Source organism: Pandoraea pulmonicola (assembly GCF_000815105.2).
Lineage (GTDB): Bacteria > Pseudomonadota > Gammaproteobacteria > Burkholderiales > Burkholderiaceae > Pandoraea > Pandoraea pulmonicola.
In genome coordinates, this window is the sequence record NZ_CP010310.2 from 4772159 (window position 1) to 4828127 (window position 55969).

Sequence of the window (55969 nt, forward strand, 5' to 3'; positions counted from 1 at the left end):
CGGCACGGTCTTCGGCGTGACGCTTACGCAGGTGCTGGGCGACATCGACAACCTCGGTCAGGACGACTCCACCCTCACGCTCAAGGGCGACGCCAGGGGACCCGCGGCCGACTTCGTGAAGTACCTCAACAGCAGCCCCGTGGGCCACTGGATCGGCGACTTCACCGACGAGACGCGCGCGAACGGCACCACGCAGCTCGCCCTGCAGTTGTCGATGCCGCTCGAGCACACCGACCGCTCGAAGGTCACCGGGCGTGCGCGCTTTCTGCGCAACGACATCATGCTGATCGGCGGCCTGCCGACCTTCGGCGCCGTGGACGGCGAACTGGCGTTCACCGAGCGCGGCATCTCGCTCGACAATCTGCGCGGCACCTTCCTCGGCGGCGACGTGCGCGCCTCGGGCGGCAGCCGCGACGACGGCACCATCGCACTGAACATCAACGGCACCATGAGCGCGCAAGGACTGCGCGAGAACCGCGAGAACGCTTCGCTCGCACAACTGGCCAAGCGCATGACCGGCAGCACGCCGTACACCGCGACGGTCGCGGTGCGTCAGGGCATGACCGAGGTGACCGTGCAGTCGACGCTCGCCGGCCTCGCCGTCAATCTGCCGGCGCCGCTCGGCAAGAGTGCGGAAACGTCCCTGCCCGCGCGCTTCACGCTGCGCCCGCAGCCGAATCCGGGCGGACGCCGCGTCGATATGCTCGACTTCGCCATCGGCAGCGTGCAGGCCAACTACGTGCAGCAACGCAGCGGAACGCGGGTCGATGTGCTGCGCGGCGGTATCGGCATCAACCAGCCGGTGCCCGCGCCACGCGAAGGCGTGCAGGCCGCCGCGCAGTTCGACACGCTCGACGTGGATGCGTGGCGCAGCGTGATCGCCTCGCTCGACAGCCCCGCGGTGACGCCCGGCACGCAAGGCACGCCGCCCGCGCCGGTCGCCACGGCGGCGGCGGCGCGCGACGAATTCGGTGCGCTCACTCCTTACATTCCCACGCGCCTGGCGCTGCACGCCAAGCAGGTGAGACTGATGTCGCGCCTGTGGCCGGAACTGGTCGTCGGCGCACAGCGCAACGATCGCGACTGGCAAGTCAGCCTGGCCTCCGATCTGGTGTCCGGCTTCGCGCAATGGCACGCGCCGGATGCGAAGAATCCATCGGGTGCCATACGCGCTCGACTGGCAAAGCTCGTCATACCGCGCGAAGAGCATGGCAACGACGTGCTCACGCAGGTGCTCGACGAGCCAAGCGACGAATTCCCCGCCATCGACGTCGTCGCGAACGATTTCGTGCTGCGCGACAAGCCGCTCGGCAAGCTCACGCTCAATGCGCACAACGACATCGAGGAAGGCGTGCCCGTCTGGCAACTCACGAAGCTGGAGTTGAGCAACAGCGCCGCCACGCTGGACGTGAGCGGCAACTGGCGCACGTCGCGGCGGCGCGCGGCGGTGGCCGGCAGCGACGACGACGTGCCGCGCCGCACCCTGCTCGACTTCAACCTCGAAGTGAAGGATGCGGGCGGCCTGCTCGACCGGCTGGGTCTGCCCAAGACGCTCAAGGACGGCTCGGGCACCGTGTCGGGCCGCTTCGGCTGGCGCGGCGGACCGGACGCCATCGACTACCCGACGCTCGGCGGGCGCGTGAAGGTCGAGCTGCGTCGCGGACAGATTCTGAAAGCCGACCCGGGGCTGGCGAAGTTGCTGGGCGTGCTCTCGCTGCAGACGCTCACCAAGATCCTCACGTTCGACTTCAACAGCGTGATCGGCAGCGGCCTGCCGTTCGACAGCATCGACGGCAACGCCACGATGCAGGGCGGCGTGGCGACCACCAACGATCTGACCATCAACGCGAACGCGGCCACGATCAAGATCGACGGCCATACCGACCTCGCGCGCGAAACGCAGGATCTGAACGTGCTGGTGCTGCCGAAGATCAACGCGGCGTCGGCCTCGCTCGCGTGGGCGATCATCAACCCGGCGCTGGGCATCGGCTCCTTCTTCGCGCAACTGGCGCTGGGCGATCAGCTCTCGCGCACGCTCTCGAGCCAGTATCACGTGACCGGTTCCTGGGACAATCCGGTCATCGGACAGGGAGGCGGCAATAAGAGTAAGATCGAAGCAACGCCGGAAACCCGGCCGGAGACGCAAGACCGTATGCAATCGCTTGGCATGCGCGGCAACTGAGCGCCTTTTCCGCATTCGCGCCAGGGCGCGGCCTCATTGCCTGGTCGCTCTGGTGCCTTGTTGCCCCGCCCTTTGTTGCTCCAATCCTCGAAATCAGCCCAGAACAGCCCGATTGGCCCAGACATGACGAGTTCCAATACCCAGGGTACGCAGTCCACCACCACGCCCGCTCGCGTGGCCGCCGTGCAGATGGTGAGCGCGCCCGACGTCGGGCGCAATCTGACCGAGGCGGCTCGCCTGATCGCCGAGGCGGCCGACGCCGGTGCACGGCTGGTGCTGCTGCCCGAGTACTTCTGCTACATGGGCCAGCGCGACACGGACAAGCTCGCCCTGCGTGAAACGCCGGGCCATGGGCCGATTCAGGACTTCCTGTCGCAAACGGCCCGCCGCCACGGCGTCTGGCTCATCGGCGGCACGCTACCGCTGGCGGCGCCCGAACCGGAGCGCGTGCTCAACACGACGCTTGTGTTCGGCCCGGACGGCGCACCGGCGGCCCGCTACGACAAGATCCACCTGTTCAACTTCGTCAAGGGCGAGGAGGCCTACGACGAGGCCCGCACCATCCGCCCGGGCGACGCGGTACAGACGTTTGATGCGCCCTTCGGCCGCGTCGGCCTGTCGGTGTGCTACGACCTGCGGTTTCCCGAGTTGTACCGCGCCATGGGCGACTGTACGCTCATGGTCGTACCGGCCGCCTTCACCTACACCACGGGCCGTGCGCACTGGGAACTGCTGCTGCGCGCGCGAGCCGTCGAGAACCAGTGTTACGTGCTGGCGTCCGCGCAGGGCGGCCAACACGAGAACGGACGACGCACCTGGGGGCATTCTATGCTGATCGATCCATGGGGCGACATCGTCGCCCAGCGTGAAGCGGAAGGCGCCGGCGTGGTCGTCGGCGACATCGATCCCGAGCGGCTGGCAAGCGTGCGTCTGAGCCTGCCAGCCTGGCGGCACCGCGTGCTGCAAGGTTGATTTTCCGGCTTTCGCCCCCATCTTGCCCTCACGTTCGCTGCAATCTACCGAATACATTTCCTTGGCCTGACACCGCATGAAAATCATCGATACCGGCATCCAGAACCTGGCGACCGCGCGCGAGCTCCTGCTCACCCCGTACGGCCTCGACGAAAGCCACCTGCAACGCGCGCTCGGCGACATCTTCACGCACCGTGTGGACTACGCCGACCTGTACTTCCAGTACACGCGCAGCGAAGCCTGGAGTCTCGAGGAAGGCATCGTCAAATCGGGATCGTTCTCGATCGATCAGGGCGTCGGCGTGCGCGCCATCGTGGGCGACCGCACCGCGTTCGCCTACTCCGACGACATCTCGGAAGTCGCGCTCAAGGACGCGGCCGCCGCCACGCGCAGCATTGCCTCGGCAGGACGCGGGCGCGTGAAGGTCGGCAGCAAGCTCTCCAACGCGAGTGGCCACGGACTGTACCTGCCCGCCGATCCGCTCGCCTCGCTCGATGCCAACGGCAAGGTCGCACTGCTCGAACGCGTGGAGAAGCTCGCCCGCGCCCGCGATCCACGCGTGTCGCAGGTGATGGCGGGGCTGGCCGGCGAGTACGACGTGGTGCTGGTCGCGCGCAGCGACGGTGTGATCGCGGCCGACGTCCGTCCGCTTGTGCGCGTGTCGGTCACGGTCATCGTCGAATCCAACGGACGCCGCGAGATCGGCAACAGCGGCGGCGGTGCGCGCCTCGATTACGGCTACTTCACGGATGAACTGCTCGAAAAGTACGTCAAGGAAGCGGTCGACGGCGCCATCGTCAAGCTCGATGCACGCCCGGCGCCGGCCGGCGCCATGACGGTCGTGCTCGGCCCGGGCTGGCCCGGCGTGCTGCTGCACGAAGCGGTCGGCCACGGTCTGGAAGGCGACTTCAACCGCAAGGGCTCGTCCGCCTTCTCGGGACGCCTCGGTGAGCGCGTGGCGGCCAAGGGCGTCACCGTGGTCGACGACGGCACGCTGTCGAATCGCCGCGGCTCGCTCAACATCGACGACGAGGGCAACCCGACGCAGTGCACCACCCTGATCGAGGACGGGATTCTGAAGGGCTACATGCAGGACAGCCTGAACGCGCGCCTGATGAAGATGCCGGTCACGGGCAACGGCCGCCGCGAGTCGTACGCCGCATTGCCGATGCCGCGCATGACGAACACGTACATGCTCGGCGGCGACAAGGACCCGGAGGAGATCATCAAGTCGGTCAAACGCGGTCTGTACGCCGTGAACTTCGGCGGCGGCCAGGTCGACATCACCAACGGCAAGTTCGTCTTCTCGATGTCCGAGGCGTACATGATCGAGGACGGCAAGATCACCTATCCGGTCAAGGGCGCCACGCTCATCGGCAACGGTCCGGAATCGCTCAAGGACGTGACGATGATCGGCAACGACATGTCGCTCGACTCAGGCGTGGGCGTGTGCGGCAAGGAAGGACAGAGCGTGCCCGTCGGTGTGGGGCAGCCGACGCTGCGCATGGAGAACATGACGGTTGGCGGCACCGCCTGAGCTCAGGCTCGCGCCGTTTGGCGCGACGCAAAAAAATGCGTGAAGCTTAGCAAAGCGCCCGGGTCAAACCGGGCGTTTTCGCGCGTCTTACGAAAAACATGATTTGTCACCGCAGATTTGATTTTAAATCTGCGGCATTTTCGCGCGTTTCCCGGTGCTTTAGCGTTTCGACGCGGTTGCAGCGTCATACGATTAGGCGTATAAAGTCGTTTCTGTGCACGGCGCAAGCCTGCGATGCAACACCCAAGACACGCCCATGACCGCCAACAAGTTTTACTTTTACTTTTTTGCGAATCTCACACCGCAGGCGGATGGAGAGGGGTACTTGCAGCAGTAAGCAACGAAACGAATCCTGAAAAACCGCCAGCGAGTCTGGCGGTTTTTTTTTTGACCCGCATCCCGAGAAACGAACCGCAGTGAGCACTGCCCAGGAGAAAACAACCATGCCTCCCCACAACACCGATGACGTCCGCATTCGCGAGCTCAAGGAACTGACGCCGCCGGCGCATCTGATTCGCGAATACCCCTGCTCCGAAAAGAGCGCGGACCTCATCCATCGCTCGCGCGGCGCCATTCACCGCGTGCTGCATGGCATGGAAGACCGTCTTGTCGTGATCATTGGCCCGTGCTCGATTCACGATCCGAAAGCCGCGCTGGAATACGCCGCACGTCTGGTCGAGCAGCGCGAACGCCTGAAGGGCGAGCTCGAGATCGTGATGCGCGTGTACTTCGAAAAACCGCGCACGACGGTCGGCTGGAAAGGGCTGATCAACGATCCGCACATGGACAACAGCTTCAAGATCAACGACGGCTTGCGTCTCGCGCGCGACCTGCTCGCGCAGATCAACGAGCTGGGCTTGCCCGCCGGCACCGAATACCTCGACATGATCAGCCCGCAATACATCGCCGATCTCGTGTCGTGGGGCGCCATCGGCGCGCGCACCACCGAATCGCAGGTGCACCGCGAGCTGGCGTCGGGACTGTCGTGCCCGGTCGGTTTCAAGAACGGCACCGACGGTAACGTGAAGATCGCCGTGGACGCGATCAAGGCCGCCTCGCAGCCGCACCATTTCCTGTCGGTCACCAAGGGCGGCCACTCGGCCATCGTGTCGACCGCGGGCAATGAGGACTGCCACCTGATCCTGCGCGGCGGCAAGGCGCCGAATTACGACGCCGCGAGCGTGCAGAGCGCCTGCGAAGACATCGCCAAGTCGGGACTGGCCGCGCGCGTGATGATCGACGCCTCGCATGCCAACAGCCAGAAGAAGCACGAGAACCAGATCCCGGTGTGCGAGGACATCGCGCGCCAGATCGCCGGCGGCGACGACCGCATCATCGGCGTGATGGTCGAATCCCACCTCGTGGCCGGCCGCCAGGATCATGTGCCGGGTCAGCCGCTCACCTACGGGCAGAGCATCACCGACGCGTGCATCAACTGGGAGGACAGCCTGAAGGTGCTCGACACGCTGGCCGAAGCCGTGCGAGCGCGCCGTCTGGCACGCGGCGCGGGCAACTGAACGGACGGACGAACGGACGAAATGATCGTGTCCTGCGGACGCGCGACACTCGCCCGTCCGCAGTCAGTCAGCGCGCCGGATCAGTCCGCCGCGCTTTCGCCCGTTGCGTCCGTTGCGCCCCGGGCGCGCTGCCACAGCACATCCGTGCCGCCGCCCGCGCGGTTGAGCACCCGGGCGAGCACGAACATCAGGTCGGACAAACGGTTGATGTACTGACGCGGGGCGGGTCCCACCGTCTCCTCGGCACCGAGAGCCACCATGGCCCGCTCGGCCCGACGCGCCACGGTGCGCACCACGTGCGCGAGCGCCGCCGCACGGGTGCCGCCCGGCAGGATGAACTCCTTCAGAGGTGGTAGATCGGTGTTCAGGCGCGCCAGCCAGTCGTCGAGCTTGGCCACTTGCGCGTCGCCGAGGAGCGTGTGGCGCGGCATGCTCAGCTCGCCGCCGAGATCGAACAGATCGTGCTGGATATCCAGCAGCAGCGCGCGGATGTCTTCCGGCAGCGCTTCGCACAGCAACACGCCGATATGCGAGTTCGTTTCGTCGATCTCGCCGATGGCGACGATGCGCGGGCTGAATTTGTCCACGCGTGCGCCATCTCCCAGGCCGGTCTTGCCACCGTCACCCGTGCGCGTGACGATCTTGCTCAAACGATTACCCATCTTCTGACACCTACCCCTTGCGGCATATGCGGCTCGCCGGCGCCCGATGCTGGCCGCCGGACGGCTTGCCTTCCTTGATTGAAATTGACCGCCTCACCCCCGGTTGCCTGTTTTTCGGGCAATTCCGATGGCGCGCTTGCGCGGCAAGTCCGTATGATATGACGCAAAGGGTGTGGAAAAACGCCGTCACGGCGTAAAATCCCCGCTCATGAGGTGTCAGGACGTGCGCCATTCGCGTGTCCGAGATCCCGCCCGATACGAAGCGAAGCGCGCCGCCGCCCGGCGGTGCTGGCCGCCCGGAGACCCGAAGGAGAAAGCCGTGAATCACCCCCATCTGCCGTTCGCTGCGAAGCGTCCGTTCCCCGACGCGCTGCTGAGCGAGTTGCAAGCCCTGCTGGGCGAGCGCGTGAGCACCAAGGACGCGCTGCGCGAACACCACGGCCGTGACGAGTCTCCGTTCGATCCCATGCTTCCCGATGCGGTCGCGTTCGCGCACAGCACCGATGAGGTGTCGCAGATCGTCAAACTATGCGCGAAGTACGACGTGCCCATCATTCCGTACGGCGCCGGTTCCTCGCTCGAGGGGCATCTGCTCGCCGTCGAGGGCGGACTGTCGCTCGACCTCTCCGAAATGAACCAGGTCGTCTCGATCAATGCGGAAGACCTGACCGTCACCGTGCAGCCGGGCATCTCGCGCAAGGCGCTCAACGAAGCGCTGCGCGACACCGGGCTGTTCTTCCCGATCGACCCGGGTGCGGACGCGAGCGTTGGCGGCATGTGCGCCACGCGCGCGTCGGGCACCAATGCCGTGCGCTACGGCACGATGCGCGAGAACGTGCTCGCGCTGAGCGTCGTGCTCGCGGATGGCCGCGTGATTCACACAGGAACGCGGGCACGCAAGTCCTCGGCCGGTTACGACCTCACCCGTCTGTTCGTCGGCAGCGAGGGCACGCTCGGCATCATCACCGAAGCGACGGTGCGCCTGTATCCGCAGCCCGAAGCCGTGTCGGCCGCGATCTGTTCGTTCCCGAGCATGACGGATGCCGTGAACTGCGTCATTCAGACGATCCAGCTCGGCGTGCCGGTGGCGCGCGTGGAGTTCGTCGATGCGCTGGCCGTGCGCGCGATCAACAGGCATTCGAAACTCGAACTGCCCGAAACGCAGACGCTGTTCTTCGAATTCCACGGTAGCGATGCCGGCGTGAAGGAACAGGCGGAGACGGTCGAAGAACTCGCCAAGGAAAACGGCGGCACCGGCTTCGAATGGGCCACCCGCACCGAGGACCGCAACCGGCTGTGGAGCGCGCGTCACAGCGCGTACTTCGCGATGCTGCAGCTCAAACCGGGCTGCCGCGCGGTGACCACCGACGTGTGCGTGCCGATTTCGCGCCTGGCCGAGTGCGTCGGCGAGACCGAGGAGGATCTGCGTGCATCGAGCCTGCCGTGCCCGATCGTGGGTCATGTGGGCGACGGCAACTTCCACGTGGCCATCCTGATCGATCCGGACAAGCCCGAAGAGATCGAGGAAGCCGAGCATCTCAACCAACGCATCGTCGAGCGGGCGATTCGCATGGGCGGCACTTGCACTGGCGAGCACGGCGTGGGCCTGCACAAGATGGGCTTCCTCGTGACCGAGCACGGCGAGGACGCCATCGACGTGATGCGATCGATCAAGACATCGCTCGATCCGCGCAACCTGCTCAATCCGGGCAAGATTTTCCGGTTGCGCTCGGCGGGCTAACGGCCGCATGAACGCGCCCGTCACCTCGCAAGGCCCCTCCAGCCCGCTCCAGGCGGGCACGGCTGCGGGCCACGCCGGCCCCGCAACCGGAGCCTCTGTCACGGAAAACGCCGATGCCGCTCGCGCCCTGGAGGCACGGCAGCGGCAACTGCTCGAGGCCCTCGCGCAGATCCTTCCGCCGCATTGCATTCTGCATCGCCGCGAAGACACCGGGCCGTACGAGTGCGACGGCCTCGCCGCCTATCGTCGCGTACCGCTGGCGGTCGTGCTGCCCGAGACCGAGTCGCAGGTGCAGCGCATCCTGCAGGCCTGCCATCAATTGGGGATTCCGGTCGTGCCGCGCGGGGCCGGCACCAGCCTGTCGGGCGGTGCGATGCCGATGGCCGACGGGCTGGTGCTCTCGCTCGCGAAGTTCAAGAAGATCGTCGAGATCGATCCCTATGCGCGTACGGCCACGGTGCAGCCCGGCGTTCGCAATCTCGCGATCTCGGATGCCGCCGCGCCTTACGGACTGTATTACGCACCGGATCCGTCATCGCAGATCGCCTGCACCATCGGCGGCAACATCGCGGAAAATTCCGGCGGGGTGCACTGCCTGAAATACGGCCTCACGGTGCATAACGTGCTGCGCGTTCGCGCCGTCACGATGTCGGGCGAAGTCATCGAGTTCGGCTCACTCGGCCCCGACGCGCCGGGTCTCGACCTGCTCTCCGTGTTCATCGGCAGCGAAGGGATGTTTGGCGTGGTGACGGAAATCACGGTCAAACTCGTGCCCAAAGCGCAGACGGCGCAGGTCATCATGGCAAGCTTCGACGATGTGGAGACGGGCGGCAACGCGGTGGCCGCGATCATCGCCGCCGGCATCATCCCGGCGGGACTGGAGATGATGGACAGGCCCGCCACGCAGGCCGTCGAAGAGTTCGTGCACGCGGGCTACGATCTCGACGCCGCCGCCATCCTGCTCTGCGAGTCGGACGGCACGCCCGAAGAGGTCGCCGAAGAGATCATGCGCATCTCGCATGTGCTGCGAACGTCGGGGGCAACGCGCCTGCAGATTTCCCGCAGCGAAGAGGAACGGCTGCGTTTCTGGTCGGGCCGCAAGAACGCGTTCCCGGCCGCCGGACGCATCTCGCCGGACTATTACTGCATGGATGGCACGATTCCACGCCGCGCGATTGGGACATTACTCAAACGCATCGAGGGTATGGAACAACAGTACGGATTGCGCTGTATTAACGTCTTTCACGCGGGAGACGGCAACATGCATCCGCTCATTCTTTTCAACGGCAACGATCTCGACGAATGGCATCGCGCCGAAGCGTTCGGTTGCGACATTCTGGAGGCGTGCGTCGAGCTCGGCGGCACGATCACCGGCGAGCACGGCGTGGGCATCGAGAAGATCAACTCGATGTGCGTGCAGTTCTCGGCCGAGGAGCGCGATGCGTTCTTCGGTGTGAAGCGCGCCTTCGATCCGGTCGGTCTGCTCAATCCGGACAAGGGTATCCCGACACGGGCGCGCTGCGCCGAGTACGGCAAGCTGCACGTGCGCGGCGGTCTGCTGCCCCATCCCGACCTGCCGAGGTTCTGACATGCGGCCGCTGTCGGAATGGCTGCCGCACGACTGGCGGCAGCGGCTTTACATCATCATTTTCGAGGCCGACACGCGCGAGGGACGACTGTTCGACATCGCCCTGCTCGTCGCCATCGTCCTGTCGGTGTTCACGGTGATCGTCTCCAGCGTCCCGGCCGTACAGAACACGGCCGCGCTGCCGATGGCCATTCTCGAATGGTTCTTCACGCTGCTGTTCACACTCGAGTACATTGCCCGCCTGCTGAGCGCGCACCGGCCGATGCGGTATGCGCTGTCGTTCTACGGCATCATCGACCTGCTCGCCATCCTGCCCACGTATCTCGCGATTCTCGTGCCGGAACTGCACGGGCTGATCGACGTGCGGCTGCTGCGCCTGATGCGCGCCTTCCGGATCCTCAAACTCACCGCCTACGTGAACGAAGCCGGGATCCTCAGCATTGCGCTGTACAACGCACGCCGCAAGATCCTCGTGTTCCTGGGGTTCATCTCGATCATCGTGGTGATTTTCGGCACCCTCATGCACATCATCGAAGGACCCGAGCACGGCTTCACGAGTATTCCGGTCGGGATCTACTGGGCCATCGTCACGCTCACGACCACCGGCTATGGCGACGTGGTGCCCGTGACCGGGCTGGGCAAGGCGATCACGGGCTTCGTGATGCTGCTCGGCTACAGCGTGATTGCGATTCCGACCGGCATCATGGGCGCCGAGATCCATTCGGCCATGCGCAAGAAAACGATCACCACGCGCACCTGCGTGCAATGCCACACCGAAGGTCACGATCCCGACGCCAGCTACTGCAAGCACTGCGGCAGCGAACTGGGGCCCTATCAATCCGACATGCCACCGCCGCCAGAACCGAGCTGATGACCGACACGACCGCAACCAACTCGTCGACCGCACCGATCGCATCGACCTCGACGACTTCGCCGATCGACACGCTCGAGCGCTTCCGCGCCGTCATCGAGCAAGCCACGGCACGACGGGCGCCGCTGCAACTGCGCGGCGGCGGCACCAAGGCCTGGTACGGACAGCAGCGCGTGGGCGAGGTGCTCGATACGCGCGCATACAGCGGCATCGTCGCCTACGACGCCGCCGAGCTCGTCATCACGGCGCGCTGCGGTACACCGCTCGCCGACGTGGAAGCCGCGCTCGCCGACCGCAATCAGTTGCTGCCCTTCGAGCCGCCCTACTTCGGCCCGGGCGCGACGATCGGCGGTGTGGTGGCTGCCGGTCTGGCCGGGCCGCGACGCAGCGCGGTCGGCTCGGTGCGCGATTTCGTCCTCGGCGCGAAACTCATGGACGGACGCGGCCACGTGCTGAACTTCGGTGGTCAGGTGATGAAGAACGTCGCCGGCTACGACGTCTCGCGCATGCTCGCGGGATCGCTCGGCACGCTCGGTCTTATCCTGGAAGTCTCGCTCAAGGTGCTGCCGCAGCCGTTCGCCGAACTCACGCTGCAGTTCGAGATGAACGCCGTCGACGCCGTGCGCAAGCTCAACGAATGGGGCGGGCAGCCGCTCCCGATCACCGGCAGCGCATGGCGCAGCGATTTGCTGGTCATCCGTCTGGCGGGTGCGTCGGCCGCGATCAAGGCGGCACGCGTGAAGATGGGCGGCGAGCTGGTCGATGCGATCCACGCCGCGAAGTTCTGGCACGCCATCCGCGAGCAGACCGACAACTTCTTCGCCGATGCGGGACCGGGGCAGGCGCTATGGCGTCTGGCGGTGCCGTCGACGGCCGAGCCGCATCGCCTGCCTGGCAAACAGCTCATCGAGTGGGGAGGCGCGCAACGCTGGTGGATCACCGATGCGGACGCGCAAATCGTGCGCTCGGCCGCGCGGCAGGATGGTGGGCACGCCACGCTGTTCCGCTACGGCGAACCGGGCGTGAGCGTGTTCACGCCGTTGCCCGCGCCGGTCATGCGCATTCATCGCAACCTGAAATCGGTCTTCGACCCCGCGGGCATCTTCAATCCGGGACGGATGTATCCGGAGTTCTGAAGGGCGGACAACACAAGGCATGCCGTAATCGCATTGGCACTGTGCCGCCCGGCAACGATCACCGAATCCTCGCCTGCCGGCTCACCGTTTGACGTCCAGCAAACGCACGACTTCGTTCGCAAGCGTGCGCACGGCGCGCTCGACCTCACGCGTGAACGGCTGACCACCGTTGACCCGCAGGAAGTGATCGTAGCGCGTGGAGTTGGAGAAGAGACTGCCCGGCGCCACGCGAATCCCCTTCGCCAGCGCCGCATCGAACAGTTGCTCCGAGCTCACGCCCCCGGGCATCTCGACCCACAGGCTCAACCCGCCGGCCGGCAATGTCAGACGCGTGCCCGCCGGGAAGTACGTGGCAATGGCATCGGCCATCGCGGCGCGATGTTCGCGCAACTGCGCACGCAGCCGGCGCAGATGCCTGTCGTAACGCGGCGAGTCCATGAACTCGCCCATCGCGATCTGTGCGAGCGCCTCGTTGGGACGCGTCTGCGCGTACTTGAGCATCTCCACGCGCCACTGCCACTTGCCGCCCGCAATCCAGCCGAGCCGCATGCCGGGCGCCATGGTCTTGTGCAGCGATGCGCAGTGGATCACGTTGCCGGTGGTGTCCCATGAGCGAATCGCCGCCGGAATGTTGTCGTCGTCGCCGAGCGCCGAGTAGGTGTCGTCTTCGATGATGGCGATGCCGCGCGATTCCGCCCATGCGACCAGGCGCGCCTTGTGCGCGTCCGGCATCACCGAGCCCAGCGGATTCTGAAAATGCGGCACGACGATGACCGCCTTGATGTTGTCGTAAGTCTGGCTCGCCAGATCGAGCGCTTCGAGCGAGATGCCGGTCTGCGGGCTCGTGGGAATCTCGAGCGCGCGAATGCCCATGCTCTCGAGCGTTTGCAGCAGCGCGTAATACGTCGGCGATTCGACGGCAACCACGTCGCCGGCGCTCGCCACCGCGCGCAGCGCGAGATTGATCGCCTCGATGCAGCCGTGCGTGACGACAATCTCGTCCGGATTGATGCTCATGCGCGCTTCGAGCGCGCGCCTGGCAATGGCGGCGCGAAAGCGCGGCTCGCCGCCTCCGGGTGGGGGCTCGCCATAGAGCATCGGGTGATCGCGCAACGCCCGAATGGTCGCTTGCCGAAGTTCCGCCACGGGATAGAGCGATGCCGAACCGTGCGCCACCGCGAAGTTGACCTTGACGTTGGCCTGCAGACCGCGCGCAAGGATCGACGACACCCGCTGGTTGATGCCCACGTATTGCGCCAGGTCGGGCACCCACTCGCGCGGCTCGTCCACCAGGGCGAGACTCGCGCGCGCCGGCGTGCGCACGAAGTATCCCGAGCGCGGCCGTGCTTCGAGCACGCCCTGCGCTTCCAGATGGCGACACGTCTGTAACGCCGTCGACAGGCTCACCTGATGCCGCTCCATCAGCACGCGCACGCTCGGCATGCGATCGCCGGGTGCGAGCGTGCCGGCCTCGATCGCGCGGCGGTAATGATCGGCGAGTTGGCGGTAGAGCGGCGTGCGCTCGGAGTGGCCGGATTGCGCGCCCGCGCCGGACGCGCGGGCGGTGGGTGCGGTGGGTGTCGATGCCGCCGGCCGCGCGACGTCAGCCCCGTCGAGCGGAGGCGCGGCGGTCGTAGCGGGGGTGGCAGCGGAGATGGCGGGGGCGGTAGGGGTGGCGGCTTCCATGCGCAGATCATCTGACATTGCACACGACCATAACAGATACAGATTCGTTGAATCGGCATCGTAACAGATTGCCGGAAACCCCTCTGTTCTGGCTGAAACCGTGGATCTGTGTGCCTACCGGGGCGGGGCGGCGACCGATACGCTGTACTCACCTGTTCAACGCCCCGGAGAGTGTCATGTCAAAGCGCCCGACTTCCCTCGTTTCCGACGATTTTGGCCTCGCGCGAGGCGGCCGGGCGGCCGGTGCATCGCAGCGTGCCACCGGCCTCGCCGACGACGCCTTGCCGCAACGTCTCACCCTCCCCCGTGGCCTGGCGTTCCACGTGTATGCCCGCGAAGGGGCGATCTTCCATGTGCGACGCGGCCGCGTGCAACTCACGCCCGCCCCGCGATGGCTGGCTTCCACCATGTGGACGACGCCGGTGCGCATGCCCGCCGGCGACGCCTACGTGGTCGAGACGACCGGCTGGCTGCTGATCGAGAGCGAGGAAGGCGCGGAAGTCGCGTGCCATGACGTCGAGCCCGAAGATCGAGCGACATGGCTCGCAAAGGTATGGCGCGGCTTGCGCGCATCGCTTGCGCGCTGAGCATCGCGCTCACCGCCCGGGTGACGTTCGCCGCTGGGCGCCTGCTCTCTGGCGTCCGGCGTCTGGGTCTGATACCCGCCGTCCACCGCTGGCTGCCTCGCGGCCTGCTCCCCGTCACGTAGCGTCCTGCTGCCGGGTGTTTTCTTCCACCGCCGGCTACCCGCTCCGACTTCAGGCCGGCAACAGTTTCTCGATATCCGCCCGAATCGCGTCCGGCTTGACGGTCGGCGCGTAGCGCGCCACCACGCGGCCCGATGCGTCGACAAGGAACTTGGTGAAGTTCCACTTGATCGCCTTGGTGCCGAGCACGCCGCGCCTTTCCCGCGTCAGAAACTGGTACAGCGGCGCGGCATCCGGCCCCTTGACGTCGATCTTGGCGAACATCGGAAACGTCACGTGAAAGCGCAGATCGCAGAAGCTGCGAATCGCCTCGGCGTCGCCCGGTTCCTGCTTGCCGAACTGATTGCAGGGGAACGCGAGCACTTCGAGCCCGCGCGGGCCCAGTTGCTCGTACAGCGTCTGCAGGCCGGCGTACTGCGGCGTGAAGCCGCATTCGCTCGCCGTATTGACGATGAGCAGTACCTTGCCGCGATACCGCGACAGGCCGACGGTCTCGCCCGCGAGCGTGTCGACCGAAAAATCGTAGATCTGCTGTGAGTCCGCGCTCATCTCTGGCTCCCTGTGGATGTCGGCATGGCGCAGTCTGCCACAAGCCGTGCGGCACGGCGCGCCCGGCATGGCGATGGCAATGCCGGCAACGTCGCCGAGGCGCTCCCCGCACCGGCTCCCCGGCGCCACGGACGTCGGGTAGCACCTCGTTTTTTCCGGGGTAGCACCTGCGCGTCCGCCACGGCTATAATCGTTGACCGACAACGTCATGCAGACGTCCTCCAAGTATCAGCGACACCCTCGAACCCGCCTCATGTCGACCATCGCCGCACACCTCGACGACGTCCTGTCCCGGATTGCCCAAGCCACCGCGGACGCTGGCCGACCGGCGGGCAGCGTGCGCTTGCTTGCCGTATCGAAGACGTTCGGCGCCGATGCCGTGCGCACCGCCGCAGCAGCCGGCCAGCGGGCCTTCGGCGAGAACTACGTGCAGGAGTCGCTCGACAAGATGGCGACCCTCGCGGGCGAGACCGTCGGGGGCGAAGCGCTCGAATGGCATTTCATCGGCCCGCTGCAGAGCAACAAGACCCGGCCCGTGGCTGAACATTTCGCCTGGGTGCATTCCGTCGATCGGTTGAAGATCGCGGAGCGCCTGAGCGCGCAGCGTCCGGCCGGCATGCCCCCGCTGCAGATCTGTCTACAGATCAACATCAGCGGCGAGGCCAGCAAGAGCGGCGTGCCGCCCGAGGACGCGCCCACAGTCGCGCGCGCCATCGCGGCGCTGCCGAATCTGCGACTGCGCGGGCTAATGGCGATCCCGGAGCCGGAGACCGATCCGGCACGCCAGCGCGCGCCGTTCCGTGCCGTGCGCGAGTTGTTCGACGCGCTGCGCGCCGACGGGCTCGCGCTCGACACATTGTCGATGGGCATGTCCGGCGATCTAGAAGCGGCAATTGCCGAAGGTGCGACAATGGTTCGCATCGGCACAGCGATTTTTGGCGCACGCGATTACGGCCCCCGGGCGTGATCCTCGTGCGGCCCCCGGCGGCGGCGTCCGGGGACCGATGCGGCGGCAGACGCGTCGCTACGGTTCGCCGCGGCAACAGGTAGTGACGGTTACGACATACGCAACGCAAAGGATGGTTATGAGAATTGCATTCATCGGCGGCGGCAACATGGCCAACGCCTTGATCGGCGGACTCGTCAAGCGCGGCACGGCCCCGCGCGACATTCTCGCGATCGACGTCAACGAATCGACCCGTGAGGGCCTCGCCAAGCAATACGGCGTCGAAACCGCCGGTGCACCGAACGATCGCCTGCGCGACTACGACACACTCGTGCTGGCCGTCAAACCGCAGGTGCTCAAGGACGTCGCGCAGGCGCTTCAGCCGCATCTGAACGGACAGTTGGTCATCAGCATTGCCGCCGGAATACGCGCGTCGGACCTGGCACGCTGGCTCGGCGGACACAACCAGATCGTGCGCTGCATGCCGAACACGCCGGCGCTCATCGGCATGGGTATCACCGGGCTGGCCGCACTCTCGGGGGTGGACTCGGATCAGCGCAAGCGCGCGGAGAATGTGCTGAGCGCGGCCGGTCAGGTTGTCTGGGTGGAGAAGGAGAGCCAGCTCGACGCGGTGACCGCCATCTCGGGCAGCGGCCCGGCCTACGTGTTCTATTTCATCGAAGCGCTGGAGCAGGCGGCCAAAGAGCTGGACTTCTCGCCCGAGCAAGGGCGTCAGCTTGCCATCGCGACGTTCACGGGGGCCTCGCAACTGGCCGCCCAGTCGAGCGAACCGGTAAGCGTGCTGCGTGAGCGCGTGACGTCCAAGGGCGGTACGACGTTTGCCGCACTGAGTTCGTTCGATCGCGACGCCATCAAGGACGCGATCGTGCGCGGCGTGCATGCCGCGAACAAGCGGGCAAAGGAACTGGGCGACGAACTGGGCGACAAACCGAACGACGCCTGACACCTGGCGTCACCCATCGTGCCATCACGGGAACCGCGCGACGCACGGCGCGGGTGCGGTTCCCAATCCCTCGAACGTCCGCCGCCTCTCTCTCGTCGCTTGGCAACACAGGCGCACCTGAAGCGCCGACAGCGACACGTCAGCACACCACGCACACGCCTTCCACGCGCGCCGAAGGCTCAACTCTGTGCAACGAGCAGGTAGTGCCCGGCGATCCCCGCGAAGACCGCGGCGCCGAGCCAGTTGTTGTGGCGGAACGCAGCGAAGCAAGGCATGCGCTCGCGGCCGCGAATGAGAAAGTAGTGATAGATCGCGAAGCTCACGGCCACCGCCATGCCCAGCCAGAACGGCCAACCGAAGCCGAGCAGCACGCCCACGCCCGCCTGAATCCCGAGCGCAACGGCGTAGCAGATCATGATCGCAATCACGTCGAAGCGGCCGAAGGTGATGGCCGACGTCTTGATGCCGATTTTCAGATCGTCGTCGCGATCGACCATCGCATATTCGGTGTCGTACGCCACCGACCAGAACACGTTCGAGAGCAGCAGCACCCACGCGAGCACCGGCACCTGGTTCTGCACGGCGGCGAACGCCATCGGAATGCCGAAACCGAACGCCACGCCCAGATACGCCTGCGGGATGGCGAGAAAACGCTTGGTGAACGGATAGGTGCCCGCCACGAACAGCGCCGGAATCGACAGCCACTTGGTGAGCGCGTTGAGCGGCAGGATCAGCACGAAGCTCACGATGGCAAGCGTGGCCGCCACCGCCACCGCTTCCCACGCATGGATACGGCCCGACGTGATCGGGCGCTCCTTCGTGCGCTTGACGAACTTGTCGAAGTCGCGGTCGGCGTAGTCGTTGATCGCACAGCCGGCCGAGCGCATCAGGAAGGTGCCGAGCGTGAAGATCGCCACCATCCATGGCTCGGGATGCCCGTTCGACGCGATCCACAGCGCCGAGAGCGTCGGCCACAACAGCAGCACCGTGCCGATCGGCTTGTCGAGACGAACGAGGCGGAAATACAGCGGGAAGCGTTGAGCGAGCAACATGGGCGTCACACGGGAAGACTGGTGGCGACATTGTAGGCCACCGGCCGGCGGCTCGCCAATCGCGCGCCCCGGAACCGGTCGCGACGCGTCACCAGATCCAGAACATCAACAGCCAGAGCCAGTTGACGAGGGCCAGCGCGGCCACCACGCCGGTCATCCCGGCCAGCCGCCGTGCGAACGAGCGCGTATGCCGCCCGGTCACACGCCAACCCAGCCAAAGGCTCCAGAGCGTGGTCGCCACGAGAATCGCGGCGCGCACGTCGTTTGCCCAGTACACCGGCAGGTGCTCGGCGCGCAGCAGGCTGATCGTGGTCGCCGACAGGCCGATGAATACGCCGGCGCCGGCAATCGGGATAAGCGACTGCACCAGATGGTTGAAGCGCGACGTCCGCCACGGCCCCATCGCACGGTTGGCAAGCGCGAAGATGATCGTGAACGCCAGGCCGAGGAGCAGACCGTTGCCGAGGATGTACGCGACGACCATGCCGCCGTCGAGCCACGTGAACACGTCGCTCTGGTCGGGATAGTTGGTGAAGACGAACCACGGCGCGTTCGTCTCGAACGGCCACATGATGTTGCGGTCGATGAGCCACGTGGCGATCGCGGTCTTGGTCGCGACGAACCACGGGTTGACCGTCCAGTGGAAAGCGCCGATGGCCACGCCGAGCAGGCCGTACATGACCAGCACGCTATCCCAGACGCTGTTGTTCTCGGTCGCGCCGAACGTCACGATCTCTTCGCTCGGCGAGCGGCTCACGAGCGAAATGGCGTCGCGATGACCGGCGCAGCGGCCACACATGTGGCACTGCGCCCCACCCTTCATATTGCGCAGCGGCACGAGCGGCGCGCAGTTGACTGGAATGATCCTGCGACCGTTGGTGTGATACGACTGACGCCAGGCGTCTTCGTTGACCTTGAAGTGGAACGGCGCGAGACGCGCCAGCAGCGAGAACACGCCATTGACCGGGCACAGGTACTTGCACCACACGCGCTTGTCGCGGCCGTAGAAGTAGCCGATCACCATGGCGCCGACCGTCGAGCCGCCCAGCACCAGCAGCACGGCCTTCGGGTACTGGTACACGCTCACCATCTGCCCGTAGAGCGTGGTGCCGGCAAAAGCCACGAAAGGCCAGCCGCCCCAACGCATCCAGCGCGGAATGGCGCGACCGCGCCCATGGCGGCTCGCCAGTTCGGAGAGCGTGCCTTCCGGGCACAGCACGCCGCACCAGATGCGCCCCATGAGCACCATGCTGAGCAGCACGAACGGCCACCAGATGCCCCAGAACGTAAATTGCGCGAAAACAGTGAGGTTGTTCAGGATGTGCGCCGTTTCGTCGGGAAGCGGCAGCATGACAGGCACGCAGATGAGGAACGCATACACGAGCACGATGACCCACTGCACGCCACGTATCAGCTTGCCGTGGCGTTGCATCCAGAGGCCCAGGCGGGCCAGTCGGTTCGGGACAGGTATGGCGATGCTCATGCTCAACTCGTACGTCGGGGGATTGCCTTGCCGGGCAGACGGATCTCGTGATTTCCGGGAAATGCGCGTCCGTTCAACCCATTCAACGTGCCGGACGGAAACCCCTCCGACACGCGTTGCCCGCTCAGGCGGGCTTGACCTGCTTTGCCGGTGCGCCCGCTCGCTTGAGCAGCGCCCAGATGAACACCCAATACACGGCATACACCAGCAGATTCATGCCGGCCGGATGCGCGCGGTAGCCGGTGAGCGTTGCCACCAGACTGCCGAACGGGCTGGCGTCGTCAAGAATCGCGGAAGTATCCCATAGTTGGTCAACCAGCGTAGGCACGAGCTCCAGCGAGATCAGGCGATCGAGCCCCGATTCGAGCAGGCCTGCGGCCAGGAACAGCAGCATGATTTCGGTGACGCGGAAGAACAGGCGCCACGAGAAGATCTTGCCACCGAGCTGCAACAGCCAGAACGTGATGAGCGCGAGCGCGAAACCGATCAGCACGGCCATCCACATCGAGAGCGGCACGCTGCCCTGCTGGCCGAAGCCGATGCCGTACAGGAAGATGGCCGTCTCGCTGCCTTCGCGGGCGATGGCCAGCGCAACCAGCACGAGCACGCCCCACCAGGTGCCCTGATCGTGATTCCTCTGCAGCGACGATTCCATGTCGCGCTTGAGCGTTCGTCCGTGGCGCTTCATCCAGAACACCATCTGCACGATGAGCACGCAGGCGATGAGCACCATCGCCGTCTGGAAGTAATCCTGGGCGTCGCCCGAGAGCACTTCGGTAAAGCCGACGAGTGCGGCGCCCAGCGCCACAGCCGCGGCGATGCCCAGTGCGACGCCGGCCCAAAGATAAGGCAGGCCGCGTTTGGCCCCGTGATCGGGGTTGGCCAGCCAGGCGTGGAGAATGCCTACGACCAGCAATGCCTCGACGCTTTCGCGCCAGACGATGAACATGACCTGACCCATCGTGCGATTCCTCTTGTGTTGCTTGTCTTACCGTGTGACGGACACGACTTCCGCGGGCCTATTTGGCGACGATCACGCCCTGCGCCTGCTGATGGAAATCGTCGAAAAACTTGTACTCGCCCGGTTGCAGCGGGGCGATCACGACGAACGACTGCGCGCCCGGTGCGAGCACCTTTTCCTTGCGCAGTTGCAGACTCTCGAATTCCACGGCGTTCGATCCGGTGTTGTGCACCTCGATCTTGATGCGCTTGCCGGCCGGCACCTCGATGCGCGCCGGATTCAACTTGCCGTTGTTCATTTCCAGCTTGAACGTGGGCAGTTCGTCCGCACGGGCGAGCGACGGAGCGCCGAGCGCGAACAAGGTCGCCACGAGAGCCGCCATCGTGGCCAGCAGGCGCGCGATGCGTTGATTCATCCTTCTGCTCCAAACGAAAACAGCGCTGACCCGCAAGTCAACGCTGCATCAAGGTTGTCCGGGGACTTAATAGCCACCCTTCTTGCCAACGCCGACGAACACGAATTCGCTCGTCTTCGTGATCGGCTTGAACCACGGGCCCACGCCCGTTTCCTTGTCGACGTGGCGACCGAAGCACCACGGGCCCATGCCGCCGTGCGCCGCGTGAGCGCCCGCTGCCGGCGCGCCCGCGCCCATCTTGCAACCGAACTCGGCGAGCGTACCCGGCGCGTTCACGACCATCGTCAGCGTGTACTTGCCCGGACCGTCGAGCTTGACGTTGTCGCCGTAGTGCGGGCCGTCGGTCGCGACCATCGGCATCAGCAGACCTTCGATGACCTTCGTGCCGTCGACCTTTTTCAGCTTGTAGGTGATTTCCAGCCCCGGAATCCAGTCGCCTTCGGCGTAGCCGTTCGGGTTCTTGGCAATGGCGTGAATGTCGGCCTCGAGGTGGATGTCCGACGCCTTGGCGTCGCGCATCATGCCGGCCGGTTCCATCGTGACCGGCTGGAGATAGACGGAGTTGATTTCCATACCCGCCACATTCAGCGGTTTGCCGATCGGATACTCGGCGGCCTGCGCCATAGTGGCCGCACCGGCAAGCAGCACCGCTGCCACGAGGGATTTCACGCGCATACACACTCCAGTAGGGTGAAGAAGTTAATGCAAACAATTCTCACTAATTTTATCACCAACGCCACACGCAGACAAACGCCTGAAACCGAGAAGGCATGGGGGAAAGCGGGAGAATTGGGGCCGAGCGCCGCCCGGACGGGGCGCCTGGCGGATTCTTAGGGCGCGGTTACGAAAAATTACCGTGGCGCGACACCCTCACGGCAGCACGCCGCCCCGGTCGATCTTGCGCGCGAGCACCACCGACGTCGTCGTGCGGGTCACGCCATCGATTTCGCCGATGGTGTCGAGCAGCGCGTCGAGTTGATCGGCCGAGGCCGCATGCAGCCAGGCGACGTAATCGAACTCGCCGCTCACCGAGCACAGCAGATGAATTTCCGGCATCTTGTTCAGGCGTCGCATCACGTCGCGCCCCGAGCGCGGTTGCACGCTGATGCCCACGCAGGCCTGCAGACCGCCGCCGGCGGCATCCTGCCCCAGCCGCACGGTGTAGCCGGCGATGACGCCCGCACGCTCCAGGCGGCCGAGGCGCGCGAGCACCGTCGTGCGCGCCACGCCAAGACGGCGCGCCAGATTGGCGGTGCTCTCGCGCGCGTTCACGCGCAGCAGCGCGAGCAGATTGCGGTCGAGTTCGTCGAGCGAAGTGGAGGACAGCGTCATTGCGCTTCGCCTTGAGAGCCGACGTCGCTGGCGTGCATCGTCGGCGCGCTCCCGACGGCCGCGCCGGTGCGCGGCATGCCGCGGAAATACGATGGGCCGTTGTTCAAGGCCCCGCTGCCCCTGTTACGGCGGCCGTCGGGCGAGGCAAGGCGTATGCGTGCAGTCGTGGTCGTCATGGTGGTCGTCACGGCGGGCGGGAGCAAGGTGTGGCCTGCGGCCCGCGCAATAACGGGCGTGTCGGCAGCAATGCGCGATTATAGAGCCCGCACACTCGCTTCGAGCCGATTGTCATCCGCCTTCAAGAGATACGATGACAATGCCGTCATGCAACGTCCCCTCAATCGAGTGTTGAAGCGCTCTCACGCATGCACCGGGCGGTCGCTGCAGCGCCGCCACCGCGACTTACCCCTTGCTCCGTCAATGCCATGGCCAAGGGTATCCCCGCAACGCCGCGCTATTGACAACGCCGTTTCGCGTTGCGCAAAATCACATCACTTATATGACGACGTACAAGAAAGACCCTCCACGGCTGCCGCGGATGTCACGAGCGTAGCGGTATAGCGTGGCGCGTCGGCCCCGAACGTCACCGGAGACAGGCGTTTGCCATGCATTTCTCGTTCAATTTCGCCCCGCTGCTGCCTTATTGGCCGGTTTTCCTGGAAGGTGCGTGGCTCACGTTGAAGATGACCGTGCTGGCCGTGGTCATCGGCACGGCAGCGGGCACGCTGGTCGCGTTCGCCAAGCGCAGCCGCCGTCGCTGGCTCTCGCGCCTGTGCGGCATCTACATCGAATCGGTGCGCAACACACCGTTCCTCGTGCAGATTTTCCTGTTGTACTTCGGGCTGGCCAGCATCGGCGTGCACATGCCGACGTTCGCCGCCGCCGTCATCGCCATGGTGATCAATATCGGCGCATACGCGGCCGAGATCATTCGTGCGGGTCTGGAGGCGGTGCCGCGCGGGCAGATCGAAGCGGCCGAGTGTCTCGGCCTGTCGAAGTGGCGCATCGCGTGGCATGTGATGCTGCAGCCGTCCATCGAGAAGGTCTATCCGGCGCTCACCACGCAGTTCATTCTGATGATGCAGGCCTCGGCCATGGCCTCGCAGATTTCCGCCGAAGAACTCACGGCCGTGGCCAACACGGTGCAGTCGGACACCTTCCGTTCGCTCGAGACGTACATCGTGGTCGCGGCGCTGTACCTCGTGCTTTCGCTGCTCGTGAAGCTCGTGGCTTGGGCCGCGGGCGAGTACTTCTTCAAACGCCGCCGCACCGTGCGACGCGCGGCAGCGCAAACCGCGCAGGCAGCACGCCGACGCGCCGCTGCCTCGCGCGCCGCGGCGCAAGCCGGCCCCGACGCCTCGGGAACCAACCCTGCGCAACGGAGCGCGTCATGATCGGCAACTTTACCTGGACCTATTTCGGCTATCTGGTGCTGTCCATCGGCTGGACGCTGGTGCTCTCGCTCATCGCCTTCGTTCTCGGCAGCGCGGGCGGCTTCCTGGTGATGCTCGCGCGCATCTCGCCGCGCCGCTGGCTGCGTCTGCCGGCACAGGTATTCATCGAGGCGATTCAGGGCATTCCGCTGCTGATCCTGCTGTTCATCGTCTACTTCGGCCTGTCGGTCTACGGCTTCGAGTTGCCCGCCATCGTGGCCGCCGCCCTCGCGCTGATGGTCTACACGAGCGCCTACCTCGGCGACATCTGGCGCGGCTGCGTGGAAGCCATGCCGCGCGCGCAATGGGAGGCGGCGGAATGCCTGTCGTTCTCGCGCTGGCAGACGCTGCGGCTCGTGATCATCCCGCAGGCGGTGCGCCTGTCGCTGCCGCCGACCATCGGTTTTCTGGTGCAGATCATCAAGATGACGTCGCTCGCGTCGGTGATCGGCTTCGTGGAGCTCACCCGCGCGGGACAGATCATCAACAACTCGATATTCCAGCCCTTCCTCGTGTTCTCGCTGGTGGGGGTGTTCTATTTCCTGCTGTGCTACCCGCTCTCGCGCTGGAGCTCGCTACTCGAGGACAGGCTCAATGTCGGCAATCGTTAAGGTCAGTCAGATTCACAAGCGCTTCGGCGACAACCCCGTGCTCAAGGGCGTGTCGTTCGAAGTGGAGCGCGGCAAGATGGTGGCGATCATCGGCGCGAGCGGCTCGGGCAAGAGCACCGCACTGCGCTGCATCGACCGCCTGGAGACCATCGACGACGGCTCCATCGAAGTGTGCGGCATTCGCGTGGAAGATCCGCATGTCGACTTGCATCAACTGCGACGCGAAGTGGGCATCGTCTTCCAGAGCTACAACCTGTTTCCACACCTGAGCGTGCGCGAAAACATCATGCTAGCGCTGCGTCACGTCAAGCGCATGCCGCGCGGCGAAGCGGAGGACGTCGCCAAGCGAGTGCTTGCACAGGTGGGACTCTCGGACAAGGCCGACAGCTACCCGGAACAGCTCTCGGGCGGTCAGCAGCAGCGCGTGGCGATTGCGCGCTCGCTCGCCATGTCGCCGAAGGTCATGCTGTTCGACGAGGTGACGTCCGCGCTCGATCCGCAACTCACCGGCGAAGTCCTGCGCGTGATGGAAGACCTCGCCGCCGACGGCATGACGATGCTGCTCGTCACGCACGAAATGGCGTTTGCCAAGCGCGTGGCCGATCAGATCATCTACATGCATCAGGGCAAGGTGTGGGAAGTCGGTCCGGGCGAAATGCTCGACAACCCGCAAACGCCCGAACTGCGCGCGTTCCTCGCGAACGGGCTGTAAGCACGCCACCTCGACAGACATCACAAGGAGACCACCGCATGAAACTCAAGACGCTCTTCACGCAGGCCTGCGCCGCCGTTCTGCTCGGCGCGATGGCGCACACGGCGCTGGCCGATCAGCTCGACGACATCAGGAAGGCGGGCAAGATTCGCGTGGCCATCGCGATGGGCACGCCGCTGTACTCGTATGCCGACGCCAATCTGAAGCCCGTCGGCTCGGACGTGGAGACGGCCGAGTTGCTGGCGAAGGATCTGGGGGTGAAGCTCGACATCGTGTCCGTCACCAACGCCGCGCGCGTGCCCACGCTGCAGGCCAATCGCGCCGACATCGTGGTCGCCGACTTGTCGATCACGCCCGAGCGTGCGCAGGTGGTCGACTTCTCGGTGCCGTACGCCGTCATCTCGATCATCGTGGGCGGGCCCAAGAGCATCGCCATCAAGGGTTACGAAGATCTGAACGGCAAGCGCATCGGCCTCACGCGCGCGACCGTCAACGACACGCTGACCACGCAGAACGCCAAGGGTGCGCAGATCGTGCGCTATGAGGACGACGCCACGCTGATCACGTCGATGGTGACCGGCCAGGTGGATATCTTCTCGAGCACGCCGTCGAACCTGGGCGAGATGCAGAAGCGCGCGCCGGACAAGAACCTCGAGTTGAAATTCGCGCAGAAGGAGTTCGACCTGGGCATCGCGCTGAACAAGAACCAGCCCGCGCTCAAGGACTGGATCAACAACTGGGTGAAGGCCAATCTCAAGAACGGCAAGCTCAATGCCATCTACAAGAAATACCACGGACGCGATCTGCCCGAGAGCGTGACGAAGGCCGCTGCGTAAGTCTCGAACGCGCTTCGAGCCGGCTCGCGCGCGTGCTTCGCGGCGCGGGCCGGCGGTCATTGGAACGCAACGGTAAGCCTTGCAAACCGCGACATGGTGTCGCAGGTTGGCGCATCGGAATCGCTGGCCTGACTTTCCGGAAAGGGGTAAGTTAGCGGCTTGCTGTCGAAAGACTCGTCTGCATCACGCCATCCGATGACTTCCCTGCCCTGCGCCGATTCGACCTTATTGCCTGACCACGCACCTCTCGTCGCGCGAAGCAATCGCATCGCTCGCTCCCGCCATGCCGCACTCGGCACACTGGCGCTTGCACTGACGGCATTCGTCGCACCGGCAACCGCTGCCGGCGACATCGAAGCGGGCAAGACGCTGTTCGCATCGCGCTGCGCGTCGTGCCACTCGGTCGGCCCGATGGCGGCATCGGGCTTTGGGCCGCAGCTCAACGGCATCGCGAATCGCCACGCTGGCAGCCTGACCGACTTCGAGTATTCGAAAGCGATGAAGCAATCGGGCATCGTCTGGGACGACAAGACCCTCGCCGCCTTCATCGCCAACCCCGGCAAGATAGTGCCCGGCACCAAGATGCGCTTCTGGGGCATTGGCAACGAACGCAAGGTCGCCGACCTCATCGCCTATCTGCATACGTTCAAGTGACGCGACGAATGCGTCGTCCGGCCGCCTGACGCATTCTTAGCAAGCGCGCCGCCCGCGCAATGGGCTCAATACAGCGCGATATACGGTGGAGAAAACAATAACGGCGCCGGATTGCTAAACGGGCTTCAACACGGCCAGAACGACGATCGCCAGCGCCGTGGCGATTGCAGCGGGTGCGGCGTACCGCAAGACCGGCGCGCGAGGCGTATCGCCCCCGCGTTCCATGCGCCGCAGCGTGCCGGCCAATACGCCGTGCAGCGCCGACAGCCCCACCACCAGCACCAGCTTGACCATCAGCCAGACGGCGCCGAACCAGTGCCCCGCGACCGCGATCGCCGGCCCCGTGATCCATACGAGCGCGAGCGCCGGCGTGGTCACTCGCTGATCCCAGCGACGAGCGGCGCGCAGGAGCACGAGATTGTCCACCGTCACACACCAGGCGAGCATCATCGCCCCGGCCACGAAGGTCATCACCGACGCAATATGCAGCGCCTTGATCGCGAGGTAGATCATTGGGCTGCCTGCTTGCGACCGAGCCACACGACGCTGGTGAAGCCGCAGAACGGAATCATCGCGGAGATTACGAGCCGGACAACTTCCGAGCGCTTCCATCCCCCGCTCGCCGCCACGCCGAACACCATCCAGAGATAGGCGACAAAGGCGACGCCGTGCACCGGCCCCAGCCATTTGACGGCGACGGGCATTCCGCCCAGATGCTTGAGCGGCACGGCGATGCAGACCAGCAACACGAGGGTCGTCGCCTCGACAGCCGCCATGAGGCGGAGATTTCGCAGGGAATTCGTATCGGTGTCCATGGAGACGATGCGCTCATCGGAAGATCGAGTCTCATTGTCCGGTCGGACGGCGAAATGCGCCATTGGCTAAAATGCCATCGTTCAACGGATTTCAGCCAATCAATTTCATGCATACGGTTGCGGTGCTTCTGCTCCCCGGCTTCGTCGCTTTCGACATGACGATCCCCGGTGAGATTTTTTCGCGGGTCGAGGCGCCGGGCGTCGGTCGACCCTATCGGGTGTCGCTGTGCGCCGAGACGCGACGCGTCGAAAACGAATTCTTCCGTGCCGAAATCGAGCACGGGCTGGACTGCCTTGCGCAGGCGGACACGATCGTCGTGCCTGGCATCATCGATCTCGACGCGCCGGTCTCCCCGAAAGTGCTGACGACGTTGCGCGATGCGGCAGCGCGTGGCGCGAGGTTGGCCTCGATATGTTCCGGAGCGTTCGTGCTTGCCGCTGCCGGCCTGCTCGACGGCAGACGAGCCACGACACACTGGCTGGCGGCGGCGGAGTTGGTGCGGCGCTACCCGGCGATCGAGGTCGACCCCGCCGTGTTGTTTGTCGACGAGGGGGACGTGCTGACGTCGGCGGGTGCGGCGGCGGGAATCGACTTGTGCCTGCACCTCGTGCGCCGCGACTACGGAGCGGCGGCGGCGGCCGATGCCGCCCGCCTTGCGGTAGTGCCGCTCGCGCGAGATGGCGGGCAGGCACAGTTCATTCGTCACGACACGCCCATGCCGCCGCCGTCCTTGCAGCCGCTTCTCGAGTGGATTCGACGGCAGTTGAAGGCACCGCTAACGCTCGACGCCATCGCGCGTCACGCCCATACCAGCACACGGACGCTGAGCCGGCGGTTCGTCGCCGAAACGGGAATGCCACCGCTTCAGTGGGTGCTTGCGGCGCGCGTGCGGCGCGCTCAGGAGTTGTTGGAGACGACGGATCTGTCGATCGAGGCAGTTGCGCACGAAGTCGGCTTCGGATCGGCAACGTCGTTGCGCGAGCACTTCCGCCGTATCGCCGGGACGTCACCGGTCCAGTACCGCAAGAGTTTCGCATCGACGCTCCGCCGCGCTTAGGCGCAGCGTTCGTCGGCGCGGCAATCGCGGAAGACCGTCACTTGCTATCTGCTCTGAGGAAGCCGCTTTAGCGCCGCAGGCGCGGGAATGGCCTTCCACGCCATCAGGTCCTTTTCCACTTGCGGGCCGTTGGCACTCAACCACTCGCTCATGGCGGGTCCAGCCGGTTTTCCGTAGACCCGATGCGAATACACCACGACGACGCCCGTGCCGTCGAGCAACAGGAAACGGGCGAACGCGACTTCCAGGAATGTCTGTGCGCCCAGCACCGCAACGACGAGATGCTCCGCCGGACTGTCGGCGGTTCGCGCCTTCGAATCGGTACGCAGGATCTTGCCACTGCGCTGGTAGTTGCTCAGCACCTTGTTTGCCACCTCGGCCAGTTGCTCGCCGGTCGAGACCCCGTCGTGGACGTTGACGGTGACCATGTCGGTCCACGAGGCCAGATCGGTCTGCCCCTTCGGCGTGAATTCGTTCTGACCGTCTTTCGACCATCGATGCTCGTACTCGACGCCACGGAATGCCACGGCCGCCGCGGGCGCCGCAGACGCTTGCGATGACGCCGGGGCGCTCGACGCCCATGGCGACAGGACTGCACAAGCCAAAGCCAGAACTGCGCGACCGACGGCGCGATGGGACGCCATGTCTTCCTCCTGACGACTCGTATGTAGATGACCCGGCGCACCCTCCGGGCGAAATGTGCAACGGTGTGCAAATTCCGCCCGGCGTTTCCGAGGAACGCGACGGTCCGGAAGCGTTTGATGATGGCACACAATATGCGGCGGTGTGGAACGCGTGGCGAAGTCTCTTCGCCGAGCGCCTCTCTATCCGGTCTCACTGCCCGCCAGTGACGCCCCCTTTCGGAGGAATCCACCATGCAGACACACCCATCGCAACAATCGCGTTCACCGTCAGGACAGTTCCTGCGCGACGTGATGACTCGCGATCCGGCATTCGTCCGCCGCGAGGACACGATTCAACACGCCGCGAAACTGATGGCGGATCTGAACATCGGTGCGTTGCCGGTATGTGCGGACGGCCACCTGGAAGGCATGATCACCGACCGCGACATTTCGGTCCGGTGCGTGGCTTCCGGCAAGCGCGCCAATTCCAAGGTCGGCGACGCCATGTCGGACGGCGCGCAATGGTGCCGTGAGGACGACACCGTCGAGGACGCCTGCGACACCATGTGCCGCGAGCAGATCCGCCGCATGCCGGTCGTCGACGACAACAAGAAGTTGGTCGGCATGGTATCGATGGGCGATATCGCGACCAAGGTCGCCGACGAAGCCACGTGCGGCAGGATAGTCGCCGAAGTGTCAGTCCCGTCAGCGCCGAACCGCTGACGTGAGGATGGATCGTCATGTCCGCCAAAGCCGGTGAAAAAGCCGAGAAAACGGGAGACTTCCGCTGCGCGCACTGCCATCGCACAACACACGTGACGAAGGGGCACACGATTCCCCGCTGCCCCCATTGCGGCCACGCGGCGTTCGATACGCGACGCAACGAACCATGACGCTGCCCGGGCCGTCCGCGTACGCGCCGTTGCCCTGCCCGCGGCAACAGCGCTCCATTGCGTAAGCCGCAGCCGACACCGGTGGCTCGGGCATGCCGCCAACCGGACGCGCTCAGGCGTATTGAGCCAGTCCGTTGCCGAGCGACCAGTTCTCCTTTCTGACCTCGATGAGGTTGATGAGCACGTCCTCCGGCCGCACCCCGGGATTTTCGCCGAGCAGTTCCACGGTTCGTCTGAACAGGGCCTTCTTCTGCTCGAAGGTGCGGGTGTCGGACGCTGAAATCTGAATGAAGATAACGTCCTCACTACGCGCGATACCGAAATAGGACGCGCCGTAGCGGAAGTTTGCGGCGTCGTGTTCCGTGATGGTCATGAACTGGTCGTCCTCGGGGACACTGAACGTTTCGCGCAGCGCGCGATAGAGGCTGTCGAAGATCCCTTGACGGTAGGCTTCCGTCTTGCCGGTACGCAACGAGATGTGGGCCAAAGGCATGTGAACTCCCTTTCGTTGAAAGAGGTTTCACATTAGGGGGCCTCTGTTATATTCACAACATATGATTGGGAATATCAGTAATAACAAATAAAAATGACAGTGCGCCCGCTCGACCTCGATGCCGTTCAAGCGTTTGTCCGTATCGCGGACCTGGGCAGCTTCACGCGTGCGGCGGAAGCCATGCAAACGACGCAGGCAGCCGTCAGCCTGAAGCTTCAACGGCTCGAACAGAGACTGGGCTGCCGGCTCGTGGAGCGGACTCCCAGGTACGTCGAGCTCTCCGCGCAAGGCATTGCCTTCCTCGACCATGCCCGGGATCTCCTGGCGGTACACGATCGCGCGCTGGCAGGACTCACTGGCGTCCGACAGCGTCTCGTTGTCGGCATCAGCGACCATGTTGCCGGGCCCGAGCTCCCCGCGCTGATTGCGCGCATGAACGCGCAGGACCCGCAACTGCTGATAGAAATTCGAATTGGCTCATCGGGCGACCTGCTTCAGAGTTTCGACCGGCGAGAACTCGATTCGGTGATCGTTCGTTTGCATGTCGGCCGCAGCGACGGTGAAATTCTTGCCGAAGAGAAATTCGGTTGGTTCGCCGCGCCGGGTTGGCAGTATCGTGCGGGCGAGCCGCTGCCGATTGCCACCCTCGCCGAACCCTGCGGCGTCCGGGCGATGGCGAGCCAGCTTCTGGATGCGGCGGGAATTCCCTGGACAGAAGTTTTCGTGGGCGGTGGCGTCGCCGCCGTCTCGGCGGCGGTTGTGGCCGGACTCGGCGTCGCCGCCTTGGCGCCCCGCATGCTGCCGTTGGGCGCCATCGACATAAGCGCCAAGCTGGGGCTTCCCGATTTGCCGCGCTTGCCGGTCCTGCTTCACTCGAGGGTGAGAGGCGGGCGTCCCGCCGAGGCGCTTGCAGCACTTTCCGCTGCCTTCAGAGCAGCCGTGCGAGGCTGAGCCGCCTTCCACTCCTCCTCGCACGAGCCCCCCTCTGCATTCACCGGCTGGCGCACGGTTCGCGCCTCATCCACGATTCAACTGTCGGTTGAAACGGTAAAACGAACGACGTATCTCGACGTCTCGATCTTTCCCACAAATTGATGCGCAGTGGCGATGTATTTCCCTGGAGCCTTGATGGTTCCATTGACCTCCCATTCACGCGTTTTTTCATCGACGAAGCACAATGGCAGAATCAACCGGTGTGCCTGGTTCGCCGTCGTTACCGTCACGCGGATGGAAGAGTCGGGTTCCCCCACCCCGGAGAAACGAATACTACCGGCCGGTACCACGCCATACGCGCTGGGGTGAACGATGCGCACGTCGGAGAACTTAGGCTGAATAGGGGTTACCGTGTTGCTGTTCAGACTGGTTGCCCATACGGTATGGTTTCGTTGATCCACCGCTACCCCGTCCGCCAGAAAACCTATTCTCACCCAACCATCCACCTTGGGATCCGGGGCGTTCAAGTTGACGGCTAAAACCGTCCCGTCCTTATGAACATCCCCTAAATTCAATACATATAAAATCTGAAGCTTCTCATCAACAGCCAGCGCTGTAATATCAAGCATGTTTGTACTGATCGCGCGCACGTGGGCTGTGTTATCAAGGGTATTTATGATGGTAATCGTGCCGTCAGCGGTTGATATGTATAAATAGTGATTGGTTTTATCCAGCACCATCGTCCAAGGCCCAATACCTACGTCGATCTCCTTCCCCATAGCCTGGTTATTCGCGTTTATAGGGATGACATACCCCCTCTCCTCCTGAGCTCCAAATAGCGCGTATATCGTGTCATTGGATTCATCAAACAAAACATCCTGAATTTGCGATGGGACTCGTATAGGCGAATAAGGTAGAGGTTTACCGGTTTTCAAGTCTATGCAATATATAACCTCCAAAAAATAGTCGGGCACATACAAAATATCTTTTTTTCATCCAAGGTAATACTGGTCGTTGCCGGATAAGCATCCCCCCCCTCCAAGCTCAACGGCGCACCTGGCTTGTTTGTTCGTGTATCGACAGGAGTGACATAAGCACTAAAACTCAAAGCATAAAGTATATGACTCCGCTTATTAAGAATAATCGCTTCCGGGGAATGTTGAAGGTTAATCAAATCTCCCGGTTGCTGACTTCTTGTATCAATTGTCGTTATGGTTGTGCTACCCGAGTTGGCAACGTAGACAGTGAAATTTTCTTCATCCACCATCACTCCCCAGGGCTTGCTTCCAGTTGCAATGGGTGACGCTGGAATCAGGATGATATTCTCTAACGGCGAGATTGCTGGCTTGGCGGAATCAGACATATATTCTCCATTTTCAATCTTATGAAAAAACAATTGATGAAGCTCTGGGGTCGCCGGGCGCAGTCAAGGACGGTGTGAAGGAGAATTTCCCGGACGGACCGTCGAAACACGGTCGCGGGCGTCATGGTGGGCGCCAACCGTATAAGGAATGGGCAGTGCTCTGGGATCATTGGCGTGACGGCTGCCTCCGCCTGAGCCTGGGGCAGGAATGTATGCCCAACCTTGATCGCATAACACCATACGATCCGGCCACAGCCAACTATCAGAGCTAATAGTACGCAGACCGAGATGTCAGGATTCCTTGCCCTTCCCGGCAAGGTCTTCGCGTGACGGCGGTGGAAGCGGAGTGTGCCAATCCATGTATCTGCTTGGCGTCTATTCGTAGTAAATATGCCGGTGGTAAATTCCATATCTTCGGACTTTCTCGAATGTGCTTGTCATGATTCTCACCGGACCGGAAGTCGCCCATTCACTGGAACTTGTCGAGGCGCAGCATTTGGCGCAACAGGTGGCAACGTTCCGCAGCGTCACGAAGCGAAAGGACGTTTGCGCATTGAACGTCTGCGGCGGGATCGCCGCATTGACAGACAGTGCCTTTGGACGAAAGCTGAATCACGTGACGGGACTCGGCATGGGTGCCGCCGTAAGCCATGAGGCGATCGCGCGACTCGAAGCGGAATACGGCGCACGAGGCCTCGATGTCGAAATCGATGTATGCCCTCATGCGGTCCCCTCGACGCTTGCCGTTTTATCGGAGCGCGGATATGTGACCAACGCGTTCAGCAATACTTATGTCCGGGAGCTGGCAGACGATGACGTCGAAGTTTCGCCCCCAACCGGAATTGAAATCGTGAGCGGCGGATCCGTCTCGGAGAGCACGTTTGTGTCGCATTCCGTGGCTGCATTCGAAGCGCAAGCCAAGCCTCGACCGCGAGCGTTGCTCGAGGCGCTCGCCGTCATCGCAGCAGCACGCACGGATACGACGTGCTTTGCCGCAACACTCGACGGACACATCGCAGGGACTGCGGGTATGAGCGTGATGGCGAGTCCAATGGGAAAGATCGCGCATCTCCACATTGCGAGCACGCACGCTGCCTATCGTGGTCGAGGCATTCAATTTGTGCTGATTCGTGCGAGGTTGTCAGCAGCTCGGGAGGCGGGATGCACCTTGGCAAGCATCACCGCACGGGCGCAAAACGTCAGCGCCCGGAACACGGAGCGGGCGGGATTCAGACTCGCCTACACAAAGGCAACGCTGATGAAACCCTTGCTCAAACCGACCGACGCGAAGTGAAGGGCGGCTGATGGAGCGTCTATGCCGCGCGGATCCGGTATCCGCCTTCGTCCCGAAGGCAACTGCAAGACTGCCAACTGGTACCGCCCCGCCGCAGTCCTTCCACAACATTTTCCATACACGCCGCACTCCCCCGAAAACGTTCAGAACTCCACTGGGTCGACAGAGAAACAGTTTCGACAACACTCATCGCCGCATTTGCACAATGGCAAAAGAGCGATTTGTACAAATGCGGATGGCGCAGTCTCTGTGACAATAAAAATATACGCGGTGCACTATCGACGGTTACGGCACGCCGCGAACGAAAGAGCTCCCGTGAGAAAAATCCATGTATTCCATTTCCGGCGCTGGAGCGCTGTGCGCGCGACCTCCCGTGACGATCTCAACGTCAACGCCACCGAACTCACTTCGCGCCGACGTGTGCGAAGTACGCCAGGCTGATGGATGGTCTCGTAGGTCGTGGAGCTTGAGCCAACTCCTGCCTCCCCTCAACACACCGACAGTCGCTGGACGGGATTCGGGGTTGGCGGGCCAGTGGCCGCTTTCTCAGCAACCGCATGCCCGTGCCGACACGTTGGTCGACATACCGACGAGCCCGATTCAACGACCGCCGCCCTCCGCAACAGCGCGAATAGTCGAGGGGGTGCTGACATACATGGACGCCGCATCGGCACAGCAGGCCGGTGCCGGAGCGGAAAAGCGTTCGGCACCACAGGATGCAAGCAGTGGAGGGGAGGCTATTTTCATGCCGCCCCCGGCCAAAATCCTTCGACAAAAGACTGGCGCGTCGAACAGAAAAGTGAAGATCACCGCCGCCATGTTGCAAACATGGAAAGCCCTGGGTCAAGCGAGGATCAAGGCCGCGGGTGGGCTCGACGGTGTGGCCCGACGGGACAACGTCCGGGCTGCGGCAATGAGAAATTACCTTCGTGCCGATGGCCACCTGACCCTGCGCGGCGAAGTCCGGCTCCGCAAGGCTGGCACGAGGCCAATGTGAGCCGCGGCCCGACAGAGGTTGGCCGGAAAAACGGAAGCCAAACGCCCGCTTCTTGGCGTTCTTTGCAGGGATGCCAGACAAGCACGGCGCAAGCCAAAGACATCAAGCGTGCGAAGAAGTTGACCGACGAGCTGGAGGACGGAGAAATGAAACTGAGTGAATTGAAAGCGTTTGACGCCGCAGAGGTGCTCAAGGACGACGAGACAATTCGACATTATCTGTCGTTCGCGTTTGAAGGCGGAGACTCGCGTGAAATTCAGCAAGCCCTGAGCACGGTCGTCCGTGCGCGGGGAATGAGCGCGTTAGCCCGAGAATCGAGAGTCGGGCGTCGCTCGTGAGGCACTCTACCGCGCTCTCTCTGACAAAGGTAGTCCTGAATTCACCACTATCGTGAAGTTGTTAGCGCCCTTGGCCTACACCTCACGCTAACGACGCACTCCGACGCCTCGCTGGAGAAACCCGCTTTTCGTATTCACGGAACGCATCCGCAAGCGTGTGCCTTTACCGGGCGCGATCTCGCCGACATTAATGGGTGTTCGGTGCGCATGGCCCAAACGCTTCCCTCTTGAGAGGTGGGTGGTGCCGGGAACCGGAATCCGACACTCACAATAATCACCCCCATGTGAACTTCAGGTGCACAAATGGCGCACATTGAACTCGGAAGCCCTACGCGGCAGCACTACTAAACCGACCTATCCGTTCAAAGGGGGCAAGCCGGCTAAGCTGGCCATTTTCTGCAAGTGCAGAAAGCGACGTTGTGCGAACCTACGCCACGGTCCGAATTTCCCTCATACGAAACCATGATGCAAACGTTCAGCGTCGGAGCAAATCGCCCCGGCCATCAAATGATGACGTCGACGGAGCTTCCGCAGAATGCACGCGCGGTTGCCGCGTTAGGTGTTAATTTGCGATCTGTGGGTAGGGCCCCTGGGCCATCCGGCATGCCATGGAGCCAGGATTGCGAGCCAGTACGTTATGAAGCCTCGGCCCCGGCTCGACAGGCGCTTCAGGCCATGCAGAGAATATGCAGCACCTCGTCGAATTCGGTCCAGCAACCGTCGTCGCCCGCCTCCCTACAAACCAGCCGACAGGCACCGCAGGGCGCAGAGATGCTCGATATGTCATCGATTTGGGATCTACAAACACGGAGCCCCGAGCTAGATGAGCTTGTACAAATAGTGCTGGAATTGGAGCGCGATTATCCGCCCACCTCGGACCACCCCCCACCCCGCCCCGAAAACCCGGAGAGCATTCGGCACTCGATTGCGGGCACGTATCAGCCCGGTATGCCGTCGACGTGGGGTCTACAAGCACAGAACCCCGAGCCAAATGAGTTCGCACAAATGACGCAGGGGCCGGAGCGCGATTGCCAGCCCACGTCGGACCAACCCCCACCCCACCCCCCAGAGATCCTTCGGCTCGCGCTTCAGGGCATGTATAAGCCGGGTATGCTGCCGAACTCTGGCCACCGATCATCTGCTCTCACAACACCGGAAACCTCGAAAAGCGAAGCGAAAAAGCGTTCGGCGCCACAGGGCGCGAGTAGTGTAACGGATGGTACTTCGATGCCGCCGCCGGCCAAAATCGCTCGGGAATCGCGAAATGCCGTGATCGTGAAGGAGATACACGCCCAGATAGACGCCCAGAAAAAGGCCCACGGCGAACACGGCGGCAAAAAATGGTTCGAGAACGAGGGCAGGTGCCCAGGTCTCGCCAAGAAGTACGATATCAAGGTTGACATCTTGAGGAGCTGCTTTAATAGACGCGGCGAACTGAGAGCGCCTGGCGAAGCCATGGTCAACGGGGCCAGCAAAAACGAGATCACTATCGACATACTGCTACGGTGCGACCTCCTACGCGAGGAGAAAATGTGGCCGAAGGGTGGGCTCAAAGCTGTGGCCGATATGTTCAATGTCAGGTCCGACGGACTGGGAAACTATTTCTTGAACGGCGGTACACGGACGGTCCCTCGCGGCGAAGCACGGCTCAAACACGTCAGAAGCGTGATACCGGTCGGGCCGGAAGAAGTTCAATGGCTCGCGCAGCTAAAAAGTCATTCACAAGTCGGCTAGCGAGAGCAGTCTGTGTACACGCTCACAAATATCTCGCCGGGCGTACGTGTGCCATGCACAGCGATCCGCCCGGCGGAGCGTCAGGATTCGGGATAACGAGGTCGATTTTCTTTCCGGTCCTCGCGTCGTGCACCTTAGTGCGTACCGCCGCAAACGATGCCCGGTCGGGAAGCGACACCTCGGAATGCCCGACGTCGGAACGGGCCAGCGTGATCGCTGGCAATGGCTTGCCGCTCGCACTCTTGCCAGTTCCGCGAGGGGTCACAATGAGCTTTCCGGCCTTCACCGTAGCCGTCGCACCGTACACGCGCCAACCGCGTGACGAAATGCAAATCGCTTTCGCCAAACCGATCGACCCGAGGCACGATGGCGTCGACGCTGCACGCTGAGCTTGCGCACTCGCTCGGTTCCGACAACCGATTGCGCTGCGGCTTTCCGCAGCGCAATCGCCTGCGTTATGCAAGCGTCGAAATTCCTCTTGCAACTTGACGGTACGATGCAAGCCAGTCGATCGGTTGCGTCGTGCGCAAAGCCGAGGGGAAACACGCTTCTCATACTCGCGGAACGCGTCCGCAAGCGTGTGCTTTGTGCCGGGCGCAATTTTGCCGACGTTGATGTCGTGTTCGGTGTGCGTGGCCCATGCGACCGCATCGGCCTGTTCCGATGCAAGCCCTACGCGGCGGCACTACTAAACCGACCTATCCGTTCAAAGGGGGCAAGCTGGCTAAGCTGGCCATTTTCTGCAAGTGCAGAAAGCGACGTTGTGCGAACCTACGCCACGATCCGAATTTCCCTCATACGAAACCATGATGCAAACGTTCAGCGTCGGAGCAAACCTCAGCCATCAAATGATGACGTCGACGCAGCTTCCGCAGAATGCACACGTGGGTGCCGCGTTAGGTGTTAATTTGCGATCTGTGGGTAGGGCCGCCGGGCCATCCGGCATGCCATGGAGCGAGGACTGGGAGCCAGTACGTTATGAAGCCTCGGCCCCGACTCGACAGGCGCTTCAGGACATGCAGAGAATATGCAGCACGTCGTCGAATTCGGTCCAGCTACCGTCGCCCCCCGCCTCCCTACAAACCAGCCGACAGGCACCGCAGGGCGCAGAGATGCTCGATATGTCATCGATTTGGGGTCTACAAACACGGAGCCCCAAGCCAGAGGAGCTCGCACCAATAATTCAGGAATTGGACCCCGATTACCAGCCCACGTCGAACCAATCCCCACCCCGCCCCGAAAACCCGGAGAGCATTCGGCACGCCATTGAGGGCACGTATGAGCTCGGTATGCCGTCGAGGTGGGGTCTACAAACACGGAGCCCCGAGCCAGGTGAGCTCGCACAAATAATTCAGGAATTGGACCCCGATTACCAGCCCACGCCGGACCAACCCCCACCCCGCCCCGAAAACCCGGAGAGCATTCGGCGCCCGATTGAGGGCACGTATGAGCCGAGTATGCTGCCGAACTCTGGCCACCGACCATCTGCTCTCACAACACCGGAAACCTCGAAAAGCGAAGCGCAAAAGCGTTCGGCACCACAGGACGCAAGCAGTGTAACGGATGGTATTTCGATGTCGCCGCCAGCCAAAATCGCTTGTAAATTGCCAACTGACGAGATCGTGAAGGAGATACACGCCCAGATGGAAGCCCAGAAAAAGGCCCACGGCGAACACGGCGGCAAAAAATGGTTCAAGGAACAGGGCGGGCGCGAAGGTCTCACCAAGAAGTACGGTATCAACGTTAAAGCCTTGGATAACTACTTTTGTGAGGACGGCACCCTGAGAGCGGAGGGCGACGACGTAGTCAACGGGGCCAGCAAAAATCCGGTCACTAACAAAATACTGCAACAGTGCGAGCAACTACGCTCAGAGGGAAAATGGCCGAAGGATGGGGTCCCAGCTGTGGCCAAGAAGTTCAATGTCAAGTACACCACACTGAAAAACTATTACACGGCCAACGGTACCCCGAAGAGGCCTCCCCACAAAAGTCGGCGCCAACGGATCGAACAGAAGATACTGGAAACTTCGCAAAGCGAAGCGCAAAAGCGTTCGGCGCCACAGGACGCAAGCAGTGTAACGGATGGTACTTCGATGCCGCCGCCGGCCAAAATCGCTTGTAAATTGCCAACTGACGAGATCGTGAAGGAGATACACGCCCAGATGGAAGCCCAGAAAAAGGCCCACGGCGAACACGGCGGCAAAAAATGGTTCAAGGAACAGGGCGGGCGCAAAGGTCTCGCCAAGAAGTACGGTATCGACGAGGAAATCTTGAAGAACTACTTTCGTGCAAACGGCGACCTGAGAGCGGATGGCCACGATGTAGTCTACGGGGACAGCAAAGAGAAGCTCACTGACGAAAAAATGCTAGAGTGCGCGCAACTAGGCTCAGCGGGAAAGTGGCCGAAGGGTGGGCTCAAAGAGGTGGCCGAGAAGATATTGAATGTCAAGCATCGCGCACTGAGACACTTTTTCAAGGCCAACGGTACCCCGACGACCCCTCGCGGCGAAGCACGGCTCAAATGGATCGAGGAGGGGATATCGGTCGGGCTGCGAAAAATTCAAGGGCTCGCGCAGCGAAAAAGTCATTCACAAGTCGACTAGTGAGAACTCGTGGCTAACACAATGCATAATTACCTTATGCAGATGGCAGCTGGAAACGTCGCGTTGGGACACCGCTACGCAAGACACGCCCCTTCGCGCGAGAGCAGTCTGTGTACACGCTCACAAGTATCTCGCCGGGCGTACGTGTGCCGTGCACAGCGATCCGCCCGGCGGAGCGTCAGGATTCGGGATAACGAGGTCGATTTTCTTTCCGGTCCTCGCGTCGTGCACCTTAGTGCATACCGCCGCAAACGATGCCCGGTCGGGAAGCGACACCTCGGAATGCCCGACGTCGGAACGGGCCAGCGTGATCGCTGGCAATGGCTTGCCGCTCGCACTCTTGCCAGCTCCGCGAAGGGTCACGATGAGCTTTCCGGCCTTCGCCGTCGCACCGTACATGCGCGCCAACCGCGTGACGAAATGCAAGTCGCTTTCGCCAAACCGATCGACCCGAGGCACGACGGCGTCGACGCTGCACGCTGCGCTTGCGCACTCGCTCGGTTCCGACAATCGCTTGCGCTGCGGCTTTCCGCAGCGAAATCGCCTGCGTTATGCAAGCGTCGAAATTCCTCTTGCAACTTGACGGTACGATGCAAGCCAGCCGATCGGCTGCGTCGTGCGCAAAGCCGACGGGAAGCACGCTTCTCATACTCGCGGAACGCGTCCGCAAGCGTGTGCTTTGTGCCGGGCGTAATCTTGCCGACGTTGATGTCGTGTTCGGTGCACGTGGCCCATGCGACCGCATCGGCCTGACTGGCGAATCTCTTCGAGACGCTGCCCCCGTAGAGGCGCACTTGCGCCTGCCCCCCATCCCGTTTGATGTATGCCGCCATTTTTTCCCGGTGCAAATTCCGGTGCAAATCCGGTGCGCTGAGTAGCAAAAACAGCTATTTCTGGCTACGTTATGGCACCGCGTCGGGAAGGGAAGATCGCACGCAAACCCTTGAAATAATAGGGTTTGCAGTGCTTGGCTTGAGTAGGCTTAAAGCCCTGGTGGTACCGGGGACCGGACTTGAACCGGCAAGCCCGAAGGCGGCGGATTTTAAGTCCGCTATGTTTACCAATTTCATCACCCCGGCAAGGGCACGCATTTTAACATCCCCCACCGGGATACGTCAGTTGGGTATGATGGAGGTATGCACATCCCGTGCGCGTCAATGGAGATCGATCCCATGCTGGAGAATCTCGACCGCATCGCCCTGTCGCTCGACGCCATCGAAGCCGCCGCGCACGATGTCGCCCAGCAATCCCCCCAGAACGCGCAGGCCCTCTACGTCGCGCTCATGGAAATCCGTAACGCCATCGCGCTCGTCGCCCAGGAAGTCGTGCGCCTCGAACACGAATTTCGTGGCTCGGTCGGCAACGGACAATCGTGACGCAACCCGCCACACCCAGTCCAACTGACGAAAGCGCCACCCTCGCCAAATGCGCCCCGAGTTCGCTCCTCGCCTATCTCGTGGGCGGATGGGTCGATCGCCACGAGCAATCGCCATGGGTGCGTGCGGTGCGCGCCGGCCTGGCCCCCATCACGGTCGGCCTGCTGGCCGCGAGTAGTGCCGTGCTTGCACGCGAGGTAGACATCAACGCTGCTCGGGGGCTCGTCACGCTCGCTGCCGTCTTCATCGCGCTGCGCACCCGCTGGAACCCGCTCTGGCTCATCGCCGGTGGCAGCCTCCTGGGGCTCACCGGCTGGCTGCTGTAAGCCTCGCCCGATCGGCACGCCCACCTCGCGTCGGCAGGCGTAAACCACCTTTCCGGCAGCCCGCAAGCCTGGTTACGAACCGTCACACGCCAGCCAGGCAACGGGTCTACAATAGGCAGCACGTTTCACAACACGGTGTGTCCCCATGACCCTCCCCTGTTGTACGTCGCAAGCCGAGGCGCCCTCCGGCACCTCTCTCAGTGGCTCACCCGCACGCGTTACACGCGACGGTCCCGCCAACGGCGCATCCCTCGGGGCGCCCTTTGGTTCGTCCGCAGGTTCGCCCGTTGGCGCTCCTGTTAGTGAGCCTTTGGGCGCCCCCTTCGCCGCACCTCCCGGCGAAGCGCGCCGCGCCCAGACGCTGCCCGAACGCTACAATGTCGTGCGAGCTGCATCGACCGCCTTCGCACGCGGCCTGTCGGACGCCGACGCCACCGTGCAGTCGATGCCCGACGCCAGCCCCATCAAGTGGCATCTCGCGCACACCACGTGGTTTTTCGAGACGTTTCTGCTGACCGAATGGAGCGCGCGCTCGGGCAAGCGCTACCGTCCCTACGATCCGCGTTTCGCCTATCTCTTCAATTCGTACTACGAAGCGGCCGGCCCGCGCCACCCACGTCCGCAGCGCGGTTTGCTCACCCGTCCCACGCTCGACGAGGTGTTGCAATACCGCAGCCACGTCGACGCCGCCATGCACGAAACACTGCTGCACGCCGATCTGCCGCGCGATGTCGTCGATCTCATCACGCTCGGCCTCAATCACGAGGAACAGCACCAGGAATTGATGCACACCGACTTGCTGCATCTCTTCGCGCAGAATCCGCTGCGTCCCGCACATCGCTCCCCTTCCGTCCCCATGCACGACGCGGGCCTCTTGCAATGGATCGCCCATGACGGCGGTCAACATCGCATCGGGTATTCCGGCGAGGCCTTCGCGTTCGATTGCGAGACACCTGCACATGACATCCTGCTGCGCCCGTTCGCGATCGCATCACGCGTGGTGACGAACGGCGAATGGCGCTCGTTCATCGAGGACGGCGGCTACCGCATGGCAGGCCTCTGGCTTTCCGACGGTTGGGCAACGGTGCAGCGCGAAGGTTGGGGACATCCCCTCTACTGGGAACTGCACGACGACGAATGGCAGTCGATGACGCTCGCGGGCATGCGACCGGTAGACGACAACGCCCCCGTGCAGCACGTGAGCTATTTCGAGGCCGACGCCTTTGCACGCTGGGCAGGCAAACGTCTGCCGACGGAACAGGAATGGGAGGTGGCAGCCACGGCGGCCATGGCTGCCATGAACACCGCGAACGGCTCGGCGTCGTCATCGAACCCACCGATGCGGCAGTGCTTCGGCCCGGTATGGCAATGGACGGCCAGTCCGTACGTCGCCTACCCGGGATTCCGGACCGCAGCGGGGGCCGTCGGCGAATACAACGGTAAATTCATGTGCGGCCAGTTCGTGCTGCGCGGCGGCTCGCTCGCCACGCCACCCGGCCATGCACGCACCACATATCGCAACTTCTTCTACCCGCATCAGCGCTGGCAATTCTGCGGCCTGAGGCTCGCGGAGGACCGCTGATGTCGCAAGCCACCCAAGCCACGGCGTTCGTTTGTCCGTCACTGCCCGCGAACGCCTTCGCCACCGATGTGCTCGCCGGGCTCGGTCATACGCCCAAGTCGCTGCCGAGCGTCTGGCTCTACGACCGGCGCGGCAGCGAACTCTTCGAAACCATCACCGGCCTGGACGAGTACTACCAGACCCGCACCGAAACCGCGTTGCTCGCCCAGTGCGCCGCGGCCATCGCCGACGTCGTCGGACCGGACGCCGTCGTCGTCGAGTTCGGCAGCGGCTCGAGCCGTAAGACACCGCTGCTGCTCGACGCGCTCATCACGCCCCGCGCCTACGTGCCGGTGGACATCGCGGACGATTTTCTCGACGACGCCGTCGCCGCCCTGGCCCGCCGCTGCCCCGGCATTCCGATACTGCCCGTGCGCGCCGACTTCACCCGACCGTTCCATCTGCCGCCCCAGTTGCAGGACACCGCGGGTGCTCAAACGCCAGGCCAGGGGCCCCGTCTGGGCTTCTTTCCCGGATCGACGATCGGCAACTTCGCCCCGGGACAGGCGGCCGCCTTCCTTGCCCACGTGGCCAAGATGCTCGGCCCGCGGCGCCGGATGGTCGTGGGTGTCGACGCCTGCAAGGATCCGGCCGTCCTTCTGCCCGCCTACGACGACGCGCGCGGCGTGACCGCCGAATTCGACCTGAACGTGCTCGCCCGCATCAACCGCGAACTCGACGGCGACCTGCCGCTCGACGCCTTCCGCCACGAAGCGCGCTTCAACGCGAACGCAAGCCGCATCGAGATGCATCTCGTGGCACAGCGTCCGTTCCAGGCCACGGTGCTTGGCCGCCGCTTCGACTTCGCGGCCGGCGAGTCCATCCACACGGAGAACTCCTACAAGTACGGTCAGACCGAGTTCCGCGCGCTGGCCCGCTCCGCCGGCTGGGACGTGGAGCGGGTCTGGCTGGACGCCCGCGAGCGCTTCGCCGTGTACCTGCTGCGTCCCGCGGCAACGGCCAACACCCTCTGATGCCGCGCCACGTCGGGGGCGGCGCCGGATGCGGCGTCGCCCACCGGCGTCCACGATGGTGCATTGACGAAAAATAACGACAGGATCGCTAAAGTTCTGCGCCGATATGCCGTTAAGCAGGCAGGCCCATGCCGTGCGGCTTGCGGGAAAACTCATGTGACTTCCGCAAGGAGACGGCCGGGACGCGGTGACTCGCTGGCAATGCATACGCCAGAATCGTCGCCAATAGTGCCAGATGAGGCCACGCATGCTGGGACGCTGCGCGGTACATCGGAGGCCGTCTTCACAGCGCGCGGCAACGACCGCAGCGCACCGATTACACGTATCGCTGCACATGACTTCACGCGCAATGGGGATGCACGTGGCACGGGCTTCGGCGACTGCGCCTCCCGCCCGCTGCACTCAGGCGGACGCCCGACGGGCCGACGCAGGCTCGCGCATGCGCGGGCCCCGCGCCATCGTTGCAGTGGCCGGGAGTCCGTTACGATGAGCCGTATTGCCCTCACCCTGTCCGACGCCGCCCTCGCCGATCTCAAGAAGGATTTCGACGCCTTCGTGCGCATCTCCGCCGCCGTCGATCGTCACTTCACGCCCCCGCCCTTCGACGACTTCCTGCGCGCCCGCCTGCTCGACAGCACCGTCCCGCTGACCGAGGCCGCCGTCGCGCAATTACTCGCGGGCGGCCACTACGCGTGGGCGAAGCGCACCTTCGACAAGCAGTTCCCGGACGTCGTCTCGATCATCCTCAACCAGGCACGCCAGCACGGTTTCTATTTCGTCTCCCGCCCCGAATGGACGCGCGAAGACATGTCCCGTCAGGCCAGCCGCTGGGCCGAAGGCATCGTGCGCGAAGCGAAGGGAGAGGAGCGCATCGTGGAATCGCTCGCGGGACAGATCGTGAGCTCCGTGCAGGATTTGCGCACGCTCGAAGCCACGCTGCAGACGCCCGCGTGGCGCACGGCCTCGGTGCTGCGCGAGCGCGTATTCGACGCCAAGCGCGCCGTGGAAACCGCCCGCGCGCTGCTCGCGCGGGAAAGACTCGGCGAGTTGCGCGCACTGCTCGACCTCGCCGTGATCTATGGCTCGGTCGGTAGTCAGGAAGCCGAACAGATTCTCGACTACCTGCGCGTGCTGCGTCCGGAACTGTTCAACGACGACCCGAGCGTGCTCGAACGCCTGGCCGCCTGGCTGCGCCGCCTGCTCACACCGGCGCGCCCCCGTGCCGAGCTGCCGCCGGCGCCATCGTCATCGGCCGCGCCCGACATCCAGCGTCAGCCCGCCGACCCGTTGCAATCGCCGCTCACGCGATAAGTCACGCACCCCGCGCCGCACCGGCTCACCGATTGAAGATCAGCGCCACGCCGGCACTGGCGATCAGCGCCCCCCACCAGGCGCCGGCCACCGGACGCTGACGCGTACGAATCCACAGCAGCGGCAGCACCATGACGGGCGTGGTCGCCGACAGCGTCGCGATGACGCCCGTGTTGCCGTGGCCCATGCCGTAGAGCAGCAGCGTCATGCCAAGCGCCACGCCGACGAAGCCTGACACCGCCGTCAGCGCCAGCGTACTCGGCGTGAACGCCGAGAAAATGGCGCGCCCGCGACGCGCCGCGATGATCGTCAGTCCGAGCGCCGACACGCCCACGCGCACCGCCGACGCGCCCACCGGATCGACGCCCGCCGCCATGACGGGCTTGGCGATCAATGTGCCGATCGAATGACACAACGCCGCCGTCAGGCCGATGGCGACGCCCATGCGTACATCGCCGCGCACCGACTCCCAGTGATGCGCATCCTCACGGCGACCGCCGAACGCGATCGCCATCGCGACACCCGCCGTCACCAGCGCCACGCCCGCCACGGCTTGCCAGCCCAGCGCCTCGCCGAGCCAGAAGTAGCCGAGCATGGCCGTCATCGGCGCATTCGTCGCAAAGACGATGGAATTGCGTCGGGGTCCGAGCCGGCCGAGCGACGTGTAGAGAATCGTGTCGCCCACCAGAATGCCGATCAGCCCTGACGCCGTGAGTCGCAGCCACTGCTCCAGCGTGAGCGACGGCCAGCCGCGCAGCACCGCGAGCGCCACGAGGAGCATCGCGAAGACCAGCAGCATGCGGGCATAGTTGAACGGGAAGGAGCCGGCCTGACGCACAGGCGTGATGGCGATCATGCCGCTGCAGGCCCAGCAGAGGGCGGCACCGAGCGCGGCGAGGTAGGCGAGATGGGTTGTCATGGTCGGGGGACAGACGGCGCGAAGCCGCAACCGCCCCCGCCGTTGGGACGCCATTATACGAGTCCCATCCCCCGTTCGGGGGCATGCCCGGGCGCTTGGCTCGGATATCGCTCAGTTACTCACATATCGTCGTCGAGCCGATGCAGCGCTTCGAACATCTCCCGATAGGCGGCCGCAACGCCACGGGCGCCGCGCAACATGCGCAGCCGCGTCGCCGCGTCCGGCACGCCCGCTTCTTCGAGCCACTGCGCGAGCAACGGCGCTCCGCCGCATACGCTCGCGTCGTGCCGTGCATGCGCGCACACCGCGGCGAAGCCGTCGGCGGCCGACGGATAGCGCTGCGCGAGCGCATCGAACTGGGCTTCGATTTCGCTCGCGGCGCGCAACGTCGCCGGCGCCTGGCAGAGCGAATGACATCCCACGTAGGTCGGCATGTCGCCGGCCGCGTCGATGATGAAGTCGACCAACGCGTGCGTGGCGTCGAACGCACCGCTGTCGAGGAACGTGCGTGCCGCGGGACCGCAGCGCAGCAAACCGGCGGCGAGCATGGTTGCCTGCCCGCGTTGCTCGCGATACTGACGCAACAGCAACGGCCGCAGCGCGGCATCGGTGCATCGCTCGACCGCGATCCGGTTGTGGACGTCCGCGCCCGCCGCGCGATGGTACAACTGCGCCAGAAACGCCAGCACCTGGATGTCGCTCGACTCCCCGACAAGGAACCGCGCCCAGAACGGCGCGGCGAAAATGCCCCGCACCCACGCATCGCAGATTCGCTCGAAGGCCGGGACCACATCGGGATGCGTGGCAGGCAGCAGATGCACCAGTTCCTCGTCCACGAGCGCCGCCAGCCATGTCCCCGACGCCGGCGCTTCGGCAAGCAGCACGCCATGTTGCATCCGCTCGAGCCACGGCACGACCTCGGCGGGCGCGCCGTGCAGCGTGCACGAGACCTCGAACGACGACACGGTGACGGCCTTCGCCTCGCATGCCCACTGCGCGTGCGGCGACGTCATCGCCCAGACGGCGCTACCCGGCGGGTGGGCGGCCTGTGTGGCGCAAGATCCTTCCGGCATGGCAGACGCCGCGCTCATCGAACGATCGCGCCGAGCAACGTCACGTCTTCTCGGGCGATGCGGCGAACGACCTCCACACGTAGTTCGCCATTGGCGGCCGCCGCATCCAGGCCCGGCGGCGTCGCCACGGCGCCGGTACGCTGGCCGGCGCGCGTCCTGCCCCCATTCGCAGTGCCCGCGCCATCGGACTTCACCGCGCGATCCGCCCGTGACTCGCTCGCGGAAGACGACGACGTGCGCGCCCGTGATGCCGGCGGCGACGCCAGCACGACGGGCAGGAATGGGAACGGCATGGAGGAAGGGCGAGTAGGCATGGCGGCTCCTGACGAATGCAGCGTTTGCGACGAGGCAAAGTGACGCAGGCAGCGGTGCCCTGAAAGGCAGTCGATCGCTACAGGCGCCTCGTCGGCGCGACGGGCAAAACGTCTACCTTAGAAAGCCTGCGGCGCTTGCGGAAGGCTTTGGGACTCTAGGATTATTCACAACGACGCGGAGAAAGGAATCTCGCCACGGATCGGCAGAGGGCGTGGCGACGGGGCAAACGCGCCTCATCACATCGCTTGGCGACGGATTTCGGCGCCATTCGCCACCATTCGCAGCCATGCAACTTTAAGACACTTCCCAAACGGCTGACACTGAAAGCGCCAGGAACGCGCTCCGATTTACGCAGCGACGTGCCGAATCGCTACGCCACGCTTTCTGTCACGACGATCATCCCGTCGCGGTATCGCAGGCGTAACGCCCGACACGCCGCGAGTACAATCGATTGCGCACCATACGCCGCCACACGAGGAGTATCAGTCATGCACCTTTACCAGCGTTTGCCGATCTTTGTCTTCGAGATCGAAGCCTGCGAGAACCTGAAGTTCATCACGATGGCGATTCGCTTCAATCTGGATCGAAACGGCCGGCACCTGTCGCTGGCGGACTGGCAGCTCCTGCCGCAGGAGGCGCGCGAGACGCTCGCATCGTGCGTGCCGGGCGACGACGACTTCGCCGCGCGCCTCGACGAGATCGCCCAGGCCCATCTGGGCAAGGCGGTCGAGCGCAGCGTCGACCCCGCGTCCACCGCGTGGCAGGACACGAATGCCCTGCCCCCGGGCCTGCTCAGGCAATGCGAGATGGCCGACCTGCTGCCGCCCGACATGGGCGATTGGGCCACGCTCACGCCGTTCCGGCGCTACGTGCTCGCGAAGCTCTCGCGCCGCGATACGCTCAATCACTGCTTCGTGCCGGCCATGCTCGAATTCGGGCTCGCGCAAACGCAGGCCGAACTCTGAGCCGTACCCGCCACGCCGAACCGCGCGCCTGCCTCAAGTCACCGGTGCAGGGTTGAACAGCGTAAGCGCGTTGTGCAGACCCCAACGCTCGGCCCAGGTCTTTTCGCCGCTCGCCACGGCGAGCATCAGATGGAAGAGCTGCCAGCCGACGTCCTCGATGGTGGCCTCGCCCGTGGCGATGCGTCCCGCATCGACGTCCATCAGATCGTGCCAGCGGCGCGCAAGATCCGAGCGCGTCGCCACCTTGATCACCGGCACTTCGGCCAGTCCGTACGGCGTGCCGCGTCCGGTCGTGAAGACGTGCAGGTTGATGCCGGCCGCCAGTTGCAGCGTGCCGCAGATGAAGTCGCTGGCGGGCGTCGCGGCGTAGATCAGCCCACGCTGGCGCGTACGATCGAGCTTGTCGCCGGGCGAGACCACGCCATGGATCGGCCCCGAACCCGACTTCACGATCGACCCCATCGCTTTCTCGACGATGTTCGACAGACCGCCGCGCTTGTTGCCCGGCGTCGTGTTCGCGCTGCGGTCCACGCGACCGCGTTCGAGATAGGCGTCGTACCACGCCATCTCGCGAATCATCGCCTGGGCCACTTCCGGCGTTGCCGCGCGCGAGGTCAGTTGATCGATGCCGTCGCGCACCTCGGTGACCTCGGAGAACATGACCGTCGCGCCCGTGCGCACGAGCAGATCCGTGGCGAAGCCCACGGCAGGGTTGGCCGTCACGCCGGAGAACGCATCGCTGCCGCCGCACTGCACGCCGACCACGAGCTCCGACGCCGGCACCGTCTCGCGACGGCGCGCGTTGAGCCGCTCGAGATGCACGCGCGCGGTCGCGAGTATCGAGTCGATCATCGACAGGAAACCGACGTGCGCTTCGTCCTGCAGGCACACGGTGTCGGGCTTGCCTTGCGCGTCCGCGCTGCCGATGGGAATGCTGCCCGCGGGCAGCAGCCGCTCCGGCTGCAGCTTCTCGCAGCCCAGACTCACCACCATCACTTCGCCGCCGAAGTTCGGATTCGTTGCGATGTTGCGCAGCGTGCGGATCGGCACCACGGCGTCCGGCGCATCGATGGCCACGCCGCAACCGTAGGTGTGCTCGAGCGCCACGACGTCGTCGACATTCGGATACTGCGGCAGCAACGTCTCCTTGATCCGCTTGACGGCGAACTCGACCACGCCCGCCACACATTGCACGGTGGTCGTGATCGCGAGAATGTTGCGCGTGCCGACCGAACCGTCGGCATTGCGATAGCCCTCGAACGTAAAGCCCTCGAGCGGCGGCAGTGCGGCGGGCACCTTGTTGGCGATGGGCAGACGGTCGAGCGACGGCGCCTCGGGCATCGCCAGATTCCGCTCGTTGACCCAACTGCCGGCGTGCAGCGCGCGGGCCGCGTAGCCGATCACCACGCCGTAGCGAATCACCGGCGCGCCCTGCGCCAGATCGGTCAGCGCGACCTTGTGGCCCTGCGGCACCGTGTCGACGAGCGTCAGCCCGTCCGCGAAGCGGCTGCCTGCGGGCAGACCGCCATCGTTCACGACGATGGCGACGTTGTCCCCTGGCTGCATCCGAATGTAGCGTGGCGTGTCCGGCCTCGTGACAACGGCCCCGGCCACCGCATCCTTACCGTTCGGACCACCTGAATCGCCCTTCGGCGTCGTTGCTGCCATGTTGCTCGCTCCTCTGCACTTTTCTCGACGATAAACGAACGATGTCGCCCGTGCCGTCACGGGCGATCCGTCGCAATTCAGCGGGCGTCGTTGATATTCGCTCAACCACCCATCACTTATGCGTCATCATACATCTAGATTCGTTCCGATGCGCGGCCTCACAGGGTTTCCGCCGCCTCGGCAAAACTCCCGGTTTGTGACTTTCCCCGGCTCTTGCGGGTTTATCCCACTGCCATTCGATCCGCTGACCCCTTGTCCGCTCGAATGACATGTTATACGATGACATATAACTAAGCGCCGAGCGCTGGTTGAGCGCCTTCTTCAATCATCGAATCCGGCCCCGCGGGCCGACAGGAACTCTGGAAATGACCGCACCTCAAGAACTCAAGCAGATCGTCTCCGACGGCTTGTTGTCTTTCCCCGTGACAGACTTTCATGCCAATGGCGACTTCAACGCGCGCAGCTATGCGGCACGTCTGGAATGGCTGGCACCGTTCGGCGCGACGGCGCTCTTCGCGGCGGGCGGCACGGGCGAATTCTTCTCGCTCACGCCGCAGGACTACAGCGCCGTGATCAAGACGGCGGTCGACACGTGTGCGGGCAAGGTGCCCATTCTGGCGGGCGCGGGCGGGCCGACGCGCCTGGCCATCGAATACGCGCAGGAAGCCGAGCGTCTGGGCGCCAAGGGCATTCTGCTGATGCCTCACTACCTGACGGAAGCGAGTCTCGACGGCATTGCCGCGCACGTCGAACAGGTGTGCCGTTCGGTGAATATCGGCGTGATCGTCTACAACCGCGCCAATTCGAAGCTCGGCGCGGACGAACTGGAGCGCCTCGCGGAGAAATGCCCGAACCTGATCGGCTTCAAGGACGGCGTGGGCGACATCGAGCGCATGGTGCAGATCCGTCGCCGCATGGGCGATCGCTTCTCGTATCTGGGCGGCCTGCCGACGGCCGAAGTCTATGCCGCGGCGTATCGCGCGCTGGGCGTGCCGGTCTACTCGTCGGCCGTCTTCAACTTCATCCCGAAGACGGCGATGAAGTTCTACCGCGCCGTGTGCGAGAACGATCAGGACACGATGGGCCATCTGCTCGATACGTTCTTCCTGCCCTATCTCGAGATCCGCAATCGCCGCGCGGGCTACGCCGTGAGCATCGTGAAGGCAGGCGCGAAGCTCGTCGGGCACGACGCCGGTCCGGTGCGCGCGCCGCTGACCGATCTGCTGCCGGCCGAGCTCGAAGCGCTCGACGCGCTCATCAAGAAGGTCGAAGGCTAAGGGGCGCCCATGCAGATCACCGGTGAGATGTTGATTGGCCGCGCCGACGTGCGCGGCGGTGCCGGAACGCTCGAAGCGTTCGACCCGGCGCGCGGCGAACCGCTGACGCCGACCTTCGGTGCGGGCACGGCGCAGGACGTCGAGCGTGCCTGCGAACTGGCCCGTGCGGCGTTCGACCCGTTCCGCGCCCTGCCGCTCGCCACGCGCGCCGCCTTCCTGGAGGCCGTCGCGCAAGCGATCCTCGACCTGGGCGACGGACTCATCGAGCGCGCGCATGCCGAGACGGGGCTGCCCGTGGCGCGTCTGCAAGGCGAGCGCGCCCGCACCGTCGGCCAGTTGCGCATGTTCGCCCGTGTCGTGCGCGACGGCCATTTCCTCGACGCGGCCATCGACCCCGCGCAACCCGCACGTGAACCCCTGCCGCGCAGCGATCTGCGTCTCGCGAAGATCGGACTCGGCCCCGTCGCGGTGTTCGGGGCAAGCAACTTCCCGCTCGCGTTCTCGGTCGCGGGTGGCGATACGGCATCGGCGTTCGCCGCCGGCTGTCCCGTCATCGTCAAGGCGCACTCGGCGCATCTCGGTACGTCGGAGCTTGTCGCGCGCGCCGTGCGTTCGGCGGTGCAACAGCAGGGATTGCCCGAAGGGGTGTTCTCGCTGCTCGTCGGCGAGCGTGCCGTGGGCGAAGCGCTTGTCGCGCATCCGGCCATTGCCGCGGTCGGCTTCACCGGCTCGCGCACGGGTGGCCTGGCGCTGCAACGCATCGCCCAGGCGCGTGCGGTGCCGATCCCCGTCTATGCCGAGATGAGCAGCATCAATCCGGTCTACGTGCTGCCCGATGCGTTGACCGCCCGGGGCGACGCCATCGCGCGCGGCTTCGTCGAATCGCTCACACTCGGCGTGGGTCAGTTCTGCACGAATCCTGGGCTCGTGCTCGGCCTCGCGGGCGACGCGCTCGAGCGCTTCTGCCGCACGGCCACCGAAGCGCTCGCCGCCAAGGCGGCGGGCACCATGCTCACGCCAGGGATTCACCAGGCGTACGGCAAGGGTGTCGCGCGCCTGGAAAACGAAGCCGGCGTGACGCTGCTCGGCCGTGGTCAGGCAGGGGCGGGTTGTCAGGGACAGGCAGCGCTCTTTCGCACGACGGCGGCCGAGTTTCTCGCCAACCCGGTGCTGCACGATGAAGTCTTCGGCCCGTCCTCGGTCGTGATCGCATGCGACACGGTCGACGAAATGATCGCCATCACCGAACGGCTCGAAGGTCAGCTCACCGCAACGTTGCAGCTCGACGCGAGCGACACCGACACGGCGCGGCGCCTGTTGCCGAGCCTGGAGCGGCGCGCCGGACGCATTCTCGCCAACGGTTTCCCGACCGGCGTCGAAGTGTGTCATGCGATGGTGCACGGCGGCCCATTCCCCGCGACGTCGAACGCCATGTTCACGTCGGTCGGTGCGACCGCCATCGACCGGTTCCTGCGTCCGGTTTGCTATCAGGACCTGCCCGATTCGCTATTACCCGATGCACTGCGCGAAGGCAATCCGCTCGGCCTCTGGCGCCTGCGCGACGGCGAACTCTCGCAAGCCTGACCTCACGCACGAGGCAGCAAAGACAAACGCCCTCGCATCGAGGGCGTTTGTCATGGTTCGATGAAATGCGCGCGGCGATCGATCAGGACGCCGGCGTCCGTCGATCCGTCTCCATCAGCAAACCGTAGAGCGGTGTGACAGGCCCGTCGGCCAGTTCCCTCGCCACGGCCTTGAGATCGACCGAACCCGGCGCGCCGATCAACGCGTAGCCGATCTGCGCCTTGCGCCACGTCACCACGCCCATTTGCTCGATCCGCTGCTCGGTCACGCCCTGATCGGGACGTGCGTCGTGCACCAGACACAGCGCGACGGGATCGCCATGCTCCGGCAGATAGACCATCTGCACGAGCGCGCGATCCTGCCAACGCAGGCGCTGCACGCGCTTGAACATCAAGCCTTGCGCGCGCAGGTCCGGCACGCGGATGTCGAGCTTGTCATCGCGACGAATGCCGGTCACGGTGCGTTCCGTATCGTTCTCGTCCACGCGCAGCGACGCGACCGTGTCCCGCACGTACATCTGCTGGTATTCGGCGGCCGCGCGCACCCACGTCACCCCTTGAGGTGACTTCGGCGGCGCAGCGGATGCACTCGCAAGGCTCCCTTCGCCTCCGCCCGCCCCGTGCATCACATTGGGCAGCGAAGACAGCACGGGCAACGCGACGGCGCTTGCCGCCACGCCAGCCGCGAATGCGGCGGCGAGCCACCATGCACGCACGCGTCGGCCGGTCGAACCGTCATTCGCCGCCGGGGCGCCGTAGACACCGTCGACGCGAGCGCCAGGCACATTCGGCGCCTTCACATCCATTGCGACGCCGATCGCATGCGCCGCATCGGTCCGTTGCTGCGCATGCGTGCGAAGCAGCGCATCGATATTCGCGACGAGGCGCTCGGGCAGCGCCGGCATCGCCTGCGCCGCGAACGTCTCGCGATACGGCAGACGCGAGGCGCGCAGCGACGCGACGACATCGGCCAGATCGGGCGATGCCGCGATGGCGGCTTCCACCTCGGCCCGCTGTTCGACGGGCAGTTCATCGTCGACGTACGCGAGCAGGCGGATATCGTCTTCGTTCATCACGCGTCCTCCCCACGTGCGCCGGTGGCCGGATCGACGCCGTCAATGCGTCCGTTGCGGTCTTCGCCGACATTGTGATGGGGCCTGGCTTCAGGGTTGCGGAACTGGTCGCCGATCGTGCGACGCGCCCGCGACAGGCGACTCATGACGGTACCGACCGGCACGTCGAGCACCAGCGCGGCCTCCTGATAGCTCAGCCCTTCGACCGCCACGAGCAGCATCACGAGGCGCTGCGCTTCGGGCAGACGATCGACCGCGCCGAAGACCTGGTGGTAGCTCACCAGGTCTTCGGGTGTGGACGCATGGAGATCGGGAACGGTTTCGACATCGGCGTCGTCCCACGCGAGGCTGCCACGCAAACGGACGCGGCGCGCGCGAATCTCGTCGATCCACGTGGTGTGCATGATGCGATACATCCAGCTCAACGCCGAGGTGCCCGGTTGCCACTGGTGCTCGCGCTCCAGCGCATGCACGCAGGCGCGTTGCACGAGATCCTCGGCGTCGTGGCGGTCTCCGGCAATGCGCAGCGAGAACGCCCAGAGGCGTGGTAGCAAGCCCGGAAGCAAGCTGGGTAAATCCTGACCGGTCATCGGCGAATTTCCTGGCGGAGGGTGCGCAATGGCGAGCCCGTCCGAAGCCTCGCCGACGCGAATCGCCGGCGGTTGCCGCGAAATTATACTGAGCCGCTGCGAGTTTGCACTCCGTGCACGACTTGCATTACGCCGCCCGGCCTGCCAGCCCGTCCGCATCCTCTCGCCCCTCGTGCCCTTGCTCGCTTCCTGCGCTATGTCCCGCGCAATGTCCCGCGCGTTGCATCAAGTCAGGGCTTGACGACGTGCCACACGTCCTTGAAGCCGTCGCCCTTCTTGTCGCCGGCGGCCGCGTCGTTCTTGAACAGGTACACCGGCTTGCCCTTGTAGGCCCACTGCATCTTGCCGTCGTCGCGCGTGACGATCGTGTAGTCGCCTTCGGCCTTCGCACCGGCCGGAGCCATCACGGGCGGCCACAGTTCGGCGCACGGGCCGTTGCAGGCGCTCTTGCCGCTGCCTGCCACATCCTTGTCGAACGTATAGACGGTGCGGTTCTGGCTGTCGACGAGCATGCCGCCGGCGGCCTTGAGCGGGCTTTCCGCATGGGCCGCGGCGGCGGCGAAAAGACCTGCGGCGGCGACCAGCGAAGTGAGGACGGCAGACATCGATTGGCGTTGATTCATGGCGTGGCTCCTGAGTGATATGTCGGGGTCGACACTCTCAGAACGTTTGGCCGACGGCCTTTATTCCGTCCTTTTCGAAAATATTTTCGACGCCTCTGGACCGGCCGGCGCGATCGCCGGGAAGCGCAGCACGAAGACCGTCCCTTCGAGCGCGTCGCTGCGCGCCGTGACCGTGCCGCCATGCAGCGCCATGATCGATTTGACGATGGCCAGACCGAGGCCCGTGCCACCGCTGCGCGGATCGCCGTCGATATGCCGCGACGGATCGACCCGGTACAGTCGGTCGAAGATGCGCGGCAGGTGCTCGGGCGCGATCGCGTTGCCCGCGTCGCACGCGTTGTGCACCTGCACTTCGCCCCAGCCCGGCGCCGGAACGCAGCGGATGGTGATGACCGAACCCCGGCGCGCGTGCCGGATCGCATTGCCGAGCACATTCGACAGCGCCCGGCGCACCAGTCCGCGATCGACCTGCGCCGACGCGCGGCCTTGAACGTCGAGCGTCAGCCCCGCGTCTTCGGCCATCGGAGAAAAGTCGTCCGCCAGCGCCCCGGCAATGGCCTCGAGCGCCGTCGACTCGCGCCGGA

General features: G+C 64.4%; 56 protein-coding genes, 1 tRNA gene and 3 pseudogenes (2 of these 60 cut by a window edge). 34 read left to right on the forward strand and 26 right to left on the reverse strand.

Annotated elements, in window-relative coordinates; translation table 11 throughout:
• From RO07_RS20385 to aroG, 4 genes are all read left to right on the forward strand, one after another.
• A protein-coding gene (locus RO07_RS20385) for a YhdP family protein (RefSeq protein ID WP_084072726.1) crosses the window boundary here: on the forward strand, positions 1-2182 show its final stretch. It extends 2195 nt beyond the left edge of the window; the window shows 2182 of its 4377 coding nt (coding positions 2196-4377); its start codon lies beyond the left edge, outside the window; its stop codon occupies positions 2180-2182.
• 123 nt (positions 2183-2305) lie between these two features.
• Positions 2306-3154, forward strand: coding sequence for a carbon-nitrogen hydrolase family protein (locus RO07_RS20390; protein WP_039405300.1), 849 nt, complete (start codon positions 2306-2308; stop codon positions 3152-3154).
• Positions 3155-3230: 76 nt separating this feature from the next.
• Complete coding sequence (tldD, locus tag RO07_RS20395) at positions 3231-4691, forward strand: metalloprotease TldD (protein WP_039405302.1); 1461 nt, start codon at positions 3231-3233, stop codon at positions 4689-4691.
• 443 nt (positions 4692-5134) lie between these two features.
• Positions 5135-6208, forward strand: a complete 1074-nt coding sequence (aroG, locus tag RO07_RS20400) for a 3-deoxy-7-phosphoheptulonate synthase AroG (protein ID WP_039405304.1) — start codon at positions 5135-5137, stop codon at positions 6206-6208.
• 80 nt (positions 6209-6288) lie between these two features.
• On the opposite strand, the gene RO07_RS20405 is transcribed toward aroG, so the two are convergent.
• Positions 6289-6870 (reverse strand): cob(I)yrinic acid a,c-diamide adenosyltransferase, encoded by a 582-nt coding sequence (locus RO07_RS20405; protein ID WP_039405305.1) that lies wholly within the window; start codon positions 6868-6870, stop codon positions 6289-6291.
• A gap of 319 nt (positions 6871-7189) precedes the next feature.
• Between RO07_RS20405 and RO07_RS20410 the strand changes: the two genes are divergently transcribed.
• Genes RO07_RS20410 through glcE form a run of 4 tightly spaced genes read left to right on the forward strand, consistent with a single transcriptional unit; the run spans position 7190 to position 12206 of the window.
• On the forward strand, positions 7190-8611 hold the full coding sequence (locus RO07_RS20410) for an FAD-binding oxidoreductase (RefSeq protein ID WP_039405306.1): 1422 nt from the start codon (positions 7190-7192) through the stop codon (positions 8609-8611).
• A 7-nt stretch (positions 8612-8618) separates the two neighbouring features.
• A complete protein-coding gene (locus tag RO07_RS20415) occupies positions 8619-10199 on the forward strand; it encodes an FAD-linked oxidase C-terminal domain-containing protein (RefSeq protein WP_237171310.1) in 1581 nt (526 codons plus the stop codon).
• 1 nt (position 10200) lies between these two features.
• The gene (locus RO07_RS20420) at positions 10201-11070 is read left to right on the forward strand and encodes an ion transporter (protein ID WP_039405307.1); all 870 of its coding nucleotides are present in this window, start codon (positions 10201-10203) and stop codon (positions 11068-11070) included.
• Positions 11070-12206, forward strand: coding sequence for a glycolate oxidase subunit GlcE (gene glcE, locus RO07_RS20425; protein WP_084072727.1), 1137 nt, complete (start codon positions 11070-11072; stop codon positions 12204-12206). Before RO07_RS20420 ends, glcE begins: the two co-directional genes overlap by 1 nt.
• An 81-nt stretch (positions 12207-12287) precedes the next feature.
• Here glcE and RO07_RS20430 read toward each other — a convergent pair whose 3' ends face one another.
• Positions 12288-13892, reverse strand: a complete 1605-nt coding sequence (locus RO07_RS20430) for an aminotransferase-like domain-containing protein (protein ID WP_084072877.1) — start codon at positions 13890-13892, stop codon at positions 12288-12290.
• 176 nt (positions 13893-14068) lie between these two features.
• Here RO07_RS20430 and RO07_RS20435 point away from each other — a divergent pair, with 176 nt between their 5' ends.
• Positions 14069-14479, forward strand: coding sequence for a hypothetical protein (locus RO07_RS20435; RefSeq protein ID WP_039405309.1), 411 nt, complete (start codon positions 14069-14071; stop codon positions 14477-14479).
• A gap of 171 nt (positions 14480-14650) precedes the next feature.
• Here the strand turns inward: RO07_RS20435 and RO07_RS20440 are convergent, their stop codons facing one another.
• Entirely contained in the window at positions 14651-15148 is a 498-nt protein-coding gene (locus RO07_RS20440; protein ID WP_039405311.1) for a glutathione peroxidase, read from the reverse strand.
• 253 nt (positions 15149-15401) lie between these two features.
• Here RO07_RS20440 and RO07_RS20445 point away from each other — a divergent pair, with 253 nt between their 5' ends.
• Both RO07_RS20445 and proC read left to right on the forward strand, forming a co-directional pair.
• Complete coding sequence (locus RO07_RS20445) at positions 15402-16115, forward strand: YggS family pyridoxal phosphate-dependent enzyme (RefSeq protein ID WP_039405316.1); 714 nt, start codon at positions 15402-15404, stop codon at positions 16113-16115.
• A gap of 118 nt (positions 16116-16233) precedes the next feature.
• Positions 16234-17058, forward strand: a complete 825-nt coding sequence (gene proC, locus RO07_RS20450; protein WP_039405318.1) for a pyrroline-5-carboxylate reductase — start codon at positions 16234-16236, stop codon at positions 17056-17058.
• 179 nt (positions 17059-17237) lie between these two features.
• On the opposite strand, the gene ubiA is transcribed toward proC, so the two are convergent.
• From ubiA to RO07_RS20480, 6 genes are all read right to left on the reverse strand, one after another.
• A complete protein-coding gene (gene ubiA / locus RO07_RS20455; RefSeq protein WP_039405321.1) occupies positions 17238-18110 on the reverse strand; it encodes a 4-hydroxybenzoate octaprenyltransferase in 873 nt (290 codons plus the stop codon).
• Positions 18111-18198: 88 nt separating this feature from the next.
• Complete coding sequence (locus tag RO07_RS20460; protein ID WP_115089054.1) at positions 18199-19593, reverse strand: 4Fe-4S binding protein; 1395 nt, start codon at positions 19591-19593, stop codon at positions 18199-18201.
• Positions 19594-19717: 124 nt separating this feature from the next.
• Positions 19718-20554 (reverse strand): FTR1 family iron permease, encoded by an 837-nt coding sequence (locus RO07_RS20465; RefSeq protein WP_039405323.1) that lies wholly within the window; start codon positions 20552-20554, stop codon positions 19718-19720.
• A gap of 58 nt (positions 20555-20612) precedes the next feature.
• Positions 20613-20969: a cupredoxin domain-containing protein gene (locus RO07_RS20470; RefSeq protein WP_072637113.1), complete on the reverse strand. Its 357-nt coding sequence runs from the start codon at positions 20967-20969 to the stop codon at positions 20613-20615.
• A 66-nt stretch (positions 20970-21035) separates the two neighbouring features.
• Positions 21036-21644 carry an iron transporter gene (locus RO07_RS20475; RefSeq protein ID WP_039405325.1) on the reverse strand — a complete coding sequence of 203 codons (609 nt, stop codon included), beginning with the start codon at positions 21642-21644 and terminating at the stop codon, positions 21036-21038.
• A 195-nt stretch (positions 21645-21839) separates the two neighbouring features.
• Positions 21840-22301 (reverse strand): Lrp/AsnC family transcriptional regulator, encoded by a 462-nt coding sequence (locus RO07_RS20480; RefSeq protein ID WP_039405327.1) that lies wholly within the window; start codon positions 22299-22301, stop codon positions 21840-21842.
• A gap of 605 nt (positions 22302-22906) precedes the next feature.
• On the opposite strand from RO07_RS20480, the gene RO07_RS20490 reads away from it, so the two are divergent.
• From RO07_RS20490 to RO07_RS20510, 5 genes are all read left to right on the forward strand, one after another.
• Positions 22907-23695: an amino acid ABC transporter permease gene (locus RO07_RS20490; RefSeq protein ID WP_052266755.1), complete on the forward strand. Its 789-nt coding sequence runs from the start codon at positions 22907-22909 to the stop codon at positions 23693-23695.
• Positions 23692-24345 carry an amino acid ABC transporter permease gene (locus tag RO07_RS20495; RefSeq protein WP_039405328.1) on the forward strand — a complete coding sequence of 218 codons (654 nt, stop codon included), beginning with the start codon at positions 23692-23694 and terminating at the stop codon, positions 24343-24345. Before RO07_RS20490 ends, RO07_RS20495 begins: the two co-directional genes overlap by 4 nt.
• The gene (locus RO07_RS20500; RefSeq protein ID WP_039405331.1) at positions 24329-25057 is read left to right on the forward strand and encodes an amino acid ABC transporter ATP-binding protein; all 729 of its coding nucleotides are present in this window, start codon (positions 24329-24331) and stop codon (positions 25055-25057) included. The genes RO07_RS20495 and RO07_RS20500 overlap by 17 nt, the downstream gene beginning before the upstream one ends.
• Positions 25058-25095: 38 nt before the next feature.
• Positions 25096-25893, forward strand: a complete 798-nt coding sequence (locus RO07_RS20505; protein ID WP_039405332.1) for a transporter substrate-binding domain-containing protein — start codon at positions 25096-25098, stop codon at positions 25891-25893.
• A gap of 195 nt (positions 25894-26088) precedes the next feature.
• Positions 26089-26547: a c-type cytochrome gene (locus RO07_RS20510; RefSeq protein WP_084072728.1), complete on the forward strand. Its 459-nt coding sequence runs from the start codon at positions 26089-26091 to the stop codon at positions 26545-26547.
• Positions 26548-26661: 114 nt separating this feature from the next.
• Here the strand turns inward: RO07_RS20510 and RO07_RS20515 are convergent, their stop codons facing one another.
• The gene (locus tag RO07_RS20515) at positions 26662-27060 is read right to left on the reverse strand and encodes a CopD family protein (RefSeq protein ID WP_039405334.1); all 399 of its coding nucleotides are present in this window, start codon (positions 27058-27060) and stop codon (positions 26662-26664) included.
• A complete protein-coding gene (locus RO07_RS20520; protein WP_039405336.1) occupies positions 27057-27362 on the reverse strand; it encodes a DUF3817 domain-containing protein in 306 nt (101 codons plus the stop codon). Before RO07_RS20520 ends, RO07_RS20515 begins: the two co-directional genes overlap by 4 nt.
• Positions 27363-27469: 107 nt before the next feature.
• Between RO07_RS20520 and RO07_RS20525 the strand changes: the two genes are divergently transcribed.
• Complete coding sequence (locus RO07_RS20525) at positions 27470-28420, forward strand: GlxA family transcriptional regulator (RefSeq protein ID WP_039413083.1); 951 nt, start codon at positions 27470-27472, stop codon at positions 28418-28420.
• 44 nt (positions 28421-28464) lie between these two features.
• Here RO07_RS20525 and RO07_RS20530 read toward each other — a convergent pair whose 3' ends face one another.
• Complete coding sequence (locus tag RO07_RS20530; protein WP_039405340.1) at positions 28465-29064, reverse strand: hypothetical protein; 600 nt, start codon at positions 29062-29064, stop codon at positions 28465-28467.
• Between the two features lie 231 nt (positions 29065-29295).
• On the opposite strand from RO07_RS20530, the gene RO07_RS20535 reads away from it, so the two are divergent.
• Positions 29296-29766, forward strand: a complete 471-nt coding sequence (locus RO07_RS20535; RefSeq protein WP_052266756.1) for a CBS domain-containing protein — start codon at positions 29296-29298, stop codon at positions 29764-29766.
• A gap of 17 nt (positions 29767-29783) precedes the next feature.
• Positions 29784-29936: a zinc ribbon-containing protein gene (locus RO07_RS20540; protein WP_072637116.1), complete on the forward strand. Its 153-nt coding sequence runs from the start codon at positions 29784-29786 to the stop codon at positions 29934-29936.
• 112 nt (positions 29937-30048) lie between these two features.
• Here RO07_RS20540 and RO07_RS20545 read toward each other — a convergent pair whose 3' ends face one another.
• Positions 30049-30429 carry a tautomerase family protein gene (locus tag RO07_RS20545; RefSeq protein ID WP_039405345.1) on the reverse strand — a complete coding sequence of 127 codons (381 nt, stop codon included), beginning with the start codon at positions 30427-30429 and terminating at the stop codon, positions 30049-30051.
• Positions 30430-30522: 93 nt separating this feature from the next.
• Here RO07_RS20545 and RO07_RS20550 point away from each other — a divergent pair, with 93 nt between their 5' ends.
• Positions 30523-31380 (forward strand): LysR family transcriptional regulator, encoded by an 858-nt coding sequence (locus RO07_RS20550; RefSeq protein ID WP_039405348.1) that lies wholly within the window; start codon positions 30523-30525, stop codon positions 31378-31380.
• Between the two features lie 77 nt (positions 31381-31457).
• On the opposite strand, the gene RO07_RS20555 is transcribed toward RO07_RS20550, so the two are convergent.
• Positions 31458-32141: a YncE family protein gene (locus tag RO07_RS20555; RefSeq protein WP_147284605.1), complete on the reverse strand. Its 684-nt coding sequence runs from the start codon at positions 32139-32141 to the stop codon at positions 31458-31460.
• A gap of 158 nt (positions 32142-32299) precedes the next feature.
• Positions 32300-32725, reverse strand: a complete 426-nt coding sequence (locus RO07_RS26165; RefSeq protein WP_147284604.1) for a YncE family protein — start codon at positions 32723-32725, stop codon at positions 32300-32302.
• A gap of 439 nt (positions 32726-33164) precedes the next feature.
• Between RO07_RS26165 and RO07_RS20560 the strand changes: the two genes are divergently transcribed.
• From RO07_RS20560 to RO07_RS20575, 5 genes and pseudogenes are all read left to right on the forward strand, one after another.
• Entirely contained in the window at positions 33165-34019 is an 855-nt protein-coding gene (locus RO07_RS20560) for a GNAT family N-acetyltransferase (protein WP_039405355.1), read from the forward strand.
• 655 nt (positions 34020-34674) lie between these two features.
• Complete coding sequence (locus RO07_RS20565; protein WP_039405358.1) at positions 34675-35016, forward strand: hypothetical protein; 342 nt, start codon at positions 34675-34677, stop codon at positions 35014-35016.
• Complete coding sequence (locus RO07_RS26955; RefSeq protein WP_174556328.1) at positions 35013-35354, forward strand: addiction module antidote protein; 342 nt, start codon at positions 35013-35015, stop codon at positions 35352-35354. The genes RO07_RS20565 and RO07_RS26955 overlap by 4 nt, the downstream gene beginning before the upstream one ends.
• Positions 35355-35376: 22 nt before the next feature.
• Positions 35377-35445, forward strand: a pseudogene (locus RO07_RS26960) (hypothetical protein); the annotation flags it as partial.
• A gap of 1136 nt (positions 35446-36581) precedes the next feature.
• Entirely contained in the window at positions 36582-37088 is a 507-nt protein-coding gene (locus RO07_RS20575) for a hypothetical protein (protein WP_218919077.1), read from the forward strand.
• 61 nt (positions 37089-37149) lie between these two features.
• Here the strand turns inward: RO07_RS20575 and RO07_RS26645 are convergent.
• Positions 37150-37480, reverse strand: a pseudogene (locus RO07_RS26645) (late control protein); the annotation flags it as partial.
• A 1065-nt stretch (positions 37481-38545) separates the two neighbouring features.
• Here RO07_RS26645 and RO07_RS20585 point away from each other — a divergent pair.
• On the forward strand, positions 38546-39691 hold the full coding sequence (locus tag RO07_RS20585) for a hypothetical protein (protein ID WP_147284603.1): 1146 nt from the start codon (positions 38546-38548) through the stop codon (positions 39689-39691).
• Positions 39692-39850: 159 nt separating this feature from the next.
• On the opposite strand, the pseudogene RO07_RS26650 reads toward RO07_RS20585, so the two are convergent.
• Both RO07_RS26650 and RO07_RS20600 read right to left on the reverse strand, forming a co-directional pair.
• Positions 39851-40177 (reverse strand): annotated as a pseudogene (locus RO07_RS26650) (late control protein); the annotation flags it as partial.
• Positions 40178-40685: 508 nt separating this feature from the next.
• Positions 40686-40770, reverse strand: a tRNA-Leu gene (locus RO07_RS20600).
• A 93-nt stretch (positions 40771-40863) separates the two neighbouring features.
• Here RO07_RS20600 and RO07_RS20605 point away from each other — a divergent pair.
• The 5 genes from RO07_RS20605 (at position 40864) to RO07_RS20625 (ending at position 45299) form a co-directional block, all read left to right on the forward strand.
• Entirely contained in the window at positions 40864-41067 is a 204-nt protein-coding gene (locus RO07_RS20605; RefSeq protein ID WP_147284602.1) for a hypothetical protein, read from the forward strand.
• The gene (locus RO07_RS20610) at positions 41064-41393 is read left to right on the forward strand and encodes a chromate transporter (RefSeq protein WP_052266758.1); all 330 of its coding nucleotides are present in this window, start codon (positions 41064-41066) and stop codon (positions 41391-41393) included. Before RO07_RS20605 ends, RO07_RS20610 begins: the two co-directional genes overlap by 4 nt.
• 310 nt (positions 41394-41703) lie before the next feature.
• Positions 41704-42975 carry an ergothioneine biosynthesis protein EgtB gene (gene egtB / locus RO07_RS20615; RefSeq protein WP_084072730.1) on the forward strand — a complete coding sequence of 424 codons (1272 nt, stop codon included), beginning with the start codon at positions 41704-41706 and terminating at the stop codon, positions 42973-42975.
• Positions 42975-43988, forward strand: coding sequence for an L-histidine N(alpha)-methyltransferase (gene egtD, locus RO07_RS20620; protein WP_039405372.1), 1014 nt, complete (start codon positions 42975-42977; stop codon positions 43986-43988). Before egtB ends, egtD begins: the two co-directional genes overlap by 1 nt.
• Positions 43989-44474: 486 nt before the next feature.
• The gene (locus RO07_RS20625; protein ID WP_039405374.1) at positions 44475-45299 is read left to right on the forward strand and encodes a DUF4088 family protein; all 825 of its coding nucleotides are present in this window, start codon (positions 44475-44477) and stop codon (positions 45297-45299) included.
• 25 nt (positions 45300-45324) lie between these two features.
• On the opposite strand, the gene RO07_RS20630 is transcribed toward RO07_RS20625, so the two are convergent.
• The 3 genes from RO07_RS20630 to RO07_RS20640 form a co-directional block, all read right to left on the reverse strand.
• On the reverse strand, positions 45325-46218 hold the full coding sequence (locus RO07_RS20630; RefSeq protein WP_039405376.1) for a DMT family transporter: 894 nt from the start codon (positions 46216-46218) through the stop codon (positions 45325-45327).
• Positions 46219-46337: 119 nt separating this feature from the next.
• A complete protein-coding gene (locus RO07_RS20635) occupies positions 46338-47291 on the reverse strand; it encodes a hypothetical protein (RefSeq protein ID WP_147284601.1) in 954 nt (317 codons plus the stop codon).
• Positions 47292-47305: 14 nt separating this feature from the next.
• Positions 47306-47605, reverse strand: coding sequence for a hypothetical protein (locus tag RO07_RS20640; RefSeq protein WP_147284600.1), 300 nt, complete (start codon positions 47603-47605; stop codon positions 47306-47308).
• A 489-nt stretch (positions 47606-48094) separates the two neighbouring features.
• On the opposite strand from RO07_RS20640, the gene RO07_RS20645 reads away from it, so the two are divergent.
• On the forward strand, positions 48095-48571 hold the full coding sequence (locus tag RO07_RS20645; protein WP_039405382.1) for a nitrate reductase associated protein: 477 nt from the start codon (positions 48095-48097) through the stop codon (positions 48569-48571).
• Positions 48572-48604: 33 nt separating this feature from the next.
• Here the strand turns inward: RO07_RS20645 and garD are convergent, their stop codons facing one another.
• Positions 48605-50137, reverse strand: a complete 1533-nt coding sequence (garD, locus tag RO07_RS20650) for a galactarate dehydratase (RefSeq protein ID WP_052267435.1) — start codon at positions 50135-50137, stop codon at positions 48605-48607.
• 467 nt (positions 50138-50604) lie between these two features.
• On the opposite strand from garD, the gene kdgD reads away from it, so the two are divergent.
• Both kdgD and RO07_RS20660 read left to right on the forward strand, forming a co-directional pair.
• Entirely contained in the window at positions 50605-51516 is a 912-nt protein-coding gene (gene kdgD, locus RO07_RS20655) for a 5-dehydro-4-deoxyglucarate dehydratase (RefSeq protein WP_039405384.1), read from the forward strand.
• Positions 51517-51525: 9 nt separating this feature from the next.
• Positions 51526-53100, forward strand: a complete 1575-nt coding sequence (locus RO07_RS20660) for an aldehyde dehydrogenase (NADP(+)) (protein WP_039405386.1) — start codon at positions 51526-51528, stop codon at positions 53098-53100.
• An 82-nt stretch (positions 53101-53182) separates the two neighbouring features.
• Here RO07_RS20660 and RO07_RS20665 read toward each other — a convergent pair whose 3' ends face one another.
• The 4 genes from RO07_RS20665 to RO07_RS20680 form a co-directional block, all read right to left on the reverse strand.
• A complete protein-coding gene (locus RO07_RS20665; RefSeq protein WP_039405389.1) occupies positions 53183-54172 on the reverse strand; it encodes an anti-sigma factor family protein in 990 nt (329 codons plus the stop codon).
• Positions 54172-54762 (reverse strand): RNA polymerase sigma factor, encoded by a 591-nt coding sequence (locus RO07_RS20670; RefSeq protein WP_052266759.1) that lies wholly within the window; start codon positions 54760-54762, stop codon positions 54172-54174. Before RO07_RS20670 ends, RO07_RS20665 begins: the two co-directional genes overlap by 1 nt.
• 230 nt (positions 54763-54992) lie before the next feature.
• Positions 54993-55385: a COG4315 family predicted lipoprotein gene (locus RO07_RS20675; RefSeq protein WP_084072733.1), complete on the reverse strand. Its 393-nt coding sequence runs from the start codon at positions 55383-55385 to the stop codon at positions 54993-54995.
• 60 nt (positions 55386-55445) lie between these two features.
• Positions 55446-55969, reverse strand: the 3' end of a protein-coding gene (locus RO07_RS20680; protein WP_039405392.1) for a heavy metal sensor histidine kinase. The gene runs 955 nt beyond the window's last position; 524 of the gene's 1479 nt are visible here — the last part of the coding sequence; its start codon lies beyond the right edge, outside the window — the gene reads right to left on this strand; it ends in the stop codon at positions 55446-55448.

Bases quoted from the DNA above. Each gene is read 5' to 3' on its own strand.
- RO07_RS20390 (WP_039405300.1), top strand. From the start codon at position 2,306: ATGACGAGTTCCAATACCCAGGGTACGCAGTCCACCACCACGCCCGCT.
- tldD (WP_039405302.1), top strand. From the start codon at position 3,231: ATGAAAATCATCGATACCGGCATCCAGAACCTGGCGACCGCGCGCGAG.
- aroG (WP_039405304.1), top strand. From the start codon at position 5,135: ATGCCTCCCCACAACACCGATGACGTCCGCATTCGCGAGCTCAAGGAA.
- RO07_RS20405 (WP_039405305.1), bottom strand. From the start codon at position 6,870: ATGGGTAATCGTTTGAGCAAGATCGTCACGCGCACGGGTGACGGTGGC.
- RO07_RS20415 (WP_237171310.1), top strand. From the start codon at position 8,619: ATGAACGCGCCCGTCACCTCGCAAGGCCCCTCCAGCCCGCTCCAGGCG.
- RO07_RS20420 (WP_039405307.1), top strand. From the start codon at position 10,201: ATGCGGCCGCTGTCGGAATGGCTGCCGCACGACTGGCGGCAGCGGCTT.
- glcE (WP_084072727.1), top strand. From the start codon at position 11,070: ATGACCGACACGACCGCAACCAACTCGTCGACCGCACCGATCGCATCG.
- RO07_RS20430 (WP_084072877.1), bottom strand. From the start codon at position 13,892: ATGGAAGCCGCCACCCCTACCGCCCCCGCCATCTCCGCTGCCACCCCC.
- RO07_RS20435 (WP_039405309.1), top strand. From the start codon at position 14,069: ATGTCAAAGCGCCCGACTTCCCTCGTTTCCGACGATTTTGGCCTCGCG.
- RO07_RS20440 (WP_039405311.1), bottom strand. From the start codon at position 15,148: ATGAGCGCGGACTCACAGCAGATCTACGATTTTTCGGTCGACACGCTC.
- RO07_RS20445 (WP_039405316.1), top strand. From the start codon at position 15,402: ATGTCGACCATCGCCGCACACCTCGACGACGTCCTGTCCCGGATTGCC.
- proC (WP_039405318.1), top strand. From the start codon at position 16,234: ATGAGAATTGCATTCATCGGCGGCGGCAACATGGCCAACGCCTTGATC.
- ubiA (WP_039405321.1), bottom strand. From the start codon at position 18,110: ATGTTGCTCGCTCAACGCTTCCCGCTGTATTTCCGCCTCGTTCGTCTC.
- RO07_RS20460 (WP_115089054.1), bottom strand. From the start codon at position 19,593: ATGAGCATCGCCATACCTGTCCCGAACCGACTGGCCCGCCTGGGCCTC.
- RO07_RS20465 (WP_039405323.1), bottom strand. From the start codon at position 20,554: ATGGGTCAGGTCATGTTCATCGTCTGGCGCGAAAGCGTCGAGGCATTG.
- RO07_RS20470 (WP_072637113.1), bottom strand. From the start codon at position 20,969: ATGAATCAACGCATCGCGCGCCTGCTGGCCACGATGGCGGCTCTCGTG.
- RO07_RS20475 (WP_039405325.1), bottom strand. From the start codon at position 21,644: ATGCGCGTGAAATCCCTCGTGGCAGCGGTGCTGCTTGCCGGTGCGGCC.
- RO07_RS20480 (WP_039405327.1), bottom strand. From the start codon at position 22,301: ATGACGCTGTCCTCCACTTCGCTCGACGAACTCGACCGCAATCTGCTC.
- RO07_RS20490 (WP_052266755.1), top strand. From the start codon at position 22,907: ATGCATTTCTCGTTCAATTTCGCCCCGCTGCTGCCTTATTGGCCGGTT.
- RO07_RS20495 (WP_039405328.1), top strand. From the start codon at position 23,692: ATGATCGGCAACTTTACCTGGACCTATTTCGGCTATCTGGTGCTGTCC.
- RO07_RS20500 (WP_039405331.1), top strand. From the start codon at position 24,329: ATGTCGGCAATCGTTAAGGTCAGTCAGATTCACAAGCGCTTCGGCGAC.
- RO07_RS20505 (WP_039405332.1), top strand. From the start codon at position 25,096: ATGAAACTCAAGACGCTCTTCACGCAGGCCTGCGCCGCCGTTCTGCTC.
- RO07_RS20510 (WP_084072728.1), top strand. From the start codon at position 26,089: ATGACTTCCCTGCCCTGCGCCGATTCGACCTTATTGCCTGACCACGCA.
- RO07_RS20515 (WP_039405334.1), bottom strand. From the start codon at position 27,060: ATGATCTACCTCGCGATCAAGGCGCTGCATATTGCGTCGGTGATGACC.
- RO07_RS20520 (WP_039405336.1), bottom strand. From the start codon at position 27,362: ATGGACACCGATACGAATTCCCTGCGAAATCTCCGCCTCATGGCGGCT.
- RO07_RS20525 (WP_039413083.1), top strand. From the start codon at position 27,470: ATGCATACGGTTGCGGTGCTTCTGCTCCCCGGCTTCGTCGCTTTCGAC.
- RO07_RS20530 (WP_039405340.1), bottom strand. From the start codon at position 29,064: ATGGCGTCCCATCGCGCCGTCGGTCGCGCAGTTCTGGCTTTGGCTTGT.
- RO07_RS20535 (WP_052266756.1), top strand. From the start codon at position 29,296: ATGCAGACACACCCATCGCAACAATCGCGTTCACCGTCAGGACAGTTC.
- RO07_RS20540 (WP_072637116.1), top strand. From the start codon at position 29,784: ATGTCCGCCAAAGCCGGTGAAAAAGCCGAGAAAACGGGAGACTTCCGC.
- RO07_RS20545 (WP_039405345.1), bottom strand. From the start codon at position 30,429: ATGCCTTTGGCCCACATCTCGTTGCGTACCGGCAAGACGGAAGCCTAC.
- RO07_RS20550 (WP_039405348.1), top strand. From the start codon at position 30,523: ATGACAGTGCGCCCGCTCGACCTCGATGCCGTTCAAGCGTTTGTCCGT.
- RO07_RS20555 (WP_147284605.1), bottom strand. From the start codon at position 32,141: ATGGGGAAGGAGATCGACGTAGGTATTGGGCCTTGGACGATGGTGCTG.
- RO07_RS26165 (WP_147284604.1), bottom strand. From the start codon at position 32,725: ATGTCTGATTCCGCCAAGCCAGCAATCTCGCCGTTAGAGAATATCATC.
- RO07_RS20560 (WP_039405355.1), top strand. From the start codon at position 33,165: ATGATTCTCACCGGACCGGAAGTCGCCCATTCACTGGAACTTGTCGAG.
- RO07_RS20565 (WP_039405358.1), top strand. From the start codon at position 34,675: ATGGACGCCGCATCGGCACAGCAGGCCGGTGCCGGAGCGGAAAAGCGT.
- RO07_RS20575 (WP_218919077.1), top strand. From the start codon at position 36,582: ATGCCGCCGCCGGCCAAAATCGCTCGGGAATCGCGAAATGCCGTGATC.
- RO07_RS20585 (WP_147284603.1), top strand. From the start codon at position 38,546: ATGCTGCCGAACTCTGGCCACCGACCATCTGCTCTCACAACACCGGAA.
- RO07_RS20605 (WP_147284602.1), top strand. From the start codon at position 40,864: ATGCTGGAGAATCTCGACCGCATCGCCCTGTCGCTCGACGCCATCGAA.
- egtD (WP_039405372.1), top strand. From the start codon at position 42,975: ATGTCGCAAGCCACCCAAGCCACGGCGTTCGTTTGTCCGTCACTGCCC.
- RO07_RS20625 (WP_039405374.1), top strand. From the start codon at position 44,475: ATGAGCCGTATTGCCCTCACCCTGTCCGACGCCGCCCTCGCCGATCTC.
- RO07_RS20630 (WP_039405376.1), bottom strand. From the start codon at position 46,218: ATGACAACCCATCTCGCCTACCTCGCCGCGCTCGGTGCCGCCCTCTGC.
- RO07_RS20635 (WP_147284601.1), bottom strand. From the start codon at position 47,291: ATGCCGGAAGGATCTTGCGCCACACAGGCCGCCCACCCGCCGGGTAGC.
- RO07_RS20640 (WP_147284600.1), bottom strand. From the start codon at position 47,605: ATGCCTACTCGCCCTTCCTCCATGCCGTTCCCATTCCTGCCCGTCGTG.
- RO07_RS20645 (WP_039405382.1), top strand. From the start codon at position 48,095: ATGCACCTTTACCAGCGTTTGCCGATCTTTGTCTTCGAGATCGAAGCC.
- garD (WP_052267435.1), bottom strand. From the start codon at position 50,137: ATGCAGCCAGGGGACAACGTCGCCATCGTCGTGAACGATGGCGGTCTG.
- kdgD (WP_039405384.1), top strand. From the start codon at position 50,605: ATGACCGCACCTCAAGAACTCAAGCAGATCGTCTCCGACGGCTTGTTG.
- RO07_RS20660 (WP_039405386.1), top strand. From the start codon at position 51,526: ATGCAGATCACCGGTGAGATGTTGATTGGCCGCGCCGACGTGCGCGGC.
- RO07_RS20665 (WP_039405389.1), bottom strand. From the start codon at position 54,172: ATGAACGAAGACGATATCCGCCTGCTCGCGTACGTCGACGATGAACTG.
- RO07_RS20670 (WP_052266759.1), bottom strand. From the start codon at position 54,762: ATGACCGGTCAGGATTTACCCAGCTTGCTTCCGGGCTTGCTACCACGC.
- RO07_RS20675 (WP_084072733.1), bottom strand. From the start codon at position 55,385: ATGAATCAACGCCAATCGATGTCTGCCGTCCTCACTTCGCTGGTCGCC.